At 42.0% G+C, this 57,671-nt stretch carries 56 protein-coding genes, 1 tRNA gene and 1 rRNA gene (2 of these 58 only partly in view); 19 read left to right on the forward strand and 39 right to left on the reverse strand.

Features of this window, described 5'->3' with window-relative positions:
• Positions 1-532: ribosomal RNA gene (locus tag ACN6MY_RS21935) — 16S ribosomal RNA — on the reverse strand; it reaches 1,019 nt to the left of the window's first position.
• Between the two features lie 501 nt (positions 533-1,033).
• Between ACN6MY_RS21935 and ACN6MY_RS21940 the strand changes: the two genes are divergently transcribed.
• Positions 1,034-1,225, forward strand: coding sequence for a hypothetical protein (locus ACN6MY_RS21940; RefSeq protein WP_419882042.1), 192 nt, complete (start codon positions 1,034-1,036; stop codon positions 1,223-1,225).
• Positions 1,226-1,277: 52 nt separating this feature from the next.
• Here the strand turns inward: ACN6MY_RS21940 and ACN6MY_RS21945 are convergent, their stop codons facing one another.
• The 4 genes from ACN6MY_RS21945 to ACN6MY_RS21960 form a co-directional block, all read right to left on the reverse strand.
• Positions 1,278-2,198: a DMT family transporter gene (locus ACN6MY_RS21945; RefSeq protein ID WP_419882043.1), complete on the reverse strand. Its 921-nt coding sequence runs from the start codon at positions 2,196-2,198 to the stop codon at positions 1,278-1,280.
• Positions 2,199-2,392: 194 nt separating this feature from the next.
• Positions 2,393-2,563 carry a hypothetical protein gene (locus ACN6MY_RS21950; RefSeq protein ID WP_170846107.1) on the reverse strand — a complete coding sequence of 57 codons (171 nt, stop codon included), beginning with the start codon at positions 2,561-2,563 and terminating at the stop codon, positions 2,393-2,395.
• A 409-nt stretch (positions 2,564-2,972) separates the two neighbouring features.
• Positions 2,973-3,185 (reverse strand): hypothetical protein, encoded by a 213-nt coding sequence (locus ACN6MY_RS21955; protein ID WP_419882044.1) that lies wholly within the window; start codon positions 3,183-3,185, stop codon positions 2,973-2,975.
• Between the two features lie 224 nt (positions 3,186-3,409).
• Positions 3,410-3,482, reverse strand: a tRNA-Ala gene (locus ACN6MY_RS21960).
• A 172-nt stretch (positions 3,483-3,654) separates the two neighbouring features.
• On the opposite strand from ACN6MY_RS21960, the gene ACN6MY_RS21965 reads away from it, so the two are divergent.
• Positions 3,655-3,876 carry a small, acid-soluble spore protein, alpha/beta type gene (locus ACN6MY_RS21965; protein WP_419882045.1) on the forward strand — a complete coding sequence of 74 codons (222 nt, stop codon included), beginning with the start codon at positions 3,655-3,657 and terminating at the stop codon, positions 3,874-3,876.
• 94 nt (positions 3,877-3,970) lie between these two features.
• Here ACN6MY_RS21965 and pstA read toward each other — a convergent pair whose 3' ends face one another.
• From pstA to ACN6MY_RS21990, 5 genes are all read right to left on the reverse strand, one after another.
• Complete coding sequence (gene pstA / locus ACN6MY_RS21970; protein ID WP_419882046.1) at positions 3,971-4,900, reverse strand: phosphate ABC transporter permease PstA; 930 nt, start codon at positions 4,898-4,900, stop codon at positions 3,971-3,973.
• A complete protein-coding gene (pstC, locus tag ACN6MY_RS21975; protein WP_419882047.1) occupies positions 4,897-5,796 on the reverse strand; it encodes a phosphate ABC transporter permease subunit PstC in 900 nt (299 codons plus the stop codon). The genes pstA and pstC overlap by 4 nt, the downstream gene beginning before the upstream one ends.
• A gap of 70 nt (positions 5,797-5,866) precedes the next feature.
• Positions 5,867-6,763 carry a phosphate ABC transporter substrate-binding protein PstS family protein gene (locus ACN6MY_RS21980; protein ID WP_071350849.1) on the reverse strand — a complete coding sequence of 299 codons (897 nt, stop codon included), beginning with the start codon at positions 6,761-6,763 and terminating at the stop codon, positions 5,867-5,869.
• A 353-nt stretch (positions 6,764-7,116) separates the two neighbouring features.
• Positions 7,117-10,056: an OmpL47-type beta-barrel domain-containing protein gene (locus ACN6MY_RS21985; protein WP_419882048.1), complete on the reverse strand. Its 2,940-nt coding sequence runs from the start codon at positions 10,054-10,056 to the stop codon at positions 7,117-7,119.
• A gap of 267 nt (positions 10,057-10,323) precedes the next feature.
• Complete coding sequence (locus tag ACN6MY_RS21990) at positions 10,324-10,752, reverse strand: cell wall hydrolase (protein ID WP_419882049.1); 429 nt, start codon at positions 10,750-10,752, stop codon at positions 10,324-10,326.
• Positions 10,753-11,035: 283 nt separating this feature from the next.
• On the opposite strand from ACN6MY_RS21990, the gene ACN6MY_RS21995 reads away from it, so the two are divergent.
• Together ACN6MY_RS21995 and ACN6MY_RS22000 are read left to right on the forward strand one after the other, a co-directional pair.
• On the forward strand, positions 11,036-11,203 hold the full coding sequence (locus ACN6MY_RS21995) for a hypothetical protein (protein ID WP_419882050.1): 168 nt from the start codon (positions 11,036-11,038) through the stop codon (positions 11,201-11,203).
• 398 nt (positions 11,204-11,601) lie between these two features.
• Positions 11,602-12,996, forward strand: coding sequence for an amino acid permease (locus tag ACN6MY_RS22000; protein ID WP_419882051.1), 1,395 nt, complete (start codon positions 11,602-11,604; stop codon positions 12,994-12,996).
• Between the two features lie 226 nt (positions 12,997-13,222).
• Here ACN6MY_RS22000 and chbG read toward each other — a convergent pair whose 3' ends face one another.
• The 4 genes from chbG to ACN6MY_RS22020 all read right to left on the reverse strand — a co-directional run bounded on the left by chbG (position 13,223) and on the right by ACN6MY_RS22020 (position 18,082).
• The gene (gene chbG, locus ACN6MY_RS22005; RefSeq protein WP_419882052.1) at positions 13,223-13,933 is read right to left on the reverse strand and encodes a chitin disaccharide deacetylase; all 711 of its coding nucleotides are present in this window, start codon (positions 13,931-13,933) and stop codon (positions 13,223-13,225) included.
• A 226-nt stretch (positions 13,934-14,159) separates the two neighbouring features.
• Positions 14,160-14,933 (reverse strand): molybdate ABC transporter substrate-binding protein, encoded by a 774-nt coding sequence (gene modA / locus ACN6MY_RS22010; RefSeq protein ID WP_419884250.1) that lies wholly within the window; start codon positions 14,931-14,933, stop codon positions 14,160-14,162.
• A 250-nt stretch (positions 14,934-15,183) separates the two neighbouring features.
• A complete protein-coding gene (locus ACN6MY_RS22015; RefSeq protein ID WP_419884251.1) occupies positions 15,184-16,803 on the reverse strand; it encodes a diguanylate cyclase domain-containing protein in 1,620 nt (539 codons plus the stop codon).
• 103 nt (positions 16,804-16,906) lie between these two features.
• On the reverse strand, positions 16,907-18,082 hold the full coding sequence (locus ACN6MY_RS22020) for an ATP-binding protein (RefSeq protein ID WP_419882053.1): 1,176 nt from the start codon (positions 18,080-18,082) through the stop codon (positions 16,907-16,909).
• 348 nt (positions 18,083-18,430) lie between these two features.
• On the opposite strand from ACN6MY_RS22020, the gene ACN6MY_RS22025 reads away from it, so the two are divergent.
• Positions 18,431-18,949, forward strand: a complete 519-nt coding sequence (locus ACN6MY_RS22025) for a MerR family transcriptional regulator (RefSeq protein WP_419882054.1) — start codon at positions 18,431-18,433, stop codon at positions 18,947-18,949.
• Between the two features lie 54 nt (positions 18,950-19,003).
• On the opposite strand, the gene ACN6MY_RS22030 is transcribed toward ACN6MY_RS22025, so the two are convergent.
• Together ACN6MY_RS22030 and ACN6MY_RS22035 are read right to left on the reverse strand one after the other, a co-directional pair.
• Positions 19,004-19,822, reverse strand: a complete 819-nt coding sequence (locus tag ACN6MY_RS22030) for a class I SAM-dependent methyltransferase (protein ID WP_419882055.1) — start codon at positions 19,820-19,822, stop codon at positions 19,004-19,006.
• A gap of 95 nt (positions 19,823-19,917) precedes the next feature.
• Entirely contained in the window at positions 19,918-20,196 is a 279-nt protein-coding gene (locus tag ACN6MY_RS22035) for an HNH endonuclease (RefSeq protein ID WP_419882056.1), read from the reverse strand.
• Positions 20,197-20,684: 488 nt separating this feature from the next.
• Between ACN6MY_RS22035 and ACN6MY_RS22040 the strand changes: the two genes are divergently transcribed.
• From ACN6MY_RS22040 to ACN6MY_RS22050, 3 genes are read left to right on the forward strand one after another with little or no spacing between them, the layout of a single operon-like run.
• Positions 20,685-21,554 (forward strand): permease, encoded by an 870-nt coding sequence (locus tag ACN6MY_RS22040; RefSeq protein ID WP_419882057.1) that lies wholly within the window; start codon positions 20,685-20,687, stop codon positions 21,552-21,554.
• A 14-nt stretch (positions 21,555-21,568) separates the two neighbouring features.
• Positions 21,569-22,408: a TIGR03943 family putative permease subunit gene (locus ACN6MY_RS22045; RefSeq protein ID WP_419882058.1), complete on the forward strand. Its 840-nt coding sequence runs from the start codon at positions 21,569-21,571 to the stop codon at positions 22,406-22,408.
• On the forward strand, positions 22,389-23,093 hold the full coding sequence (locus ACN6MY_RS22050) for a DNA alkylation repair protein (RefSeq protein ID WP_419882059.1): 705 nt from the start codon (positions 22,389-22,391) through the stop codon (positions 23,091-23,093). The genes ACN6MY_RS22045 and ACN6MY_RS22050 overlap by 20 nt, the downstream gene beginning before the upstream one ends.
• A gap of 66 nt (positions 23,094-23,159) precedes the next feature.
• Here ACN6MY_RS22050 and ACN6MY_RS22055 read toward each other — a convergent pair whose 3' ends face one another.
• From ACN6MY_RS22055 to ACN6MY_RS22065, 3 genes are all read right to left on the reverse strand, one after another.
• Positions 23,160-25,553, reverse strand: coding sequence for a penicillin acylase family protein (locus ACN6MY_RS22055; RefSeq protein ID WP_419882060.1), 2,394 nt, complete (start codon positions 25,551-25,553; stop codon positions 23,160-23,162).
• Between the two features lie 243 nt (positions 25,554-25,796).
• Complete coding sequence (locus ACN6MY_RS22060; protein ID WP_419882061.1) at positions 25,797-26,633, reverse strand: STAS domain-containing protein; 837 nt, start codon at positions 26,631-26,633, stop codon at positions 25,797-25,799.
• 183 nt (positions 26,634-26,816) lie between these two features.
• Positions 26,817-27,683: an STAS domain-containing protein gene (locus ACN6MY_RS22065; RefSeq protein WP_419882062.1), complete on the reverse strand. Its 867-nt coding sequence runs from the start codon at positions 27,681-27,683 to the stop codon at positions 26,817-26,819.
• 203 nt (positions 27,684-27,886) lie between these two features.
• Here ACN6MY_RS22065 and ACN6MY_RS22070 point away from each other — a divergent pair, with 203 nt between their 5' ends.
• Entirely contained in the window at positions 27,887-28,102 is a 216-nt protein-coding gene (locus ACN6MY_RS22070) for a DUF3006 domain-containing protein (RefSeq protein WP_419882063.1), read from the forward strand.
• A 68-nt stretch (positions 28,103-28,170) separates the two neighbouring features.
• Positions 28,171-28,314 (forward strand): hypothetical protein, encoded by a 144-nt coding sequence (locus ACN6MY_RS22075; protein ID WP_177201347.1) that lies wholly within the window; start codon positions 28,171-28,173, stop codon positions 28,312-28,314.
• Between the two features lie 40 nt (positions 28,315-28,354).
• Here ACN6MY_RS22075 and ACN6MY_RS22080 read toward each other — a convergent pair whose 3' ends face one another.
• From ACN6MY_RS22080 to ACN6MY_RS22095, 4 genes are all read right to left on the reverse strand, one after another.
• A complete protein-coding gene (locus tag ACN6MY_RS22080; protein WP_419882064.1) occupies positions 28,355-28,639 on the reverse strand; it encodes a hypothetical protein in 285 nt (94 codons plus the stop codon).
• Between the two features lie 114 nt (positions 28,640-28,753).
• Entirely contained in the window at positions 28,754-29,083 is a 330-nt protein-coding gene (locus tag ACN6MY_RS22085) for a hypothetical protein (RefSeq protein ID WP_419882065.1), read from the reverse strand.
• 141 nt (positions 29,084-29,224) lie between these two features.
• Positions 29,225-30,436, reverse strand: a complete 1,212-nt coding sequence (locus ACN6MY_RS22090) for an MFS transporter (protein WP_419882066.1) — start codon at positions 30,434-30,436, stop codon at positions 29,225-29,227.
• Between the two features lie 215 nt (positions 30,437-30,651).
• Positions 30,652-32,040, reverse strand: a complete 1,389-nt coding sequence (locus ACN6MY_RS22095; protein WP_419882067.1) for an amino acid permease — start codon at positions 32,038-32,040, stop codon at positions 30,652-30,654.
• Between the two features lie 885 nt (positions 32,041-32,925).
• Here ACN6MY_RS22095 and ACN6MY_RS22100 point away from each other — a divergent pair.
• On the forward strand, positions 32,926-33,672 hold the full coding sequence (locus ACN6MY_RS22100) for a glycerophosphodiester phosphodiesterase (RefSeq protein WP_419882068.1): 747 nt from the start codon (positions 32,926-32,928) through the stop codon (positions 33,670-33,672).
• A gap of 194 nt (positions 33,673-33,866) precedes the next feature.
• Complete coding sequence (locus ACN6MY_RS22105; RefSeq protein ID WP_419882069.1) at positions 33,867-35,153, forward strand: LysM peptidoglycan-binding domain-containing protein; 1,287 nt, start codon at positions 33,867-33,869, stop codon at positions 35,151-35,153.
• A gap of 65 nt (positions 35,154-35,218) precedes the next feature.
• Here ACN6MY_RS22105 and ACN6MY_RS22110 read toward each other — a convergent pair whose 3' ends face one another.
• Together ACN6MY_RS22110 and ACN6MY_RS22115 are read right to left on the reverse strand one after the other, a co-directional pair.
• On the reverse strand, positions 35,219-36,484 hold the full coding sequence (locus tag ACN6MY_RS22110) for an ATP-binding protein (protein WP_419882070.1): 1,266 nt from the start codon (positions 36,482-36,484) through the stop codon (positions 35,219-35,221).
• A 266-nt stretch (positions 36,485-36,750) separates the two neighbouring features.
• On the reverse strand, positions 36,751-38,661 hold the full coding sequence (locus tag ACN6MY_RS22115) for an MASE3 domain-containing protein (RefSeq protein WP_419882071.1): 1,911 nt from the start codon (positions 38,659-38,661) through the stop codon (positions 36,751-36,753).
• Between the two features lie 214 nt (positions 38,662-38,875).
• Between ACN6MY_RS22115 and ACN6MY_RS22120 the strand changes: the two genes are divergently transcribed.
• Entirely contained in the window at positions 38,876-39,859 is a 984-nt protein-coding gene (locus ACN6MY_RS22120) for a potassium channel family protein (RefSeq protein ID WP_419882072.1), read from the forward strand.
• Here ACN6MY_RS22120 and ACN6MY_RS22125 read toward each other — a convergent pair whose 3' ends face one another.
• Together ACN6MY_RS22125 and ACN6MY_RS22130 are read right to left on the reverse strand one after the other, a co-directional pair.
• Positions 39,860-40,264: a YugN-like family protein gene (locus ACN6MY_RS22125; protein ID WP_419882073.1), complete on the reverse strand. Its 405-nt coding sequence runs from the start codon at positions 40,262-40,264 to the stop codon at positions 39,860-39,862. It lies immediately after the preceding gene.
• 123 nt (positions 40,265-40,387) lie between these two features.
• Positions 40,388-41,551 (reverse strand): iron-containing alcohol dehydrogenase, encoded by a 1,164-nt coding sequence (locus tag ACN6MY_RS22130; protein WP_419884252.1) that lies wholly within the window; start codon positions 41,549-41,551, stop codon positions 40,388-40,390.
• Positions 41,552-41,688: 137 nt separating this feature from the next.
• On the opposite strand from ACN6MY_RS22130, the gene ACN6MY_RS22135 reads away from it, so the two are divergent.
• Positions 41,689-41,922 (forward strand): DUF378 domain-containing protein, encoded by a 234-nt coding sequence (locus tag ACN6MY_RS22135; RefSeq protein WP_090988906.1) that lies wholly within the window; start codon positions 41,689-41,691, stop codon positions 41,920-41,922.
• 130 nt (positions 41,923-42,052) lie between these two features.
• On the opposite strand, the gene ACN6MY_RS22140 is transcribed toward ACN6MY_RS22135, so the two are convergent.
• Both ACN6MY_RS22140 and yugI read right to left on the reverse strand, forming a co-directional pair.
• The gene (locus ACN6MY_RS22140) at positions 42,053-42,232 is read right to left on the reverse strand and encodes a hypothetical protein (protein ID WP_419882074.1); all 180 of its coding nucleotides are present in this window, start codon (positions 42,230-42,232) and stop codon (positions 42,053-42,055) included.
• A 313-nt stretch (positions 42,233-42,545) separates the two neighbouring features.
• Entirely contained in the window at positions 42,546-42,950 is a 405-nt protein-coding gene (gene yugI / locus ACN6MY_RS22145; protein WP_071350220.1) for a S1 domain-containing post-transcriptional regulator GSP13, read from the reverse strand.
• A 578-nt stretch (positions 42,951-43,528) separates the two neighbouring features.
• On the opposite strand from yugI, the gene ACN6MY_RS22150 reads away from it, so the two are divergent.
• Positions 43,529-44,362: an alpha/beta fold hydrolase gene (locus ACN6MY_RS22150; protein ID WP_419882075.1), complete on the forward strand. Its 834-nt coding sequence runs from the start codon at positions 43,529-43,531 to the stop codon at positions 44,360-44,362.
• 37 nt (positions 44,363-44,399) lie between these two features.
• On the opposite strand, the gene ACN6MY_RS22155 is transcribed toward ACN6MY_RS22150, so the two are convergent.
• Entirely contained in the window at positions 44,400-44,660 is a 261-nt protein-coding gene (locus ACN6MY_RS22155) for a DUF1871 family protein (protein WP_419882076.1), read from the reverse strand.
• Between the two features lie 141 nt (positions 44,661-44,801).
• Here ACN6MY_RS22155 and ACN6MY_RS22160 point away from each other — a divergent pair, with 141 nt between their 5' ends.
• Positions 44,802-45,971 carry a MalY/PatB family protein gene (locus ACN6MY_RS22160; RefSeq protein ID WP_419882077.1) on the forward strand — a complete coding sequence of 390 codons (1,170 nt, stop codon included), beginning with the start codon at positions 44,802-44,804 and terminating at the stop codon, positions 45,969-45,971.
• Positions 45,972-46,011: 40 nt separating this feature from the next.
• On the opposite strand, the gene ACN6MY_RS22165 is transcribed toward ACN6MY_RS22160, so the two are convergent.
• The 4 genes from ACN6MY_RS22165 to ACN6MY_RS22180 all read right to left on the reverse strand — a co-directional run bounded on the left by ACN6MY_RS22165 (position 46,012) and on the right by ACN6MY_RS22180 (position 50,878).
• Positions 46,012-46,761, reverse strand: a complete 750-nt coding sequence (locus ACN6MY_RS22165; RefSeq protein WP_419882078.1) for a TraR/DksA C4-type zinc finger protein — start codon at positions 46,759-46,761, stop codon at positions 46,012-46,014.
• Between the two features lie 299 nt (positions 46,762-47,060).
• Positions 47,061-48,353: a CitMHS family transporter gene (locus ACN6MY_RS22170; protein WP_419882079.1), complete on the reverse strand. Its 1,293-nt coding sequence runs from the start codon at positions 48,351-48,353 to the stop codon at positions 47,061-47,063.
• Positions 48,354-48,621: 268 nt separating this feature from the next.
• Positions 48,622-49,305, reverse strand: a complete 684-nt coding sequence (locus tag ACN6MY_RS22175) for a response regulator (protein WP_419882080.1) — start codon at positions 49,303-49,305, stop codon at positions 48,622-48,624.
• A gap of 16 nt (positions 49,306-49,321) precedes the next feature.
• Entirely contained in the window at positions 49,322-50,878 is a 1,557-nt protein-coding gene (locus tag ACN6MY_RS22180; protein WP_419884253.1) for an ATP-binding protein, read from the reverse strand.
• A 175-nt stretch (positions 50,879-51,053) separates the two neighbouring features.
• On the opposite strand from ACN6MY_RS22180, the gene ACN6MY_RS22185 reads away from it, so the two are divergent.
• Positions 51,054-51,845, forward strand: a complete 792-nt coding sequence (locus ACN6MY_RS22185) for a DUF817 domain-containing protein (protein ID WP_419882081.1) — start codon at positions 51,054-51,056, stop codon at positions 51,843-51,845.
• Positions 51,846-51,856: 11 nt separating this feature from the next.
• Here ACN6MY_RS22185 and ACN6MY_RS22190 read toward each other — a convergent pair whose 3' ends face one another.
• Entirely contained in the window at positions 51,857-52,072 is a 216-nt protein-coding gene (locus tag ACN6MY_RS22190; RefSeq protein ID WP_419882082.1) for a hypothetical protein, read from the reverse strand.
• A 166-nt stretch (positions 52,073-52,238) separates the two neighbouring features.
• A complete protein-coding gene (locus tag ACN6MY_RS22195) occupies positions 52,239-52,832 on the reverse strand; it encodes a peptidylprolyl isomerase (protein ID WP_419882083.1) in 594 nt (197 codons plus the stop codon).
• A gap of 510 nt (positions 52,833-53,342) precedes the next feature.
• Here ACN6MY_RS22195 and ACN6MY_RS22200 point away from each other — a divergent pair.
• Positions 53,343-53,729, forward strand: coding sequence for a kinase-associated lipoprotein B (locus ACN6MY_RS22200; RefSeq protein ID WP_419882084.1), 387 nt, complete (start codon positions 53,343-53,345; stop codon positions 53,727-53,729).
• Positions 53,730-53,770: 41 nt separating this feature from the next.
• Here ACN6MY_RS22200 and kapD read toward each other — a convergent pair whose 3' ends face one another.
• Positions 53,771-54,394, reverse strand: a complete 624-nt coding sequence (gene kapD / locus ACN6MY_RS22205; RefSeq protein ID WP_419882085.1) for a 3'-5' exonuclease KapD — start codon at positions 54,392-54,394, stop codon at positions 53,771-53,773.
• Between the two features lie 365 nt (positions 54,395-54,759).
• Here kapD and ACN6MY_RS22210 point away from each other — a divergent pair, with 365 nt between their 5' ends.
• The gene (locus ACN6MY_RS22210; RefSeq protein WP_419882086.1) at positions 54,760-56,637 is read left to right on the forward strand and encodes a transglycosylase domain-containing protein; all 1,878 of its coding nucleotides are present in this window, start codon (positions 54,760-54,762) and stop codon (positions 56,635-56,637) included.
• Between the two features lie 32 nt (positions 56,638-56,669).
• On the opposite strand, the gene ACN6MY_RS22215 is transcribed toward ACN6MY_RS22210, so the two are convergent.
• Positions 56,670-57,227: a DUF5366 family protein gene (locus ACN6MY_RS22215; protein ID WP_419882087.1), complete on the reverse strand. Its 558-nt coding sequence runs from the start codon at positions 57,225-57,227 to the stop codon at positions 56,670-56,672.
• A 128-nt stretch (positions 57,228-57,355) separates the two neighbouring features.
• A protein-coding gene (locus ACN6MY_RS22220) for a hotdog fold thioesterase (protein ID WP_419884254.1) crosses the window boundary here: on the reverse strand, positions 57,356-57,671 show its 3' portion. 74 nt of this gene lie beyond the right edge of the window; 316 of the gene's 390 nt are visible here — the last part of the coding sequence; its start codon lies off the right edge, out of view — the gene reads right to left on this strand; it ends in the stop codon at positions 57,356-57,358.

Raw genomic sequence — 57,671 nt, forward strand, 5'->3', positions numbered from 1 at the left:
GGCTGCTGGCACGTAGTTAGCCGTGGCTTTCTGGTTAGGTACCGTCAAGGTGCCAGCAGTTACTCTGGCACTTGTTCTTCCCTAACAACAGAGTTTTACGACCCGAAGGCCTTCTTCGCTCACGCGGCGTTGCTCCGTCAGACTTTCGTCCATTGCGGAAGATTCCCTACTGCTGCCTCCCGTAGGAGTCTGGGCCGTGTCTCAGTCCCAGTGTGGCCGATCACCCTCTCAGGTCGGCTACGCATCGTGGCCTTGGTGAGCCATTACCTCACCAACTAGCTAATGCGCCGCGGGCCCATCTGTAAGTGACAGCCGAAACCGTCTTTCCATCTTTCCTCATGCGAGGAAAGAACGTATCCGGTATTAGCTCCGGTTTCCCGAAGTTATCCCAGTCTTACAGGCAGGTTGCCCACGTGTTACTCACCCGTCCGCCGCTAACTTCAGGGAGCAAGCTCCCATCCATTCGCTCGACTTGCATGTATTAGGCACGCCGCCAGCGTTCGTCCTGAGCCAGGATCAAACTCTCCGAAGAAATGTTTGACTTGCTCATTTGCTTTTAGAGTGTGTGCTCACTATTTTAAAACGTTGGCGCTTAGTTTTGTTCAGTTTTCAAAGAGCAATTACGATGTATTATTTTGTCGTTTCTCGTAAGAGGCGACTTCTATAATTTATCACATCTTAAGTTATTTTGTCAACAACCTTTTTTAAAAATTCTTTCGGTTTGTTTCAGCAAATAACTTGTTGTCTCAGCGACATGTATTAATATATCACGGTTAAAAAATGATTGCAATATATTTTTAATACTTTTTTCGAAAAATATTCAAGCCCTCAATTAGCCTTGCAATAACTGCTATTACTGCAACACTCACAGAAAGGCTGATCAACTTTCTTATTTTATCCTTTTAACCGCTATTTGACTATAACTTTCCTTAAAGGCATCTCTTTCAGCGGATATGTCTTAGGCTGTATGTTAGCTAGCATATTCCGCATGGCTTACGCATACATTTTATAAATCACAATTTGAGGTGTAGCAATGATTCCTTCTATCGGACTAGTAATCTCTTACTTAATGGCTTTGTACTTATTTAACGTCGCTTATTTCGAAGCAATTAAAATCAGCAATCAAGAAGGAAAAGTAAATGGCGCACTGTTAATCATGAGCGCCACTATGGCCATTGTATTCACAGAGTTCAGTATGGTATTCCACAATCAATCTTTTGTATAATATAATAAAGAAACGCAGCAAGCCCCTAAAGCTTGCTGCGTTTCTTTTTATATTACCCGGACTTTGCTTCCAGACCTTCTGCATCTTTTTCTTTGATCTTGCTTTTATTTGTTTCAGCCAGAAACAATATCAAAGCAGCCAGAATAATAGCTCCCCCTGTAATTTGAGGCCATTTTACACTTTCACCCAGAAGAAAATACGCTAAAATAGACGCGCCGACCGGCTCAAGAAGAATTGCCATAGATATAACAGTCGTACTGATCCATTTTAAGGACCAATTGAAAAGCGAGTGTCCAAGAAGGTTCGGAAAAACAGCCAGTAATATAAAATACACCCAATCGAGCCTTGGATAAGGACCCAGCTCCTCTCCTGATAACAGCACATACACAAACAATGTGACTGTGCTGGCTGTATAAACAAGAAAAGTGTAGGTTCCAGAGGATATTCTTTTTCTTACATGCTGCCCAAATAGTAAATAGGCGGTTACCAGCCCGCAGGCCAGCAAAGCAAGGATATCACCCCACAGCGCCATGCCGTTTAACCGAAAGTCACCCCAGCTTATAAGCGCACATCCGCAAATAGCTACCGCTCCGCTCGCTATCGTTTTAAACGAGAAGCGTTCTTTAAAAAAGAAGTATGCACCAGCAAAAGCAAAAATAGGCTGGACAGTGACAAGAACAGTCGAACTTGCTACAGATGTAAAGTTGAGCGATTCAAACCACAGAATGAAATGAAATGCTAAAAATACTCCAGCTGCTGCAGAATAAATGGCATCCCGTTTTTTGACCAGGAGAATTTCAAATCGGTACTTCGTTATAAAAACCGGCAGCATCAGCAGCACTGTGAATAACAGCCGGTAAAACGCAATGACCCCTGATCCGGCCGTCGATGCCTTTACCAGTATTGCAGAAGCAGAAACAGATAGCACTCCAATCATTAAAGCAATATAGGGATTTATTTTAGGCTTCTGCATAATAATTCCTTTCTGAACACTCAGCAATTGAATTCATTTATAGATGACCTGATACAATTCTGCAGGCTGATAAAATATTATGTACAGCCGGGCCTGCCGGAAAGCAAATATGCAATTTTCCAAAAAAAGCCGTGTGAAAAAGCTCATTTTCTAAAAGAAGTGAGCTTTTTGGGAATATGAATTCATTCTGGCGCTTATAGGGTTAGAAATTCATCTTCAAAATAAAAAGTAGTAGGGTTTTCCTTGATGGTATACGAATATTTCTTCATGTTTGCAACATATTGCCATTTATTGATGGTAACTGTTTCTCCAGACGTTTTTAATTTCACTTTTTCTCCGGTTTGGTACTTGTTTTTAACTGCCACAATTACACCTCTTCTTTATAAGTAGAAACATTCCATAGTCTGCGTGCATTTTGCCAATTCATCCAGTCGGTAAAGCAGCTTAAACATATAGCTCAAAATCCTGGCAGGAAATTCCTGCTGCTTTTCCAGGATAGAGCGTTACTTTTACTATTAAAAAGTGATAGCCGGCATTAAAGGTATTAACAGACGTCTCCTTTAAACCCTCATTTAGACAAAAGGTGACACCATTCCTCCAATCCACTTTCATTAAATTTGCCCTAAAAGTATACTCAATCTCTATTTTACCATTATTGCACCAAATAATCTTTTATATAAATAAACAAATGTCAGGATAAATCGAAATTGCATCCAAAAAAAGGCTTCCTCACTGTACTGGCAGTAAATGCAGGATAAAGAAAAAAACATCCGATTAATCGGATGCATATTTCATTATGCCATGTAAATAGACACTATCTTCCTTCTCGATATACTCCCTTAATTTAATTTTTCCTTCTGATTCCAGCTCTTTGGCCATGGCTTTAATTTTACTTCCGTCTTCTAAAGTGCTTTTAGGAATTTCTACTGAAAAAAAATTCCCTCCGCTGGCATTTTGCATATTTTTGAATAACGAAATTTTATCCATTGGACATCCCCTTTACTATCTTTTCGGCAAACAAGGAAAATATCCTTCTTTTGCAGCAGATACTGGCTAAATTTACACTCTTCTGCCAAAGCTGCATTATTATCTAAAGAGGATTCCAAAAAACAGGCTTCGCTGACTTTCAGCAAGCAGCAGGATATCCGCGCGCAAGATTAACAGATCAAAAAATAAAGAACCCTTGCAAATTCCAAGGGTTCTAAGAAAAATGGAGCATAGCGGGATCGAACCGCTGACCTCTACGCTGCCAGCGTAGCGCTCTCCCAGCTGAGCTAATGCCCCGTATGTATCAGGTACAATTTATATTTTATCTTTTTTTTGTAAAAAGTCAATACTTTTTTAAGAGTAAATCTGCAGACAGATTTCCTGCTGGATATTTAACCAGCATTTACAAAGTATTCTTTCCCGGATTGAAGGAAGATTAAAAGTATACCAACAAAGGAGGTGAAAACACATGGCAAACCGCAGTGGTGGAAGAAATCAATTATTAGTTCAAGGTGCAGAACAAGCTCTTGAGCAAATGAAGTACGAAATCGCTTCTGAATTCGGTGTACAGCTTGGAGCAGATACTGTTTCTCGCGCGAACGGATCAGTAGGAGGCGAAATCACTAAGCGTCTTGTGGCTACAGCTCAGTCTCAATTAGCTGGACAATCAGGAACTTTCGGTACTCGTTAATCTAACTGAATAAAATGGCATTGGCTACCTGTTTTTAGCAGGTAGCCTTTCTCAAAATAAAGGCTCATCCTGAGTTTGGATGAGCATGTTGTTCTTATGCAGCATTTTTTAAGACTTTATTTAGTTTCTTCTTCTTTTTTGATCCTTTGAAATGCTTATCAAGTAAATTTGCTGCCAGGCGGGCCGAAATGTTGAAAACCAGCACCATAATAATAAGTACGGCAGCAGACCTTGTTGCAATTAAACGGGCATCCGGAACGATCCCTTCAGAATTCAGCTTCCAGATATGAACAGCGAGTGTTTCAGCCGGTCTGAAGATGTTAAAAGGATTAACAGGACTGGACAAATCAGCAGCAGAGTTTAGCATCGGCGTCGTAAGCCCGGCTGTATAAATAAGAGCAGCCGCTTCCCCGAATACTCTTCCTGCTGTCAATATGATGCCTGTAATGATTTCACGTGAAGCAAACGGCAGCGATACCTTCATTAATGTCTGCCATCTCGTCGCTCCCATCCCGAGACTCGCTTCCTTTATGCTTGAGGGAACAGAGCTTATGGCCATTTCACAAATCCTGGATAAGCTGGGCAGATTGAGTATGGTAATAACCAGCGCTCCGCCTATCAGTGTGTAGCCCCATTTTGCCAGTGTTACAAAGATCAGCAATCCGAAAAGCCCGACTACAATAGAAGGAAGTGAAGCCATAGTTTCTATACAAAGTCTTACAAAGTTCAAAAACCGCCCTTTTTTCGCATATTCAGCAAGGTAGATCCCAGCTCCCAGCCCTAAAGGAACTGAAATAATCAATGAAAGCACAAGCAGGTAAAAGGAGTTAAACAGCTGCGGGCCAATGCCGCCTCCTGCCATCGTATTGCTCGGTGTGCCAAAAAGGAAATCCGGATCCCAGAAACCCCAGCCCAGTGCCATGATTTTTCCGACTAAAAAAACAAGCAGAGTGATGACCGCAACAGCAATGATATAAAATATTCCAGTCCAGATATTATTTATAACCCGCGCTTTATTTTTCATGTTTGTTCCGCACCTCTTTTTCCAATCATTCTGATGATGAAAATAAACAAGAAAGAAATAAGCAGCAAAATCATGGCCAATGTCCATAATGCATTATTCCAGGCTGTGCCATTAAGCGTGTTGCTCATATCCATAGTGAGGATTCCAGTTAAAGTCGCAGTTGGACTATAGAGGCTGTCGGCCATTTTGACTGTATTTCCGATAACCATTTGAACAGCCAGGGCTTCACCGAATGCTCTTGCCAGACCTAACACAATCGCTGTTAATATTCCCTTTTTGGCTGCTGGCACGATAATTCTGCTAATAGCCTGCCAGCGCGTTGAGCCAAGCCCATAGGAAGCTTCCAGATATTCAAATGGAACACCCTTTACAGCATCATCCGCAATGCTTGCAATAGTGGGCAGAATCATGATGCTCAGTACAATAATTCCTGCAATCAGACTGAATCCTACACCGCCAAATTGGTCACGCAGCAGCGGAACCAGTATGGTAACACCCAAAAATCCGTATACTACCGACGGCACCCCAACAAGAAGCTCAAGTACCGGTTTCAAAACTTTCGAACCGAATTTCGGTGCAATGTAATTATTAAAAACGGCTAATCCAATAGCCACAGGCGTACTGAGCACAACCGCACCTATTGAAACAAAAGCAGACCCCATTATGAATATTAGCGCACCATAAGATTTGTCTTTAGGATCATTAGGACTCCAATTTTTAGACGTGAGCATTTCTGTAATTGAAAGATGGCTTTGCAGGAATGACTGAATGCCCTTGCCGCATATGAACACAATAATGGATAATGTGGTCAGCACAATCAGCAGTCCGCAAATCGTTACAAGTGTTCGTCCAAGGTATTCACTCGTAACATAATTTATTGATTTTTTTTCCTTCATCCCCGAACCCCCTTACCATTGACTGCAATGAAAGAAGGCTGACTGTCACAGCCAGCCATTCTAGCAATTTTTATTTTAAGTCTGACATTGGAATATAACCCATTTCTGTTACCTTATCTGCAAATTTATCTCCTGTTACATAATCAATGAAGCCTTTAATGCCGTCTTTAGGCTGGCCATCTGTAATCATGTACTCATAAGACCAGAATGGATATTTTTTATTAACGATATTATCTGAAGTTGGTTCAACATCGTTAATTTTTAAAGTCTTAAGGCTGTCCTTTTTATCTCCTACTAAATAGGATAGGGCAAGGTAACTGATAGAACCTTTTGTAGAGTTTACAGATTGCTCAACCGCACCATTTGAATCCTGCGCAGTACCGATGCTGTCATCAATCTTAACTCCGCCCATCATTGTTTTTTCAAAAGTTGCACGTGTACCGGATGATGCCGGGCGATTTATCACATTGATTTTTTCATCGTTTCCGCCAACTTCTTTCCAGTTCTTGATTTTGCCTGAAAAGATCCCCTGGATTTGATCTTCTTTTAAGGTTTCTACTGAAACATCTTTATTTACAACTAACGCAAATCCTATTCCAGCTACTTTTGTATCTACAAGCTTGTCGGCTTTTGATTTATCTTCTAATTTATCGGCTGAAGGAACATCAGAATTCCCGATATTCACAGCGCCGGCTGCTACTTGATTAACACCTGTTCCGCTTCCGCCGCCTTGAACAGTTACAGAGAGATTAGGGTAAGTTCCTTGAATTTCATTGGCTGCTTCTTCAGCTAGAGGCTGAAGTGCTGTTGATCCGGCTGCAGTAACAGTTCCTGAGTAAGCTGTTTTATTATCATCAGTTTTTTTTGCATTATCGCTGCCTTTTGAATCGTCAGCTTTTCCGCATCCTGCAAGTGCTCCTGCCATTACTAGAGCAGCCATAGATAATTTCAAACCTGTAATCTTCATTAAATTTCCCTCCGTTAATAGCTTTTTATCTTTCTAGTACTTTGTACTCTCTTTGGGGTACAATCTCATATTAATGGTCAATTGTTATGCCAATATGAACTCTCTTTGAATTCTATGTAAATATTTTTACTATTGTTTTAAGGGGGACTCATGGCTAAAAGACGCCTTACTAATTAAGAAACCCAAAGTTATCGGGAGGGACGGCCTTTATTTCACCAGAAAAAGAACCTGTGAATATTAGCCATTACTTTACATGGAGTTTACAATCCGAACACTTCTGGCAGGAGTGCCATTTTTTATGCATAAAAAAAGAAGACTGCAGGCAATATATGCAGCCTTCTCTACTATGCTATTTACTGTCCTTGAATATAATCAATGTCTTGAATGATGATGTCAGCAAATTCTTTATCGATGAATATCTTTTTCAGCGTTCTTACTTCAGTTTCAAGGACCTTAAGCTTTTGGTCTATCACTTTCTGATTCTTAGCTTGCTGGATAGATGCAATCTGCGCTTGCAGGCTTTTTGCAATTCCTTTATTCTCGAATTTGCCCTGCTTGACTCCTATGTCAATAAGCTCATCAAGGTGATCTATATCGATCTTTGATTCGAGCGTATAGGTTTCTGCTATTGTATTTCCCGCTTCGTCCTCAGCAGTGACTTGAAGTTTATGCTTTCCTGCTGTTAAATTCAATGGCGAAACAGCCTGCAAATCTGAAATCACTGTATTATCCAGTATATATTTAACCGATTTCACTCCGCTTAGCTGATCTGCTGCTGTAATTTTTGCAGGTATTGCTGAGTCTGTCTGGTAAAATGATGCCTGTCCATCCAGCGTTATTTCCGGGGCATGCTTGTCGATCCAGACCTGAACAGATTTCACGCTTTCCACATTGCCTGCTAAGTCATAAGAACGGAATTCTACTATATTCTTCCCTTCATCTGAAATGGCGGCATATCCACTTGAAACAGTCCACTCTCCTCCATTAACTCTGTATTCGGTCTTGGCAACACCTGTACCGCTGCCATCGTTAGCGGAAAAGGCAATTTGAACAGTTTCCTTATTATAAACACCCGCTCCAAGCTTGCCGCTGCTTGTAACTGCAGTAACTGGCGGGGCAGCATCTGCAGACTGTATCTGTTCTATAGACACTGGTTTTAATTGATAAGCACCATTAAAAATAGAAGAAATACCTGTAATGTTGACCTGGGAACCTGCAGGATACAATTGTGTTAAACGGTCATAAGAAATGCCTGTCCTGCCGTCAATGCGCACAATGGATTCCTTTCCTTCGGGACTCGCGGCCGTAAATTGAAAAGTGCCTGAACCATTCGCAGGATCATATTTTACTATTTTAAGATTTTCCAGCGTGATAAGCTGCCCTTGATTTTCGTCATTCACAGCATCTTGTACACGAGGCTCAACGCTTGCTGTTCCCGTCTTTTTCAGAGCGACAGGGTCTGTCAGCTCCACTTCTGAATTATAGGTTTTCTTAACCGCAGTTATCTGGACTTTGTCTCCTTTATGATATCCTGCTTCATTTTGGTACACATAAGTCCCGCCTGAGGCATCTTGAAGATAAAAGCCCATTCCTCCGAACACTCCTGGCTCAGAAGTAATCGTTCCTTCAACGGTAACAAGTGTGCCATCCGCGCTTTTTCTTGCATCATTAACAGTTATTGCATCCGGAATGGCAGGCTTGTCCTCAGGAAGCGGTTCTGCCGGCACATCCGCAATTGTTACCGCTTCTGTAACTGCGTTATTGCTGCCTTGCTTCAGCCTTAAGCTCGCAGCACCTTTTGTTCCATTAATATGAACGGTCAGGTCTTTATAAGCTTTTCCCTGGTCATTGGCCGTAACGGAAAAATCAGAGCTGTAGCCCTCTGTTTTAGGCCAGGAGCCATCTTCATTTTTCACCTTAGCAATCTGTGTTCCACCTGATAAATATATGCCCAGCTTTAAGCCTGAAACTGTTTGTCCCGGGTTCAAGCCGCTCAATGAAACCCTGATTTGAAAATCCTGGGATGAAGGCAATGTGCTTTGGTGAATTAGGCTGTATGCAGGATTTGCTGCAGGTGCCTGGGATGAACCATATGATCCTGGCTTGAAGGTGGAAGGATCATACCATTTGTACCCTGCTTGAGGCTGTGACCATGGCTCAGCCTGAGGTTCTGTTGTCGTAGCAGGATTTTCGTTTTCCGCTTTAGTGGCATCAAGAATCAATGGAGTCTTCTGATCCAGTTCGATTCCAGCCTGGCTGAAGTTTGTATAGCTTTCCTTTTCAGCAAGCCATTCAACTGTCTGCACAAGGAATGTGCTGTCGTTTGCTTCTTTAAATCCATCATAGGTAGTTTTCTTTTGTCCCGTTTCCTCTCTAAGGTATTTCGGTGAGGCATCCTCTACAGGAGAAGAATCTCCAATAAATGCAGCTTTTCCTCCGCCAAGCTTGGAAATTGCCGCAAACGGTCCCTCTGCTTTTCCACCGCCGCTGTAAACTCCCTTATCAACAGCTGAGCCCCAGGAAGGTGGATTTTGCGGAAGATAAACCAGGCCCTTGGCTTTTGATGGATCTAAAACAGCCAAAGTAGAACCGGCATGGACTGCTACTGAATTCACACCTTCTGTAATGCCAAAAGACTGTGCAGGAGCTGAAATATCCGACGCATTTACATCACCTACTGCGTTATAGCGGAAACGGATTCCAAAGTTGCTTCCCATCCAATCCGAGCTTTGCACCCCTTGCATCGCCGGGGAATTAGCTTCTTCCTGAGTCATCCCTTTTGAAGGATTATCAAAAGCCCCGCGCCGGTAGCCATTCATTACTTCAGATGCATCCCAGCGATTTTTATTGCGGTCAGCATTATAATGGTCAGCAATGAAAAAGATGCTTCCTCCATTTTGCACATATTGGATCATGGCATCCTGCTCTGATTTTTTATAAGGAATATTTGCTTCACCAATTACGAATACATCATAGTCCTTAAGTTTATCAAAGGTAACGGCCTGTTCACCGTAGTTAAAAGGAATATTGCGGGATAATTCCGATACTGCGAACCCTTTTTCCTTTAGGCCATTAGCAAAATCCGAGAATCCCCCATCAATCACCCAATCCGCTGCTCCGGATGTCTGGCCATGAGTATTGTCAAATAGCACCTTTTTTCCAGTGCCATCAGGCAGCACATTGTCAGCAGCTGCAGCATGGGCATTTGAAGGCGCAAAGCCAAGAGCATTCGCAACCACCATGAGTGTTAAAACCGCAATAGTAAGCCACTTACCGTTAAACCATCTCTCCATTCGTGAATTCCTCCTGAAATTTTTTTGTATTCAACTTGATTATACTTAGTAATAATGTCAATTTCTTCATTATTATTGCCGAAATAGAATATTAATTTTTGAAATTTCAGAATAAAATAGTCTATTTGATTCTTGTCTTTACCAAAATAGGCAAAAAGACCTTCCTGCTTCTATATGAAATAGATTGTCCAAAAGATTCATACTGATCACATCTGGCATGGCAAATAAAAAAGCGCTGCTTAAAGAGCGCTTTTCCTGGCATTCCAATTAAAAAGTGTTATAAACATTTTGGCAGGTTTCAGCTGTCGGTTCATAAAAACAATGAAGTTTATAGCGTCCAACAAAGGGCTGATTGTACCACTGAGAAGGACAATTAGCCGGCGGCCTAAAATACCATAAGCTGTACTTGCCCGGCCACTGCTGTTCTCCATTAATGCTCCTTCGCGCGAGACGCCTTTCCTTGTCCCTGGCACGCTGATAGAAATATCCATGGATCGTGGCTTCAAAGGCATGCGGCTGATAAACCATTTGGGGGATTGTGCGCAATCCTTTAAAATCCGAGCAATTGGCCCTGATTCTGTTGATGCCCACATTACCGACCAGAAGCATTCCTTTAACTCCCTCTCCTTCCCCTTCAGCCCTGAGCAAACGTGCTAAAAGGTCAATGTCTGCAGTTGTCGATTTTACGACTGCCATGATGCAACGCCTCCTATCTAAACATTTATATGGGTTTTTACTGAATGAATGACAGAGGATAAGCAGTTTTTTTATCCCGTTTTAAAGAGCAGCAAAAAGCATGCTGCCCCAAACTGGACATTTGCTGCCAATAAGCTACTTCTTAAAGAAAATGTCCGAAAGTAAACTTATTGTGCCTGTGCAGAGCGAAAGAAAAGGAATAAAATTACATATCCATACTTTTTATTCGCTTCTATAGGCATTATGATTAATTGAAAGCATTCCAATGAAAAGGAGGCGCGGGATGTCGGATTCACAGAGAAAGAAGAAGAAGAAAAAAGAAGAAGAAGAATCCTTTCTTTCTGAATTATTTGGAGAGCTTGTCGGATCACTGATTGAATATGTCATTTTTTGGCCATTTAAGCTTGCTGGAAGGGCTATCGAAAAACTTCTGGGAGGATTTTGGAACTAAAAAGCCTAACTGGCATATATCCTTCTTTGTGGCATTCCCTGCATAAGGTGTGCCATTTTTATCATTCAATATATCTATTTTACGGAGGATTTCTTTACAAATTAACCAGAAAGATATACTATTATCAAATAATATTAATAGAATATTATAATAATTTTTTCCCATGTTCCAGAGCGATTTTATTAGACTTGCCTCTGTTAAAGTTAAAGCTTAAACTTGATGTTGAACCAGCGGAATCCTGGAGGAAAAGAAGATTTAGGGAAATTACTCTGAAAAGGCTTACAAAATCAGGAATTACTTGAGCTATGAATTGGCATTAAAACTGGACATGTATTTCTCATCGTATTAATGTAACACTAATATACTATATTACATAATTAAAAGAAAAGGTGAAGGCTATGAAAAAGAACAGCGATGACTCTCTTTTGCAGAGAGGCTTGGAACAAAGGCATATCACCCTGATGTCTTTAGGAGCGGCAATAGGCGTCGGATTGTTTCTCGGTTCATCATCTGCTATTAAATTGGCAGGCCCGGGAATTCTCTTGGCTTATACTGTCGGAGGAATCATCATTTATTTTATAATGAGGGCCCTTGGCGAGATGGCGGTCAAAAATCCTGTTGCAGGATCCTTCAGCCGTTATGCCAGAGAAACCATCAGCCCGCTTGCAGGTTTTATAACCGGATGGAATTACTGGTTTTTATGGATTGCTACCTGTATGGCTGAAATTACGGCAGTAGGCATTTACATGCAATTCTGGTATCCGGGAACGCCTGAGTGGGCTTGGGCGCTTGGAGCACTTATTTTAATGACACTTATCAATTTCCTTGCAGTCAAGGCATACGGGGAATTGGAATTCTGGTTTTCACTTATTAAAATTGTCACAATCATCTTAATGATAGTCATCGGCCTTGGCATGATCATTTTCGGAATCGGAAATGGCGGACATGCATTGGGATTCAGCAACCTTTATAAAAATGGCGGTTTCTTTCCTCATGGACTGAAAGGTGTGCTTTTATCCTTCCAGATGGTCATGTTTGCTTATCTCGGTGTAGAAATGCTTGGAGTCACGGCAGGCGAAGTAAAAAACCCCAAAAAAGCGATAAGAAAGGCCATCGATACAGTATTCTGGAGAATTCTCATTTTTTATGTGTTCTCACTGACTGTCATTATGTCCATTTATCCCTGGGACGAAATCACTGCCCGCAATAGCCCGTTTGTCTTGACCTTTGAGAAGATTGGCATTCCGGGAGCAGCAGGCATTATTCAGTTTGTTGTACTTACGGCAGCACTTTCCTCCTGCAACAGCGGGATTTTCAGTACAGGAAGAATGCTGTTTAATCTTGCACAGCAGGGAGAATCGCCAAAAGGCTTCAAACGGACTAATAAAGGCGGCGTTCCGGGCCTTGCTGTCATTGTTTCGTCAGCCGTGCTATTGATCGGGGTATACTTGAATTACAGCCTTTCCAAGCATGTGTTCAGCTATGTCACCTCCATAGCAACATTTGGGGCCATCTGGACCTGGGGAACTATTTTGGTCACCCAGATGGTATCAAGGCATAGGATGAGCGCTGAAGAAAAGAAAATGCTTCAGTACAAGATGCCGTTTTACCCTTACTCTTCATATATCTCGCTTGCGTTTTTGCTGTTAGTGACCATTTTATTGGGATTCTCAAAAGATACGAGGATTGCTTTAATCATCGGGCCGCTCTGGATCGGGCTTTTGGTAGTCATCTATTATGCGGCCGGACTTAAGAATCGGAGCTATCAGGCTGCCGCATCAGCAGAAAAGTAATAAGAAGCCCCCGCTTTAATGAGCGGGGGCTTTCTTATTACTTCTAAATCCAGCTCCAGCGCCTAGCCCCTCGAGGTCATAAGTCATGTAAGCAGTGAAGGCAAATAGCGCCTTCTCTTCTTACCTGCCTTATGCTGGTCAGAGGCCCCCAGGATGGGGGTCACAAAGACGTTGCCGCAGGACGCGGCGCTTTTAGTCTTTGTTCCGCTATTCAGGCGCTTCCGCTTTATAGTTTGGCTAGTGCCACATTTTTTGGCAGGACGGTGTTTGTTAATATTGATGTTTCGCGCAGACGGGCCAGATTGTAGGAAGATCCCTCCATGATAGAGGTGTCCAAATATGCCGGGTGGCACATCACTTCAACAAGGGCATTGTCGGATACTTTTTCATGAAGCTTATTAAAGTAGTCCTCTATTGCTCCTTCTCCATAAAAGTCATCTAAAAACACGTCAGAAAAATAGAATACACCCTCCTGCCCGTTTCCCGTTTTCCGAAGCGGCAAACGGTATTTCTTTGAAAGCGAGTCAGCAACAGGCATGATTTCCTTTGTACCGTGCATATGGTGATGGCTGTCAAGATGGGTGGGCTCTAAACCGGATGAAAGGAAAGCCTCAATTTGAGCGGACCATTCACGTTCTATTTCATCCAGTGAAAAGCCGCCATCTTTCAATAGCTGTGACTGTTTCTTAAAATTACCGTTTTGATCCGTCAAACTCCTCACATCCTTCAGCAGCGGACTTCCGCAGGTTAAGACAAGATGGATGCCTGTCTTTAACGAAGGATACTCTTTCGCAAGCTGAATGGCATGTTCGGTTCCTTCCATATTCATCATCATTGTCGCAGAATTCACGATACCAAGAAGGTGACTGTCGAGTATCCCATAATTCACCCCTCTTGAGTATCCAAAATCATCTGCATTCACTATTAAATGAATCATTTACCCACTCCCCGCCGTATATGCTTTTCTGCAAAAAAAACAGTAACTTTGACAGATATTCTGCACCCGGCAGGCATTTTCCTCCAAAACTCGCATTTTCCTTAAAATGATATACGCAAGAATAGCCGTTTTAAACAGATAAAAGACATTCCCTTTTTGGGAATGCCTTCGTAAAAAGGATAGGCTTTTAAGTCATTCACAGGTTTTGCATCAATACAGCAGCCGTTTACTTATTCGCTCTCGTAAATCCGAACTTTTCAAATGTTTTCATCGATTGTTCATTTTGGAGATACTTAAAGAAAAGTTCAGCTTCTTTTGCATGAGCGCTTTTCTTAATCACACCTGCAGGATAAATAATAGGCCCATGAGTATTATGATTTGCTTCGGCTTTAATTTCTGCCTTGCTGGAGATCAGCGCATCTGTTTTATAAACAATACCTGCATCCACATTGCCTGTTTCAACATATGTAAGCACCTGACGTACATCCTTGGCATATACCACTTTGTTTTCTACAGAATTCCAAACCTTTAAATTTTGTAAAGTTTCCTTGCCATATTGCCCTGCCGGTACAGATTCAGGGGTGCCAAGTGAAATTTTCCCCGCTTTCGCAAGATCTTTGAAATCATTAATTCCTTGTTTTGCACCCTTAGGAACAATCAGTACAATTTCATTGCCGACCAGATTTCCCCCTTGATCTTTGTCTATTAACCCTTCATCCACCAGCTTCTTAAACTTATCCTCGGCGGCAGAGAAGAAAAGATCAACAGGGGCGCCTTGGGAAATTTGCTGCTGAAGTGCTCCTGAAGCACCAAAATTATAGTTGATTTTCACATTGTGGTGCTCTTTTTCGAATGAAGTTTTAATCTTATTTAAGCTATCCTGCAGGCTGGCAGCTGCCGACACCGTTAATACTACTTTTCCAGAGTTGCTCTTTTGTTTATCTCGACCTTTGTCCGTTTCATTTTTTCCGCACCCAGCCCCTATGAGGCATATAAGCATGACTAAAGATAAAAACAGATATAATTTTTTCAAACCCCATCGTCCCTTCCATACTAATCATAACTAAATATAACTTATTATCATTATTTGTAACATAAAACAGTTATGAATAATAAGAAAAGCAAATTTCCCCTTGATGAACCTTCGTTTTTTTTCTGCCATATGGGCCATAGATATAGCAGAATAAAAAAAGACTTTAATTCAGCTGGCCCCCTTACTGGGCCGCCTGAATTAAAGTTAATCAACTACATTATTCCGCCAATTCCCTTCCAGAAAAGTAAAACCGGTTTCTTCCATTGGCTTTAGCAGCATACAGTGCCTGATCAGCCAACTTCAAGACCTCTTCAGGATCCTTTCCATCTAATGGCCAAATAGCCCCGCCAATACTGCATCCTATATGTATCACCTGACCTTCAATCAAAAACGGCCTATTTAAAACCGAGATGACCTCTTCGGCCATCTGTCCTGCTTTTTCACGAGGTTGTTTCTGTTCATGCTCTATGACAGCAACAAATTCATCTCCGCCAAGCCTGCAAAGAAAGTCACCGTACCGTAAGGTTTTTCTTATCCTCACCGCGGCCTGCTTTATTAACAAATCTCCAGTATGATGTCCATAGCTGTCATTAACCGCCTTGAAACCATCAAGATCAAAGAAAAGAAATGTCAGCACATGCCCTTTCAGATCCTGCTCTTTCTTTAGTTTATCCATATAAAGAAGCAGAGATATCCTGTTTGGCAGTCCTGTAAGTCCATCATGATAGGCGAGCATCTCCATTTCTCCAAGCTGGGTTTCTTTCTGGCTAAGAGATAACACCATTTCCCGCAATGAAGCGGAAAGGATTTCTATATCTTTTATTCCTTTCATGACAGGAATATCTGTGCTATTCCCGGCACTTACCATGTTGGCTGCAGTGGTAAGGGACTGCAGAGGCTTTGATATTCTCCCTGCCACTGCCCAGCTCAATAGGGCAAAGATAACACTGGAAGCTGCACCCAAGAATATAATAAATCTTTGAAGTTCTTTAGCCTGGGCATATGCAGCAGCCTCAGGCTGGCGCACAATTACAGACCAGCCGAGCCCGGAATAATTTTTGTAACCTTTGCTTTTGGCAAAGCCCGTAACATATTTTTTTCCGTCCGGCCAGGTTACCGCTGCCCAATTATGTCCATTGCCCCGCGCCAGGTTCAGCGGTTTGCCTACCATATTTTTAGGTCCGAGCAGGATGATGTGATCCTTAGAGCTGATAACGAAAATTTCTATACCTTTTCTCTTTCCCTGCATCGGCCTTATAATGTCATCTCTTACTTCTCTGGACCATGTCCAGCTCAGGTGGGCAGCGAGTACACCCTTAAACCTGTTTTGGCTGTCCCTTATCGGTGTGCTGATATCAACAAATTGCAGCGGCTCTCCATTCGGGTTTGGCAATAGCTTAGATAAAAGTACAGCGTCATGGACATCACCTATATACGGCTTTTTGACGGCATTTTTAAATACAGGCCGTTCCGAAATATCTTTATTCGCCAAAATACGGCCGGTAGCTGCTGTCACTACTCCCTTATCATCTGTAATGCCAACCCAGGAAAATGAAGGGATGCGTTTTTTAAGCTGATCAAGTAAATGCTCATCACTATAATCTCCAGCATGCTGTTTTTGTGTTAACAGTTCACTAAGAACATCCACTTCACTGTATCTCGACCACATGAAGTAATCTAATTTATCTGCCATCTGAAAGGCGGCCCCATAAAGCAAGTTTCCAGCCTCCCCCTTAAGCACAGAAGTCGTCCTGCTTGAAATGGCACTGCTTAAAATTGCACAAAAAATAAGAATAAGAAAAGCAAAGCTAATAGCAAAAATAGTTCTTAGTTTCATAGACACAAGTGAGTTCTCCAATTTCTTTATTATTATTAGAAAACATGCTTCAAGGAGCCTGTACTGTAACTTCAGGCTCTCTGCGGCATATTGTATTCATTCTTTAAAATCGTTCATTTTTAAACGACGGCAAAGAGGTTGGGAAAGTTATCATAAATTCCGTTCCCTCGCCTATCCCGCTTTGAACCCTGATGCTTCCGTTCAAGGCGCGGATGATTCCATAAGAAACCATCATGCCAAGGCCGGTTCCTTTCGAGCCCTTTGTAGAATAATATGGCTCTCCTAATCTTTTAAGCTGTTCTTTGTTCATTCCGCACCCGGTATCCTTGATCCTGATATCAATCTGCTTTTCTGAGTAGTCTGTTTCGATGGTCAATATTCCGCCATCAGGCATTGACTCAATTGCATTTTTTATCAAATTTAAAAAGCATTGATGAAATTTTTGACGATTTCCCTGAATGGTCCCCACTACTGCAAATTCTGCAATTATTTCAACTGAAAATTGATTCGCAAGCGGCTGTAAAACGTTTATGACATGCCTTAGCTCTTTTTTCACATTCACCTCTTCCACATATTCAAGTGCAGGTTTGGAAAAGGTCAGGTAATCCTGGATGACTCTTTCAGCCGATTTCAATTCATCTTTTACCAGGGAGAGATACTGATTTCTTTTCGCTGCGCTAATTGATGATTCCTGAAGAAGCTGTACAAACCCAATTGCTGCGGTTAGCGGGTTCCTGATTTCATGTGATATGGCAGCACCCATTTGTTCAACCGCCTGCAGCTTTTCAGCTTTAATAAGCTGCTGATACATATGCAGATTTTTAATGACAAATTCAATGGAATAAGAAATCATAAATACGCCAAGCGGAGGAACAGCCATGTATGCGAAATACACATCCACCCAATTAGAGCGGGGCTGCAGGTATCCCAGCGGAACTACAGTCAAAACACTGATAAGAAAGGTAAGTGACACAGAAAAACCGATGCGCCTCCTTGGTCCCTGTTTCCAAAACCAGGGGTAAAGCTTCCATAAAGTTATTGCCAGCGGCACGTAGAAGCCAAGAGTAAAATAAAAGCCCTGATTGACTCCGTAAAAATAGCGGATTAAGATGACAGCCAACGAAGCAAGCGGCCCAATCCCTAAATAAAGGCCGCCTATCACTATAGGGACCTCTCTTAAATCAAACCGGATGTTTGGTGCTGCTTCATACGAAAAATACAGGCACATCCACAGGGATGCAATGAACCAAAAAATAGCAGATGATTTCGAAAAGGGCATTTCCCTTCTCCTATCTGACCAAATCAAGTAAATGAACAAAAAAATAAATAATATCACAAGCGTAAAGAAAAAATGCTTTGTCATTTCCATTCTGATCACCGCCTAAAGAGGTTCCTATGGAAAAATTCTACAGGTTTTTTCAATCTAGAACAATCCTATAATAGGTTATGTCGAATAATATTTTTTTCAGCCATGAATGACGATGCAAGTTCATCTGCCGTAGTTTTAACGGCAATCATGAAGAAAAACATAAAAAATACTCTTTCTTTGCTGAATGGAAACTTGTTTTGTCGCCTTGGAAGGAACCTGAAAGTTCTTAGAGAACTGAATGTTCTAAGGAGGGATCTTATGAATACAGTTGCAGCAGCAGAATTATTAGGAGTTTCACCAAGGACCATCCAGCGCTGGGTGAAGCAGTTTAATCTCAAAATGGAGAAAAACGAACTGGGGCATTATTCGTTTACCGAGGAGAACATCAATCAATTAAGAGAAATACACGCGCAATCAGCAAATCCTATATCCCCTGCTGATCATAAAGATAACGAAAAGCCGAGAAGAAAAGGAAAAATTGATGCATCTGAAGATAGCCGCATTGCTGAAAATCTCATGGCCCGGTTCAATGAAATGGAATCTAGGCTCGAATCAAAGGCAGATTCGGTAGTCACTTATCAAATACTCCAGCATCGGCGGGAAATAGAAGATCTGCAAAGCCAAATCAAGGCACTAACTAAACGCCTGGAAAAAGCTGAAAATACTGCAAAAGGCACTTCTTCATCACCCGCTGGGGATATGGCCATTTTTGACGGCGGCAGCCCGCAAAAGAAACAAAAAAAGAAAAAGCTGCTTAGCACCCTATTCAGTTTTTGAAAGCACAGCACTTTTATGGTGCTGTGCTTTCCCCTTTCATGAACACCTTCAGCTTCAGCCTTTTTTTCCTATATAAAGCAAATGTGATGAGATGCCTAATATATACGGATCTGATGCTTTTTCTACAATCAATCTTCTAACCTTGCTTAATTCTTCCTGTCCAGCCTGCTCCCAATAATTCCAGCTTTCCTGGCTGAGTGCTGCACCAACGTTGGATCCAATCAGTTCCAGAGTGCGAAAACCCTGGGACTCCATGAACGGCTTAATTTCTTCCAGTTCAAAATAATAAACTCCTGTAAATCGTCCTGGGTCAGCATGATTGAACAATCCGGTTGAATTAAACTCGTTAATAGAATCCATTTTGTCATTAGGCTTCCATGAGAGCGGATTTTGCAGGGAGGTAATCAAATGCCTTACCCTTGACATACATGCCACAAAAACAATTCCGTTTTTTTTCGTAACTCTGTGAAGCTCACGGACAGCCTGGATTCTGTCCCTTTCCTCCTGCAAATGATAAAGCGGGCCAAGCATAAGTGATGCATGATAAGTATTTTCAGGCAAGCCTGTTAACTGCCTGGCATCTCTTGCATAAAATCCTTCAAACTGGTGTGATACATTCTGTTCCTTCGCTTTTGCCTGTGCAGTCTCTACCATCTTGGGAGTCAGGTCGGTTAAAGTAACCCTGTAGCCCTCATCCGCCAGCTTAAGTGCATATTTTCCGGGCCCAGCCCCATTATCCAGCACCCGGCCCTTTTTTGGAAGGTGCTTTTTCATATAGTGCCAATTAACCTGGAACTCCAGCGGCTCCCTGTCAAGGCGCCCCCACTCGTCATAATTACTATAATAGGAAATTATTTTATCTGTTATATTCATTTTCATCCTCCCCAAACTATGAGCATTGTTTGCATATGATGATATTCTGCTAAATGAATGAATATCCTTTATTTTCCTCTTTGCTATTTCCTATTTTATTTTTGCTTCGATTTTCTTGTTTTGACCAATTTTTGAGGAGGCTGCTTTCTGATCCATTTTATATACTTTTTAATTTCTTCATCATCCTGAAGTAAACCAATGGTATACATCCGTACAGCCAATTCTTTATTTGAATACAGAGCATGTATCTGTTTGTGGCAGGGCTTGCACAATAAAGCCGTAGGCAGATGGCTTCCCCCTTCTTCCCTTGGTGTTAAATGATGAATGGTCAGTTCTGTATGATTCCTTCCGCATAATTCACACTTGCCGTTCAAATTCCATCATCCCTCTCTCTGATTTATTAAGTGAACCTCCATCAATGGAGGGAAACCTCTCAACCTCTCATCTCCTGCTTTAAATCCTTCGAATAACCCTGTCTTGACGCTATCTTAACTGCCGTGAAGCGGGAAAAGATATATGCAGATATACCATGAGTATTGCCCTGATCCTTCACTTAATGCCTGAAAAGAGGCAAGGCTCTATCCTAAAGCCCTATACTGATAAGATGCCAGTCTATATCTCACGGTAATGAAAAATTGACTTAGGTCATATCCTTCTCTACTATCTTAATGAATGGCTCTGTTAAACCTGCCTGATGATTTCCGCTTAAGGCGATCCTCAGCAGGCAAGTTCTTCTCTTGCATCTGCCGTGTCCTTAACCCGCTTTCACGCAGTCCTGCAACTATCGTGCTAATCATCATTAAGCTGCATTCAACTGAGCTTAACAGAGCATATGAATAAAAGTTTTGGAGGAACGGCCCGTATGAGTCAATCACTACTGCAAATGAACACGATCTTTATCAGTATTTTAATAGAAGCACTGCCATTCATCTTATTGGGAGTTTTAGTTTCCGGTGTGATACAGATTTTCGTCACTGAAGAGATGATTGCAAAGATCATACCAAAAAACCGTATCTTATCTGTTATTGTATCCACCCTGCTTGGAGCTCTGTTTCCAGCATGCGAATGCGGCATTGTCCCGATTGCAAGGCGCTTAATATCCAAAGGAGTGCCGCTTCATGCAGCGATCGGCTTTATGCTGACCGGGCCTGTCATTAATCCAATCGTCCTTTTTTCCACCTTCATCGCCTTTGGGAACAGCTGGAAAATGGTGCTGTACCGTGGAGGCATTTCCTTTTTGGTTGCATTGATTGTCGGACTTATTATTTCTTATCAATTCAAAGAATCCCAATTGAAGCATGAACATGTATCCCATGTTCATATGGATACCTTTAAGTCAAAGCTTATGGCGATGCTCAAGCACTCTATTGAAGAGTTCTTCTCGGTAGGAAAATACCTCATCATAGGGGCGCTGATTGCCGCAGCCGTCCAGACGTTTCTTAAAACATCTGTACTGCTTGATATTGGGCAGGGCCAGGTATCTGGCAACATGGTCATGATGGCAATGGCCTATGTGCTGTCTCTTTGCTCTGAAGCGGATGCCTTTGTTGCCAGCTCGTTCAGGAGCACCTTTTCCACAGGCTCTCTGGTAGCCTTCCTTGTGTTTGGTCCCATGCTCGACATTAAAAATACCATCATGCTGCTGGGCACCTTCAAAGTGAAATTTGTCCTTTATCTGACGCTGTACATCATCCTTTCGGTTCTTGGCCTTACTTTATTGTTTAAATTTTAAAGAGGTGTTTTTTTATGATTCGGTTACTTATCTTGATTGGCTTTACTTTTTTATTCATGCATTTGCATGCCTCTGGAAATATTTCGAAGTATATTAACATGAAATATGCCTATATCTCGGAAACCGCCATCTATATTTTGGCTGTTTTCACCTTGATTGGATTATATTTATATGTAAAAGAAGATGACAAAAAAAGCTGCAGTGATGATTGTCATTGCGGCAGCGATCATTCCCATGAAAACAAGGGCTGGAAGAAATATCTGACGTATATTTTATTTCTGATTCCGGTCTTCACAGGGCTTTTCCTTCCTGTGGCAACCATGGATTCAAATATCGTCGCAAAAAAGGGATTTCATTTCCCTGTCTATAATGACACAGACCAGTACAGCCAGCATCAATTTCTCCAGCCCAATACCAGTCTGTACTATGGAACTGACGATTATCAGACTCTTATGGACCGTTCATTGAAAAAACTTGATAAAAAGGGAAAGCTTGAATTGAACGACAGCAACTATCTGAATGATCTCGAAACCATCTATAATTATCCTGGGGATTTTACAGGCAAGACCATTAAACTGAATGGCTTTGCCTACCATGCTGAGGATGTGGCAAAAAACCAGATCTTCCTGTTCCGCTTCGGAATTATACATTGTGTGGCCGACTCAGGCGTGTTCGGCATGCTGATTGATCTCCCGGAAAACGTAAAAACCAAAAATGATGATTGGCTTTCTGTCACAGGCGAATTAGATACCGTATATTATCAGCCATTCAAAAAAACAATCCCTATTCTTAAGGTAAAGTCCGTCCAAACGATCAGCAAGCCGGAAGATCCTTATGTGTACAGAAAATATTAAAACTATAGAAGTGGAGACAGACGCAATGCTTACCCTGCTGCTTCAGGAAAAGTTCGAGCAAAACCGTGACACAGCACAGGCTGTGCCGATGAGCAAATATATGAAAAACCTGTTCCCTTTTTTAGGAATAAAAACTCCACTGAGAAACGAACTAACCAGACAATTTTACTCTGAAACAGAAATATTAAAGAAACCCTTTCTTCCGGAGCTTGTTCTTGAGCTTTGGGAAAAATCTGAGCGTGAATATCAATATGCGGCACTGGACTATATCAGCAAAAAACTGAACGTGCTGTCAAAAGAACATTTCCCCCTGCTAAAACAGCTTATTACAGAAAAATCCTGGTGGGATACGGTAGATGCGCTAGCAGCAAAGCCTGTTGGAAAATTGGCTTTCCATTATCCGGAACTGATTGCTGAGAACCTAGATGAGTGGAGCACTTCCAATCATCTTTGGCGCAAGCGGACTTCCATTCTTTTTCAGCTTAAATATAAACATCAAACAAACGAAGAACTGCTTTACCGGTATATTCTGCAAAATGCAAACAGCAGGGAATTCTTCATTCAAAAAGCTATAGGATGGGCGCTGCGCGAGTATTCCAAAACAGCACCTGACTCAGTAAGACAATTTATCGGCACCCATACATTGGCCAGGTTAAGCATACGCGAGGGCAGCAAATATCTATAGCCGAAATGGCCTGCACTTCATCATAGAAAAGGGAAGACATCAAATGGTGCCTTCCCTTTTCTTATGCTATGGTTTCAATGTCAAGATATCCCCCTTAGGGTTTTTAAGGATTGTCTTATGATACGTTCCATTTGCCCAGTCATCCATTTGGTCATGATACCATCTGGATTTTACATTTCCTGATTGTCCAGGCCCGACAAGATGATAGGCTTCGTCCATATGGCTAAGATCTATTACAAATCGCCAGGAGCCCCCATGATTCACTATTCCTTCCTCTGTAAATGCAGCAGCCTGGACAGTGACACTGCTTCCCCCAACAGGAAAGGGTGCCTCCCTGTTAAATAATAAATTCAGCGGCGCGACACTTGAGAGTGGATGGGTAAATTGAATTTGATGATAATCTCCCCATTTCCAATCCTCCATTTTTTCCCCTTGCAGTTTTCCAGCCTGTTTTATTGTCTTTTCAAGGGACAGTTCCAGAACTTTTCCCAATCCTCCCGCTTCCTTCACCCAGGGGCCCGGCTTTCCTTCAAGCCCTCTTCTCAGCAATTCATCTACTGCCTGTTTTTTGCCTTTAAAAAGCTTTAACGTATCTTCAGGTATTTGCTTTGACAGCAGCACATCTGATATATTCTGCATCCACAGGTTAAAGATCAGCGGGGCAGGGGAATCCTTCGAGTCAATAAAATTCCAATCTTTTAAGATCGCCAGCGCCTGCTTATCCCTGCTGCTTTTAATATGTTTAAGTTCTTTACCAAATTGCGGAACAAACTCCCTTGCCTGCAGATTCATTTGATCCATCTGCAGATTTTCCATATCCTTCACAGTCAGGTGATCGTTCGCTTTCAGCACTTCCTGTATGCGCATTTGTCTGTACGGCTGGGCCCAGTTATTCGAGATATGATACGGATAGTCATCGGAAATCACTTTATTGTTAGCGGTTGAAATGAAGCCTTCACTTGGATTGACCGTTTTTGGCAGCTCATTGAATGGAATATAGCCCTTCCATTCATACTCATCCGTCCAGCCAGGAACCGGAAGCATGCTGTCGCCTTTTTTCCGGATTGGAATTTTTCCATTTGCCTTATAAGCTATTGTCCCGTCTTTTGAAGCAAATACAAAGTTTTGGGCCGGTGTCTCAAATTTCAGCAGTGCTTTTTCAAAGCTGTTCCAGTCCTTCGCTTTATTCATTTTCAGCACTGCCTCCAATTCAGAGGAAGGATCTAAGGCGGTCCACCTAAGTGCCAGAACCGTATTCTTTCCGCTTTCGCCCGCAAATTCGGATATGACTGGCCCATGCCGTGTTACCGTTACCTTATAGTCGATTGTTTTTTTATCTTTTATTTTTATTGGCTCGCTGACGATAGATGCCTTTTCCCACTTGCCCTTATAGTAAAATTCATTCTTCCGCACCGGATTTCTTCTCTCTATATACAGATCCTGGACATCAGGGCCTGTGTTGGTGACTCCCCAGGCAATATTCTCGTTATGTCCAAGAATAATTCCTGGAACGCCCGCGAAAATGACCCCGCTTACATTTACACTCGGGGCTTCCAGATGCATTTGATACCATATTGAAGGAGTTGCAAGACCCAGATGAGGGTCATCCGAAAGAAGAGGTTTTTTGGATGCCGTTTTTTGGCCGCTGACTACCCAGTTATTGCTTCCGTTGTATTCGAATGGAGTAACTGCGTGTGCAAAGCTTTTTTCAATATTCAGTTCTGATTTCCCGATAATATATGGTGCGCTTCTTGGATAGCTTGGAAAAAGATCATATGCTTTATTCTTTGGGAAAGTCTGGAGCAAATATTGCCTAAAGGCCTGATCCTCCCAGTTTCCGCCTAAATCAAACGCCATATATTTTCCGATGGTGAGGCAATCTGCAGGCGTCCAGGGTTCTGGCTTATATCCAAGCAGTTTAAATTCAACCGGCCATTTCCCATTTTCCTTTAGTTCTTTAATATAAGCATTTACTCCTTCTGAAAAGGATTGAAGAGCTTCCTTTCCTTTTGGAGAATATTGCTTATAAGATGATTCGGCAGCCCTTCTTAATCCCAGTGTGCGGAAAAACTTGTCATTTTCTGCAGTTTTGTCGCCAATCACCTCGCTCAGCCTGCCCGAAGCCTGCCTCCTGCTCAAATCCATTTGAAACAATCTGTCCTGTGCCTGTATGTAGCCCTGTGCCATAAACAAATCATGTTCATTTTTTGCTTTAAGATGAGGGACACCGCTTGAATCTCTAATGACAGTTACTGACCCCAAAAGGCCCTGCAGCCCGATTTCCCCTTTTGTTACAGGCAGTGAACGGGCGAGATAAAAATTCGCGCCGGCAAACGCGGCGAGCAGCAGCACTGCCGCTATGCCCAGTACCCATAAAAGCCGTTTTCCTCTCTTTTTCTTCGTTTTTATCTGAGGTACAGCAGCATCAGCCATTTTCAGTCCCTTCTTTCCAATTTTCATTTTCCCGCTTTATCACCCGCAATCCATCCTCTCTCTGCTATGGAAAGTTCTGCAATCAAACCTAAATGAAGATTGCCCTAAGCGATCCATTCAACTGGCCGCCAGCCAAAATGGGGCTGCGGGAATACACTGTAGACGCATTTCTATTATATTCTCTGTTACCATGCTTATTTCCTAATTTTACTATCCTGTTTTTCTCTGAAATCAAAAAAAGCAGAGACATCAAGTCCCTGCTTTTTCTGCCTATTCACCATCCAGCTGATAGTTCTTTAAAGCGGCAGTCAAACTGGAATAGACAGCGATATTGTCCATGTTTATTTCCAGTTCTTCAATTTTTTCTTTTATTTGCTGGCCAATGCCTATAAAAGCTGTTTCCACTTTTATCTTTTTCAGCATAAGAGACAGCTGGCAAATTTGCTGCATAGAATCATCCGCACCGGTTAACCCTGAAAAATCAATGAAGAGCAGACTGACATTTTTGGATGCGCAGTGGGCGATAATATGTTCTTTTATCACCTTGGCCCTTTTCGTATTCATTTCTCCAAACAGCGGCATTAAATAAGCAGCTGAAGATATCGGTATGATTGGTACGGTAAGAGAATAAATAATTGTATTCTGCGCATCGATTTTATTGGAGCTCTCTTTCTGAAAAAAGCCTAAAAGCGCTTCTGTAATTTCGTCAAAGGCTATATAAACAAGATCGCTCCATAGCATAATTTCCTGATTGGAAATTCTGCCGGAATTCATCTCCACGAATTCACCAATGGCCTCCCAATATATCCCCCGGAGCTTTTTCACCTGATGGGCCAGCTCAGAAATCGAAGAATCCTGATTTCCATGCTTGGCCACCTGTTCAATCCAATCCTGCAAAGATGAAAAAAACAGCCCTCTATCTACTAAAAAGACCTTATGCAAATGGATGATGAACAGCTGGCTTTGCACCCGCAGTTCATCAAGCCTGACTGAATCAGACGAGGTAAACAATGAATCAAAATGATGATTAAATGTTTCAATCCACCGGTCTGCAATATCCGTTGAACGATCCAATAAAAAGTTATATAATTCCTTATTATTTTGCATCCTACCATCCCCAATATAAAAGCAAAAGCAAGGAGAGAAAAAGCTGCCCGGCTTTCCTTACTTTATGTCCAGCTTAATCAAGCAGTTTATACCATACTCCCTTTTTATTATCTTCAAAAAAGGAAAAGCAAAACATTATTTTACTATTTCCGGCGCATCAGGAACGCCTGAAGTACTTTGCGCCTATTTGGCCTGTGCGGCCAGGGCCATGCCTTTTTCATTAAATAAATCATACATTGCCTGCCTGAAGGTTCCAAACGTTTTTACATCATTAACAAGCCCCAGTTCTACGATCTTTCTAGCCGCACCTGGAGAAAACCCTGCAAATCGCGGTTCAGTTCCTATCAATTTCAATGATTTCACCAGCTGATCCAGAAGATGAAACATAAAGGCATCCACATCCTCCGTCAGTCCGGAAAAATCCAGAATAATATACTCAGCATTATTTTCAGAACAGCTTCCGAGCACATTCATCTGAATAGCTTCCATCCGCGAAGCATCGATCCTGCCAATGAAAGGGACCAGCAGGGTGCCTTCTAAAACAGTCTGGACAACAGGAGCAGAAAGTTCTTCTATTAACATTTTATTCTCTTTAATTTGCAGTGCCGCATCATCCGCTGCTGCTGCATTTTCCTTAAAGCTTGCAATATAGCATTCACTGATGCTGATTATGGATGCATCAAGCACTTGATCTACAATGGAAGCTGCCTGAAGCAGCGCATTTGCAGATAATCGCTGCTGATTTACTTCTTCCTCGAAAAAATTCCAGAATGCTTGACGGGCCGTCTTCGTGTTTTCTAGTGCAGATTCAAGAGTATGCCCAGAAAAAATGAGTATCTCCCCAATTTCCTTCGCCTTTTTTTTCATTTTATCGATGGCTGTACCCAGGTCCCCTGACAATGCTTCAGCATGGATTCCGATAAGCTCGCTCCTGATTTTTACCATATCATTCCGGGAAATTTCTGAGCCTTCATATCCCGCGCCCATCTTTTCAGCCATTTTAACTTTTGCGGCGCTTAATCTTGTTCCTATATTTTCTATATTTTTCATAGAATCCTCCAGATTGTTATATCTATATACCCAAAACCATCGCTTTATATGTAAAAACATTACACTTTGTTTCTGTAAAATGCCACTATATTAGTTTTACAGACAGTATTCAGCACATTCTCTCCCGATGACGGAAAAATTTTTGTTTATAAACCAGTGAATCGGGAATACCACCATTAATATAAAAAGGAAGGTGATTAAAAATGGATGAACTGAAAAAAGGCTTCATTAAACGCTTTGAAGGTGATTACGGAATTGTGGAAATAGACGGTGAAACCGAAGGCATACCAACAAATCTTTTTCCAGCGAATGCAAGACCTGGAGATTCTGTAGAACTATTCGGAACCATGATTACCATTATTGAAAACGAAACAGAAAAGCTGAAAATCGAAATGGAAGAAATCATTGCCGGCATTTAATTCATGTTTATCAGGAGCCTCTCCGGGTATGGAAATACTACATGATGCATACTTCCGGGAGGGATTAGATGAGCGAAAACAGAAGAGACTACGAAGCCGAGAATATGACTGATTTGGTCAGGCTGATTAATTCAAAGAACAACGCTGGAAGAATCAAAAAAATTCTTACCGAGCATAAACAAAAAAAAGAAGCCTCTAAAAAGAGAGGCTGAAAAATAAAGCAGCCTGGCCCCCTTTTATGGGGGCTAATTGCTATTTCTGGCCAGCCAATATGATCAGGTATATGACCACTATAACCAAAACACCTGAAATGCCGGCGCCAATCATAGAAAACCATCTTGCTTTTCTATCTTTTTCCCTGAAGATTCCCGTTACGCATAAAAAACAGGAAAGATAGGCAAGCAGCAAAAATATCAGCCCAATCGCCCCGTATACCAGCATCGGCAGGGAGAATTTCAGCCGGACCAGCGCATACAGCACAGTTCCGGTTAAAAGGGCAGCCACACTCAAATAAAAACCCGCAATACCTTTTTGCAATGCTCTAACACCCCATGAAACCAGTCTGATAGTATCATAACATCTTTTGCGTGCATACGATGCTGTATTTTTTCGGACGAACCTCCTGCTATTATGTATATAGTACAAATACCTCTACTTTTTTCTCTGTATATCGGTCACATGATTCCCCTTATACTCAATATAAACTGTATCCCCTACACGATAGTCAAGATACCGGCTGCAATCGATTTCCAGCGTTTTACCGTTGCTGAACTCCATCGCGCATGAATTGCCTTCTGCTGTTTTGGAAACGCTGATTACTTTTTTGGTTTTAAACCCCACAGCTTTTCCGTTTGCATATTCGGGATAATACTTTTCATTAATCCGCACCTTTTCCATACCGGAAGAATCCTGAAAAAAAACAAAAAGCAAAATGGCCAGCATACCAGCTAATCCTGCGAGTACAGATGATTTATATTTCAATTTATCTATTAACCTCTCTTCTTTTCAAAATGAGCTCTCTATGTATTTATCCCATTTAAGAAAATATATTCATAAACTGCAAAAAATATGACGGGCGAGTTTTAGATTAATAAGAGAAGATGCCTCGAAGCCTGCAATGACTCAGCTGTCTTCCCGCAAAAAAGCACTTTCTGTTTTGCCGATGAATAGTGCCAGAACAAAGGCTGAAGCAAGCAAAATGCCAGCCGCGCCGATTACACCTCCCCATCCATAGCTGTGAAGGAACACCCCTCCTGCGGCACCTATTAAGCTCGACCCCGCATAGTAAAATAGCAGATAAAAAGAAGAAGCCTGTGCTTTTTCATTTTTATTTGCCAATATTCCAACCCAGCTGCTCGCGATAGAATGGGAACCAAAAAAACCGAATGTAAAAGCAGTGAGCCCAGCAATTTTCATCACAATGCTTCCGCTTAACGTCAATGCGCCTCCCGTTATCATCAACATTATTCCTGCAGATATGACTCTAGTTCGGTCCATCCGGTCAGCAAGCTTGCCCATCCAGGCAGAACTGAAGGTGCCTGCAAGATAAATGATAAAAATAAATCCAACGAGGGTCTGCGACAAGTTATAGGGAGGCTCCATAAGCGGAATTCCTGCATAATTATATACGGCCACAAATGAACCCATTAATAAAAAACCAATGGTATAGAGGATCAGCAGCCCTCTATTTCTCAAGTTGTGAATCAGAGAACTTTTTATGCTTCTGAGCGATATCGGGTTTGCCATGATATGTTTTGAGGACGGCAGCATCATCCAAAAGGCCATGCTGATCAGCAGGCTTAATGCCCCCAGACAGCCTATTGCAATATTCCAGTTCAGGAAATCCGATAATGAACCCACAATCAGCCTGCCCGCAAGTCCGCCGATGCTTGATCCGCTGACATAAATCCCTATTACATAGCCAAGGCTCTTCGGATGGAATTCCTCAGTAATATAAGCCATGGCAATGGAGGGGAATCCGGCTAATGCCGCTCCTTGTACAGCACGGATGGCAAGGAGCAGGGGAAGGCTGTGAACAAAGCTGACGCTGATTGAACATAGAGCTGATAAAGTCAATGCAGTCCCCATGATCCGTTTTCGGTCACCAATCCCAGAAAAAATCGATATAATGAACAAACATATGGCAAGCATGCCAGTGGAAAAAGAAAGTGCAAGACTGGCTTTTGCTGGCAGTATATGAAATTGCTCTGCAATGACCGGAATCACCGGCTGTGTACTGTATAAATCTGCAAACGTTACAAAGCTTCCAAAAAACAAAGCCAGGATGGTTTTTCTGTACAGTTTTCCTGGCGGTGATATATACTCCATATCCATTCAGACCTTTCAAGTAGAAAATTGTTCTTTATCTTAATCCTTTTCTGTGTGTGTGTCCAATGTACAGACTTCAGCATTTTTAAATGAGGGCTTTTTGAAAGAACCCTTCCTGCTCTTTCGCACTGCCATTATTGTCTGACAGACTTCGAAATTAAACGGCCCGCATCTGGAAAACTAAAAAGCTTCATCATAAAAATTATGATGAAGCTTTTTTATTAACGCTGATTAAGATGGCTGTGTTTTTTACCATAAAAGAGATAAACAGCAAGTCCTACGATCAGCCATATGATAAAGGAAATCCAGGTAATCGCAGGCAGGCTTAATGTTAAATACACACAAAACAAGGCGCTAATTGCAGGTAATACCGGCACGAAAGGAACCCGGAAAGATGCTTTGATTTCGGGATGCTTTACCCTAAGAACGATAATCGCTATTGATACCAGCGTGAAGGCAGCAAGAGTGCCCATGTTCACCAAATGTGCAAGGGTCGTCAGGTCGACAAATCCTGCAATGGCAGCAGCAACAATGCCAGTCAGCCATGTATTTGAGAAAGGAGTTTTGTACTTTTTATGGACCACAGACAAACGCTTGGGAAGAAGTCCGTCACGGCTCATTGAATAAGACAATCTTACCTGGGCATAAATCAGGGCAAGCAATACAGTCGTAATTCCTGCAACAGCTCCTACTGAAATAATTCCTGCCATCTGATCCTGGCCGACAGCTTTTAATGCAAAAGAGACAGGATCTCCGACATTTAATTTTGTATAGGGCACCATTCCTGTCAGGATAAGGGAAACAACCATATATAAAATTGTACAGATACCAAGGGAAGCAATGATTCCAATTGGCATATTTCTTTTTGGATTTTTCACTTCTTCAGATGCCGTAGCAATGACATCAAACCCAATATAAGAAAAGAAAACTGTTGCGGCACTTGTAACAATCCCTTTAAAGCCAAATGGAGCAAACGGAGTCCAGTTCTCAGGTTTGACATAACCAGCCCCCGCTGCAATGAACGCCAGGATGACGGAAAGTTTTATAACTACCATTACATTATTAAATCTTGTACTCTCTTTGACACCTCTGCTTACTAGTGCTGTAATCAGCAAGATAATAATAACGGCCGGAAGATTAATAATTGCGCCCTTCCCTGTCCCGGGTGCCTGGGTTAATATATCTGGTATGTATATGCCAAAACCGGCAATCAGCGACTGAAAATAAGAGGACCAGCCAGTAGCCACGGCTGAAACAGCCAAAACGTATTCGAGCATGAGGTCCCACCCGATCAGGAAGGCAAAAATTTCACCAAGGGTAGCGTATGTATAGGTATACACACTCCCTGACACCGGAACAGCCGACGAAAACTCGGCATAGCACAAAGCAGCCAGGGCGCAGGCAACACCAGCGATAATAAATGAGATAAGCAGCGCAGGACCTGCACTTTTTGCAGCGACCACTCCTGTAATCACGAAGATGCCCGTCCCGATTACGCAGCCTACTCCCAAAAAGATTAAGTCCAGCAGACCTAACGAACGATTCAATTTTTTCACTTGGCTTTTTGCCACCAAGTCAGGAATTGACACTTTACGAAAGATTGAGTTCATATAATTCTCCTTGAATGCTAATTTAGTTAAGAGATTGAATTGTCTAAATATTTTAATTTTTTAACGATTCAATATTTAAAGGATATTGTCGTTCTTTGTCGAAGTCAAGACTTTTATCGTAAAATAATATAATAAGGTCTTTTTTATCAAAAATAAACCAATGACTTACAAAAAAGCGCAAGCGCCTTGATCAGCCCGTGTAGCAAATAGAGTTTTGACCTTAGAGGCGCTTTTTGCCTCTCAGGGCAAAACATCTACCAAGGAACGAAGGCTAATTACTCTGCGTCCTGCAGAAACGCCTTCATGACCTGCATCGTGCAGGCCTCAGCGGGCTAGGCGCTGGAGCTGGATTACAAAAAAGCGCAAGCGCCTGTTTGAGGAACAAAGACTCAGAACGCCGCGTCCTGCTGCACCGTCTTTGTGACCCCCATCCTTCCCTGCTTCCACTAAATTTTAAAAACAGGCTTTCAAATCCGTTTATTTTTGAAGCAGGGATGACACTCTGGAATATACACGGAAAGCCCCTTCATTGCGCTCCTAATATCTTACCTTTTAAATCATCTTTTCAAACAATCGCAGGCGCAAGCAATTCTGAAGCGGACATTAGATCCTTGTAAGGACTCCCTTGCGAAAGATTTAAAAAATCCCCGTCTCTGGAAAAGAGACGGGGATGCCCGCGATTTACTCGTTTATTTCAGAAGTGTCTTCTGCCTTTCTAGAGCGGAATCCCTGCTGTCCCTGCCCGTGTGCCATCCTTTGCTGTCTGCTCTTTTATTTTCGGAAAATCATCTTTTCGGTTACTCTTGTTTTTCAGTTTCTTTTTAAGTGTAATTTCAAAGACAAGGGAATAGAATAATAACTAATGTAAAACAAGGAGGGTGACACATGAAGAATGTATGTATATTTGCCCACAGAGGTTCCAAAGGAACACATCCTGAAAATACCCTCTCTGCATTCGAAGAAGCTTTGAGAAGCGGTGCAGACGGGATTGAGCTTGATGTCCACCTAACCAAAGACGGGGAATTGGCAGTAATCCACGACGAAACTATCGACCGGACCACTACCCTGTCAGGCTATGTAAAGGACTATACAGCCGAAGAGCTGAAAATGGCTGATGCGGGAGTGAAATTTTCTCCTTCTTTTAAAAATGAAAAAATACCTTTGCTGAAGGAAGTATTTCAATGGGCCTCAGGCACCTCACTTATCATTAATGTTGAACTGAAAAATGATAAATTCCCTTATGCAGGATTAGAGGAAAAGGTTATAGAGCTTATCCGCGGATATTCCTATGAAAAGAGGGTCATCCTTTCTTCTTTTAACCATGAATCTATCAGTATAGCCCAAAAAATAGCTCCTGAAATCGAAAGTGCCCTTTTATTTGAAGGACTTCCGGTTAATTTTGAAGAAGTGCTTAAAACTAAGCAAGGAGCAGGCTTTCATCCAGCACTGGCCGCCCTCACAAAGGAAATCACAGCAAAGGCCCAGACTTTAGGCTGCAAGGTCCGCCCTTATACAGCGAATTTAGAAAGTGATATTATCTATCTTCTGGAGCTTGGTGTTGAGGGATTGTTTACCGATTTTCCTGCAAGGGCCATCAGGCTTGCATCTAAATTCCAGGAGGGCAAGAACTAAGTCTTTTACTGTGCACAGCTGCCATTTCATAGATTTCACAGTTATATTTCCAATATATAATTAGATTCATTCAAGCGGTTTTTTCCTTTGATATCATTATATGAATTTCCCCGCATAAAATGATTATAGCGTACACGCCCTAACAAAATGACCTTAAAGCATATGGCGAACGTGATTAATTAGGAGGGAAGCTGATGCAAATACATGTGGTTGCTTCTAATGAAACTCTGTCAAGCATTGCCCAGGCGTATGGAACCACTGCTGAAAGAATCGCAGAAGCAAATAAAGTGCCAAATCCTGACCGTCTGGTTATCGGGCAAACACTTGTTATTCCGATTACCGGCCGCTTTTATTTCGTCAAAACCGGTGACACGCTTTGGAGCATATCGAGGAAATTTGGAATTTCATATGAAGAGCTTGCCAGAATTAATGGAATTCCGGTCAATCAGCCGCTTTCCTCCGGCTATCGCCTATATATACCGCCAATGCCAAAAACGGAACGGGAATTCAATGGTTATGTAGAGCCTCTTGGAACAAGCGTTACAAAAGCACTGGAAAACAGCGCAATAGAGGCAGCACCTTACTTAACCTACCTGGCTCCCTTCAGTTTTCAGGCAAAGCGGGACGGCAGTTTGAAAGCCCCTCCTCTCAATAATTTTGAAAGCATTGCGAGAAATAATCGAAATGTACTGATGATGGTAATCAATAACCAGGAAAATGGCCAATTCAGCGATGAATTGGGTAAAATTCTGTTAACAAACCCCGCTATACAGACTGCATTTCTAAACAATATCGTGAGAACTGCCAAGCAATATGGTTTTAGGGATATTCATTTTGATTTTGAATATTTAAGGCCGGCTGACAAGGAAGCCTACAACCAATTCTTGCGGACTGCGAAGGCGAGATTCAGCCAGGAAGGCTGGCTGCTGTCCACCGCGTTAGCTCCCAAGACGAGTGCAGCCCAAAAAGGAAAATGGTATGAAGCACACGATTATAAAGCACACGGCCAAATTGTCGATTTTGTCATCATCATGACGTATGAATGGGGATACAGCGGCGGGCCTGCCCAGGCCGTTTCACCAATAGGACCGGTCAGGAAGGTTCTCGAATATGCCATTACCGAAATTCCCCCATCAAAAATAATAATGGGCCAAAATTTATATGGCTACGACTGGACACTTCCCTTCGTCCAGGGATCACAAGCAAAAGCACTGAGCCCCCAGGCAGCCATTTTGCTTGCCGGAAGATACAATGTGCCCATTGAATATAGCAAAACTGCCCAGGCCCCGCATTTCAGCTATACGGACAGCCAGGGAAAGCAGCATGAAGTATGGTTTGAAGATGCCCGGTCCATCCAGGCTAAGTTCGATTTAATGAAAACATTGAATCTCCGCGGAATGAGCTATTGGAAGCTCGGATTGCCTTTTCCGCAAAATTGGCTTTTAATCAGTGATAATTTCAATGTAAGAAAGCGGAGCTAGTTATTGATAATACCAAGCAAAAAAAGCTGTCTCGGACAGGAATCACACCGGACAGCTTTTCAATTTCAGGCTAGCGGCAGCTTCATTGTAACCACAGTGCCTTTATCCACTACAGAATCAAAGGACAAATAACCGCCAATTTTATGAACTTGTTCAAAGGCCACATGCAGGCCATTTCCAGCAAACTTGCTTCCGCTCAATCCATTGCTTCTGGCTATGTCACGCAGAACTTCCCTGGTCATTCCGATTCCTGAGTCTATTACCCGTAATTTCACATGATTTCTCGATTTTTCAGCTTCAATTAATACCCTTCCTCCCTTAGAAGTGGCATCAATGGCATTTTTCAGGATATTTAAAATCGCTTGTTTGAATGGTATTTTATCTCCAGTCAGTTCTATATCCTGGTTCAATGAATAAGTAACTTGAACACCTTTTGTATGGGAGTAGGGTGATGTAATTTCTACAATTTCTTCTATAGCCGGAAGCAGGAAAAAACCGGATTTTATTCCATCTTCATTTTTCGAATAGGAATGATATCCGGAAAGAACGCGCTGTGCTTCCTCAAGCTGGCTCAGGGCAAGTTTTTGATGGCCCGCACTTGATGCATCTGCCGTATTTAATTGAATTTTTTCCAGACTTTCTTTCGCTTTTTCCAATGGCTTTTTCAGTTCATATGAAAAGAGAACAAACAGCTCGTTGACCATATGTGCCTTTTCAGTTTGGTGAAAGGTTTCTCTTAGGCTGCTAAACCGGATAGTATTTTCCGTAAAATAAATGAAAAGCAGCATAGATAATATGTAGCTTGCGCCCATAAGAAGAAAAACATTGGCTCCTTCTGCGTAAAAGAAACCGAGATTGTCCGTGAACCAGAAGTGGAACATAATCGCCATAAGAACTAGTGAAAAGGTTAAAATAGCCATTGCAAGGCCTGCCTGCATCTTCTTTTTCAAGGCTAATCCGTGAAACCATTTTCGCATAACAATAAAAAGTATAAATAACATGACCGCTACGACCGTTACATTCAAGATGCTGGCCAAGCCTCCAAGACTAATGCGGTAGCTGAGAAGAATTACGCCTGCAATGCCGCCTGCTGTCCAGCCGCCATATATGATGGCAATAACAAACGCCACCCAGCGCAAATCCCAAAGAAAGCCGCTTCCATAAGCAATCGGAAACGTCATGCATAAAACGGCTGCCATCCCTGCAATGATTCCCAGGAGAATTTGCCCGTTTCTGGCTCTTTGCGTACTAATAAATTGAAAAAAATAAATCGGCGTCAAGATCAGAAAAAAGTTTAAGAGGACCTCTTTCATAACAAGATGAAAATTCATCAAATAATCCTCCTTAATGAGTATAAAAAGCGCAAGCGCCTTGTATTGCGGAACAAAGACTAAGTACGCCGCATCCTGCGGCAACGTCTTCGTGACCCCATCCCTGGTGGCCCTCGAGAAGCGTAAGATGCAAAAATCATAAGGCGCCTTTTGCCTTCGTTTCTTACATGGCTTGCGACCTCGACAGGCTAGGCGCTGGAGCTGTATTACATAAAAAGCGCAAGCGCCGGTTCAGCCCCAAAATATCCCGGACTCCCACCATAGCATCATGCCCTTACAACAATCAATGTCTGATCATCGTGAACACCTTGTCCATGATAATCCCTGATCGCTTCGAACATACTATCAGCTATGTGCTGTACAGGCATTTTTAAATCAGCCTTCCGGACCGCTTCTCTTAATACATCGTTGTTATCAATTTTATTGTTCTTTTTCTCAATAATGCCGTCCGTATACAGCAGCAGGTAATCGCCTTCTTCGAGCTGGATATCCTTCGATTGATAAACAAACTCATTATGAATCCCGATAATTGGATCTCCTGTTGTAAGTTCAATAAATTCGTCTTTTCCTGATTTATACAATAACGCCGGTTCATGACCCGCGCTTGAGTAGGAGAAAGTCCTTGTACCTTGATTATAAAATCCTACGAGCATAGTAATGAAAGAATAATGATCCATATATTTTGCAAAAAAGCGGTTAACATCCTCTAAAATAAGCGGTGGCTTCCGATTGGCTTCCATAGCAAATTTCATCATGGTCATTTGGATGGCCGCGGGAATTCCTTTTCCGCAAACATCTGCAATTGCAATAGTCATGCCTTCTGGCTGCTGGACAAAGGCATAAAAGTCACCGTTTAATTTTTTATAAGGTTTGCTGACCACACCAATATTCTTCAAATCTGATGAATCATTCCCTGCAGATAACAGCGACTGCTGAACAGAAACAGCAAGATCAATTTCAAGATCCAGCAGGTTCTGCTTATTCTGGAGGACTTCCAGCTGCTTTCTTTGAGAAATGTCAAAAAAAGTGACGACCGTTCCAACTCTGTTTTTCCCTTCAAGAATAGGTCTTGTGAAAAATTCCACAGGGACGGGCGTACCGTCTTTTCTCCAAAAACAGTCTTCATGAACATGATGCGAAAGGCCAGTGCGCGAAGTATTAGAAATCACGCAATCTTCTTCAAAATGTCTGGTCCCATCTGCTTTTGTATGATGAATCAGGGGATGCAATTTCCTTTTGATCAGCTCATCCTCCCTATAGCCCAGCATTTTTGTACCTGAAGCGTTGATGAAAATTAGCCTGCCATCCAAATCTGTTCCATAAATCCCCTCTACTACTGTATCAAGCAGCCGGCTGTATTTTTCAGACAGTACTTTGACTGTCTCGTATGGGCGTTCTCCCAATAATATGATAACAGCCCTGAACAGATAAAAGTAACCAATTATCTTAAAGATGTGGCCTAAAAAGTTTTTCTGGTCATAGTAATTTTCATACGAAGCAAAAAGGATGGAAGAAAGCATCAGCAAACATGCTCCAGCAACAAGGAATAAATACTCTCTTTTTCCACTGCTTTTATAAAGGAACAGCCCGCGGATCAAGACCGTTACATGCAGAAGTGCAAATAGATATTCCAGACTATTTTTTAATAAAGTAGGTGAACCGTTTTGGAAAAGAACAGGAAAGCTTTCAGATTTAAGAAAAATCAGCAGGGAAATAAAAATGGCATAAAGACTGAAGGCTATGAAGGTATTTTTGGTGATTCCGTCACTTGTTCTTTTTTTTGGCAAAAATATCACAAGCAGAAGTGCAATGGATTCTGTAAAACGGGCAGAAACCCAAAAAAGATTTGAAAAAGTAAAGCTATTATCATCAATATCATTCGCAAGCCCTTTATATGTCAATGTGTGGAACAGATCAAAAACACCTGTTGCAATAAAAGATCCTGCCAGGATAATAGCGGGAAGCGTAGATGAATATTTGTAAAAAAAGATTCCTAGCAAAACAATCGTAAACACAATCAGTGTACTGGCCAATTCCAGAATGATATGAATAAACGTATAGTGATTTTGTAAATAGAGCGTCCAATCAGGAATCAGACTGTGATTTGCAAGCACAGGCAAGAATACACAAAATGATACTATTGCCAGTATGATCGTTCTTTTTTCAAAATTCTTCATAGCATCACCCTTTCATTCCTCTTATCCAAAGCATAAACTAATACCTATGGATTCACAATAAAAGGTTCAGGGGGTAATTAATATTATTATTGATATATCTGTTCATGTACTTTCCTTAACTCAAGAAATTTTTTGAGGCCTGAGCAGGAATAATCCTTATTAGCTAGGGGAATGTTGTCCATACTGTTAGGAAAAGAAGAAGAAGGGGAATTTAATGCTTAGAATCAGAACACGGCATGAAAACGGGAATATGCTTCGCCTCTTAAGGCTGCTTGTTATTATCTTCATTTTCCTTGCAGCATTCGGAAGCGCCATACACCTCGCAGAGCCTGAAACCTTTCGCTCCTACTTTGACGGCATTTGGTGGGCGATCGTTACCGCCTCTACAATCGGATATGGTGATTTTGTTCCAGAAACCATGAAAGGAAAGGCAATTGGCATTTTGCTTATATTATCAGGCGCAGGAGTACTTACCTCTTATTTTGCGTCCGTTTCAGCTATTGCCGCTTCATCTGAACAAGATTACGCGGAAGGGAAGAAAATATGCAGCAAAAGCGGCCATTTAATTATAATCGGCTGGAATGAAAGATCAAAGCTGCTTATTCAGTCCATCCTGGAGAAAGACAGAAGGCAAATCGTATTGATTGATGCTTCTCTTTCCAGGCATCCATTGATACAGTATAGATCCAATGTTCACTTCATTCGGGGTAATGCCGCTTATGACGGAGTGCTGGAAAAAGCTAATGTTGCGGGTGCTTCAAGAGTTCTGATCACTGCTGATTTAAAACAGGATGAATTTCAGACTGACATGTTTTCCATATTAACCTTAATCAGTATTAAAGGACTTAACCCGGATATTTATTGTTCCGTAGAAATACTGACAAAGGAACAAAGGTCCAATGCCTTGCGTGCGGGTGCCGATTCGCTGATCGAAACGAATGAGTATGCAAGCGGTTATATGTTTAGGGACTTGGCTGAAACTGGCCAAAAAGGCGATAAATCGGAAAGCTCCGTTTTTTCAGAGGTTCCTTTAAAACCAGAATGGAATGGCCTCACCTTCCAGGAATTAAGCCATATTCTGGTCGATTCGAATATATTGCCAGCAGGCATCGTTCGAAATGGAAATACGATGATTAATCCCCCGCTTTCAATTTCTATGGAGAGTCATGACCTCCTGCTGATTGTGAATGCCAAATAATTAATCAAGCAGGATTTTTTCCAGCTCATGTAAAATGGATTTTCCAAGCGAAATATAAATATGAGGGAAATCTCCGTCAGGGTCAACAGGTTCTGCAAATTGATTGAAAGAGGCAGATACATTTCCTGTGTTTCCCTCCTGATCCAGGCCGCTTTCATACACATGTGACAGGAGGTATGGTTTTTGCAGTTCGACCGTTACACCCGGAGAATCCAATTGCCCATCTATTGCTTTGAATGGAATGCGGAGGAACTGATATCCTTCTGCGTCATCTATCTTATAATCAAAACAGCCATGCCCATAATCCCAATTCCCCCCAATCACATAACCTGCCGGCTTCATCAATGTCTCTAAATCCAGTAAAGAAAAAACCCTGCCCTCAATACCCGAAGAAAGCTCAATCATCAAAAAACCCCCTAAACCGCTTTTTGTATAGCATATCCCCCTGCCGGGAAATAATCCGGGAAATGGGGTCTGACCCCTAAAAAAACATAAAAAAAGACAACTCCCTTAGGAGCTGTCTTTTTTTTATAGAGATGCGCGTAAAATGGACATAACATCTTCACGGTTCAGAACCTTGAATTTGCCGAATTCTCCATTTGCCATCGCTTTATCAGCCATTGCATCAATTTGTGAATCGTCAATGTCATAATCAGCCAATCTTGTCGGCGCACCAAGGCTGCTCCAGAATTCACGCAGTTTAGCGATTCCTTCCAAAGCTGTTTCCTCGTCCGTCTTGCCTTCAGGGTCTACATTAAAGACACGTACAGCAATTTGCTTTAGGCGTGTAGGGTCTTCCTTCATTGTATGCTTCATCCAGTTAGGGAATAGAATTGCCAATCCTCCTGCATGAGGGATATCATACACAGCTGACACGGCATGTTCAATATTGTGAGTAGCCCAGTCACCGCTGTAGCCTACTTGCAGGTAGCCATTTAATGCAATTGTTCCTGAATATAAGATTGTTTCTCTGTACTCATAATTTTCCAGGTCGTTAAGCAGCTTCGGAGCTGTTTCAATAACAGTCTGAAGAAGCGACTCACAGAAACGATCCTGCAGAGGAGCACTTGTTGCCTCATGGAAATATTGTTCAAATACATGTGACATCATGTCGACAATTCCATATACAGTCTGATTTTTCGGCACAGTATATGTATTCTCAGGGTCCAGGATTGAAAATTGCGGGAATGTCAGAGGACTTCCCCAGCCGTATTTTTCTTTTGTTTCCCAGTTTGTAATAACAGATCCTGCATTCATTTCTGATCCAGTGGCCGCAAGTGTTAATACTGTTCCAAATGGAAGTGCAGCTTCCACAGGAGCTTTCTTGATGACAAGATCCCAAGCGTCGCCATCATATTTTGCTCCGGCAACGATAGCTTTGGTGCAGTCAATAACACTTCCGCCTCCTACTGCCAAAACAAATTCGATTCCCTGCTCTTTACAGATTTCTACACCTTTTCTTACTGTTGAAATCCGGGGATTAGGTTCAACTCCTGGAAGCTCATGCAATTCGATGTCCAGTCCATTTAGTTCAGCAATGACCTTATCATACAAACCGCTTTTTTTAATGCTTCCTCCTCCATAAACAAGAAGAACCTTCTTCCCATAAGCAGGAATCTCATTTTTCAATTGCTCAATTTGTCCCTTGCCAAAAATTAATTTTGTAGGATTTTTATAAGTGAAATTTTGCATCATGCATCCTCCTTTTTTTTCATTATGCCTAAAAAGAACTCAAAATACAAAACATCCGTTTGTAAAGTTTTTATGTATAGATTCACTGGGGAAAAAGAAAGATAAGTTTGAACACTATTCTTCAAGGAGGTAATACAATGAGTGGTATTCAAAGAACAGCCCTTGTACTGACTATCATCGGTGCTATTAACTGGGGACTTATCGGTTTCTTCCAATTCGACCTCGTTGCAGCCATTTTCGGCGGACAGGCTTCTGCTCTTTCAAGAATCATTTACGGTTTGGTGGGAATTGCCGGCCTTGTCAACCTTGGACTTCTTTTCAAACCAAGTGCAGAAGTTGCAAGAGAACCAGAAGCAAGAACCGAAAGATAAGGTGAAACTTCCTTCAGCGGCGTTCTTTCCCGCTGAAGGTTAGCTGAACCAATCGGACTTTTACTGGCAGTCACCACGCTTAACTTCGTGGCCTTACTGCCAGTTAATGTCGGATAAGGTGAAACTTCCTTCAGCGGCGCATTTTCCGCTGATGGTTAGCTGAACCAATCGGACTTTTACTGGCAGTCACCTCCACGCCTAACATCGTGGCCTTACTGCCAGTTAATGTCGGATAAGGTGAAACTTCCTTCAGCGGCGTTCTTTCCCGCTGAAGGTTAGCTGAACCAATCGGACTTTTACTGGCAGTCACCACGCTTAACTTCGTGGCCTTACTGCCAGTTGAATGCTGCGGTTTTTATAAAAACAGACCAGTATAAATGCCCATTCTGCAAAATTGAGGATCGTTTTCTTGTTCATGTCCATTTCTGCATACAATGATGTTAGCGGCTATGGAATGATTCATGTAGAGCGGTCCCCTTTTTTCGTTTTTGGGTTTTTCTTTATTAAAAGGGGACTGAATTCATTCCCTTCACGCATAAAAATGCACGGCCTTCTGCAGCAATGTACCTTAATAAAACAAAAAAAAACCAACAGATAAATACCTGTCGGCCTTGCAGCGGTTCTTATTTTTTAATTAAATCTTCGCGCTGAGATTGGTCAATCCACTCTTGAAGCTTATCTTTTAATGTGTTAAAGCCTTCACCAGAGTCGTTTGTTGTAGCTTTAACAGCAGCCTGGCGTTTTTTAGGCGCTTTTTTAGCTGGAGCAGCTGGACGCTCAGGAGCTTCTTCAGTTGCACGGATAGATAATCCGATTTTTCCTGCAGCTTCGTCGATTGAAAGTACTTTAACTTGTACTTCATCGCCAACTTTTAAATGTTCGTTAATATCTTTTACATATCCGTGAGTAATTTCAGAAATATGAACAAGACCTTGTGTAGAATCGTCTAACGCAACAAAAGCACCGTATGGCTGGATGCCTGTCACTTTACCTGCAACAACATTACCAACTTCGTATTTTTCAGACATGGAAACACTCCTAAATAAATATATTTTTTCCTCTTTTTCACGCAATATAAAATTATATCATACATTTTCAAATTTATCAAAATGGATATTGATGACATTTTCAGATTAGCCAATTATTTTTCTTGGCTAATAATCTCCTTCACCATAACAAAAAAAAGAGGAAAAGGCTATAAAAAGTAATTTCCACCATTCAGCCATTTTTAAACACTGCATTCATGCTTGGCTTTTATTTCGGTCTAAGCAGGTATATTCCTTAATAAGGGCGGCCATAATGATTGTAAGACTTTTAAGGCTTATTTGAGCCGGAAACATTTAATACGGCCTCGCTTGCTGTATGAATGCTTTTCAAGTATTCCCCCTTTTTGAAGGCTGCCTGTAATGGGCGGCCTTTTTTTCTGTTTGCATAAGCTGCTCACAGGGAGAGGCATGACCGGCCTATTATAATTCCTTCTGCGCCTCTAGCTTCTCCCCATCTGTTCTGCTTCATTCATGCCAGAAACCAAAAAAAAATAAACTTACGGCCATACGTTATATCATAATGGGTAAAATAAGGAAAACAGTGATAAGGAGATATTAAAATGGCGCTTAACATTGACAAGTCAATACACAATATTAATGGCACAGAACTGTATGTCGAGCGTTTTGAGCAGAGCAGCAGTGCACCTGTACTGGTCCTGCTGCACGGGTTTCTTTCTTCCTCCTTCAGTTTCAGGCGCCTCATCCCATACCTGGCAGGAGACTTTACAGTGATATCCATTGACCTCCCTCCATTTGGACAGAGCGGGAAATCCACTTCATTTACATATTCCTGCAATAATCTGGCTATGACGGTCATTCAATACCTGGAGGAGGCAGGTGTGAAATCCTGCTTCCTGGCCGGACACTCCATGGGCGGGCAGATTTCCATGTATGTAATGAAAAACCGGCCTGATCTCATTTCAGATACCGTTCTCTTATGTTCTTCCAGTTACTTGCCGGGAGCTCAGCGGCATCTTAAATATATGAGTCATTTGCCTTTTTTTCCGTACTTGGTACGGCGCCGGCTTGAAAAAACGGGGGTCGAAAAGAATCTGCAGAATGTCGTGTATAACCAGAATTTAATCGATGATGATATGCGTACAGGCTATCTCACACCATTTTTGGATAATCAGATATTCAAAGCACTGGCAAAAATGCTGAGAGACCGTGAAGGAGATCTTGCAGAACAGGATTTGCATAATATCCAGACAAGATGCCTCCTGATTTGGGGTGAACACGATAAAGTAGTTCCTTTAACGATTGGACAAAGGCTTCATCGCGATCTGCCTAATTCATCCTTGATCGTAATAAAAGATACCGGGCATTTGCTTCCGGAGGAACAGCCGGAAATGGTTCACCGTTATATGAAGGATTTTTTATTGGACGCTAAATAAAAACACGGCAAGGAACCTGTTCCCTAGCCGTGTTGCCTTATATAGTGCAGCTTGCATTATTTTTAATAAAAAAAAGATGGCTGGCCATCGACTGGCATTTCTCAATATCCAAAACTTCTTCAAAAGAAAATTCGTAAATGTCCTGAATTTTTTCTGCAAGCTGCAGACTGGTTTTACATTCCCTCATGCTCATGAGGACATCGGCGATTTCCGTTTCATAAAAGTCCTCTCCAAGCTGAAAGGGATCCCAGTTTTGCAGAGCGGCAACCAATTCTATATTCATTTGCTGATTTTCCATTCGATATCACCCGCTTAAAAATTTCCTGAGTTCTTGTTATGATATATAGTAACACATAATTTCATTTCAAGTCAGAGGCCGAAGAATGATCAAGCAAAAAAGCAATTATATTTAAATCAATTTCATAGGCGGTGAAGGGTATTGGAATATAATACTTTTGAAAGCATGATTGAAAGAAGAAATACAGGATCAGTAAAATGGGATAGAACAGAAATCTTGTTTGGTGCCAAGGACTTGCTTCCAATGTGGGTAGCAGATATGGATTTTCCTTCTCCCCCTGAAGTCCAGGAGGCGCTCATCTCAAGAATCAAGCACCCAGTGTTCGGTTATACAGCGCCATCAGAATCCATGTATGCCTCTATTATAAATTGGATGGAAAAGCGGCACAGCTGGACCATCCAAAAAGAATGGATTACCTTTAGCCCGGGCATCGTCGCCGCGATTGGCACCGCAATCAATGCCCTGACAGATCCAGGAGATAAAGTTATGATTCAATCTCCCGTCTACACACCTTTCTTTGACATGATAAAAAATAATAATCGTATCGTCGTAAATAACCAGCTTTCTTTAATTGAAAATCATTATGAGATTAACTTTGAAGATTTTGAGCAAAAGCTTCAAAGTGGTGTCAAAATGGTTCTGCTTTGCAGTCCGCATAACCCTGGAGGAAGAATTTGGCGCCGGGCGGAGCTTCAGAAAATTGGCGTACTATGCCTAAAATATAAGGCTTTAGTTGTTTCTGATGAAATACATGGCGATTTAAGCCATTCTGATCTCACCCATCTGCCGCTTGCCTCCATTGATACCCGCTTCACGGAAAATGTCATCACACTTATGGCACCAAGCAAAACATTCAATATTGCCGGCCTGCAATCTTCGTTAATCATATGCAGCAATACCGGTATTCAAAATCGCCTTAATGAATATCAGCACAAAAATGGCTTTCACGGTTTGAATTTATTTGCACTTACTGCCACAGAAGCCGCCTACCTTCACGGAGAAGCTTGGCTGAAATCCCTGCTGTCTTACCTGCAGGAAAATATCCGGATTGCAGAGGAATTCATTAAAAATGAGCTGCCGCAATTAAGATGCATCCATCCAGAAGCCTCTTACCTATTATGGATAGATTGCAGGGAGCTGGGTTTGAGCGACAAAAGCATCCAAGAAAGACTCGTTTCAAAAGGCCGGCTTGCACTGGAGCCCGGCGATAAATACGGACCGGGAGGAGAAGGATTTGTCCGGATGAACATCGGCTGTCCGCGAAGCATGCTGCTTGACGGCCTAAGCCGGTTAAAAACCGCATTGGTATAACCAAAAAAGTGTGAAGATCTCTTCTTCACACTTTTCCTTTTTAATCCTCTGTATAAGGATCATGTTCATATGCCGGCAGATCGCCAAAGCTTGTCATGGTACCTTGTTCATCAAGAAGATCTTCGTATTGCTCATGCTGGGAATTGGGATATACCGTAACATTTTTCCCCTCTATATCAGTTCCGGCAAAGTTTTCATAATCCTCAACATAGCCGGTATTTTCTTCTGATTCCACATACATGTCATCATAATGGCCAGGAGGTCTGGCAAAATCCGAAGGGGACTCTGAAGTGCCGTAGCTTGCAACATCCTGCCACGAATCTTCCGCATCATATGCTGCATTTTCATCTTCTTCATCTTTTTCAAATTTTCCGAAAGGCGGCATTAAAACACCCTCCTCTACCGGGCGGTTATGGGAGGTATCCTGTGAAGGACTGTGCGCTATACAAAATTGAGTCGTAGGCAAAGCCTCCAGCCTATCAACCGGAATCTCGCCAGAACAGACCTTACATGTACCATAAGCCCCTTCATCAATCGCTTGCAGTGCACCTTCAATGTCTTTGATTTCGTTTTGGTAATGCTCGTACAAAGCTATGTCCTTTTCCCGTTCATATAGTTCAGATCCTTCATCACCGGGATGATTATCATAACTCGATAGCTCTCCCGTCGAAGCATGCGGATGATCTTCATTCAAATTCAGATCCCCATTTTCCCTTAATCTGTCCTCCAGATCCTTTTTCAGGTTTTGCAGATTCGTTTTAAATATTTCAGTTTGTTTTTTGGAAAGCACTTTTGCAACATCCTTTCATTACCCCTGATCTTTTAATCAGCAAGTGACATTCGAGAAGTGAACTTGGCAGCATTACTATTAGATAGTATTTTCCGCCTCTCATTCTTTCATGAAGGAATATTTTTCAAGCATGCTTATATCCAAATGTCAGGAACCTCCTGGACTTCGCTTTACCTTAAAACAGGGGAATTAAAGGCTTCTGATAAGGCGCGCTTAGTGCAAAATCACCATGTAGCATAAACAAAAAAGGCTGCTTCATAGGCCATCCATAACTGGCCTTGTGAAACAGCTTCTTTTGATTATAAAGGGATGATAGAAAGTACAATGGCAGCAAGAATCATGATACCAGCTGAACCGCATGCCCATTTGAGGAATGAACGCTGCAGATCTCCGAATTCCTCGCCTACCATACCTACCAATAAATAGGTGGACGGCACAAGCGGGCTTAACAGATGCACCGGAAGCCCGAGAAGCGATGCCCGCCCTATAAATGCGGGATCAATCCCATAGCCTGCTGCTGCCTTCGAAATTAATGGAAGGATACCATAATAAAATGCGTCATTGGACATGAAAAAGGTAAAAGGTGCCGAAATGATGGCTGTAATTAATGCAAAGTGCGATCCAAAAGCATCTGGGATATGTGTAATCATTGTATTGGCCATTGCATCTACCATCTTGGTTCCTGAAAGAATCCCGGTAAAAATCCCTGCAGCAAAAACCATGGAAACGACAGACAATGCATTATCCGCGTAATGTGAAACCCTTTCTTTTTGATCACTTAGTTTTGGATAATTAATTATAATAGCAATAGCAAATCCGGCCATGAATAATACTGGCGCCGGAAGCAGCTCTTTAATCAATCCAGCCAGAAGCGCAATTGTCAGCAAATAATTTACAGCAATCAGTCTCGGCCTTTTCAAGGAAGGCCCTTCAGCAGCGGCAGCCTGCATAGCAGTTGTGCGGAAGTCGATTTGAAGAACACCTATCCTTTTCCGTTCTTTCCTGCCAAGACAATAGGACATGAATAAGACAAACAGAATCCCCGCTATCATCGATGGAATGACTGGAGTGAAGATATCATGCATTTCTAAATGCAGGGCGGTCATGGCCCTGGCAGTCGGCCCTCCCCAAGGCAGGAGATTCATCACGCCAGATGCAGAAACCGCAATCCCTGCAAGGACAAGTGGCTTCATCCCTATCCGTTTATACAATGGCAGCATGGCTGAAATGGTGATCATATAAGTTGTGGTTCCATCTCCATCAAGAGAAATCATAAGTGCAAGCACTGCAGTTCCGATTGCAATCTTCACTGGATCTCCTTTTACTATCTTAAGGATAGCTGATATGACGGGATCAAATACACCTGCGTCAATTAAAATCCCAAAAAAGAGAATAGCGAAAAGAATCATGATTCCCGTAGGCGCCACACTTTTGATTCCTTCGAGCGCCATTGGCCCTATTTCTTTTCCAAATCCCCCTATCAGGGCAAATATGATCGGCACTGCAATCAGCGCAACCATCGCAGATAACCGTTTCGTCATGATTAAAACCATAAATAGAAGAATCATCAAAAATCCCAGTAAAGCAAGCATCCATATCCCTCCCCTGACTTATACATTCAGTGTAATAAAAACACTCAAATTTGTAAGCGTTTGCAATTTAAAATAATTAAAAGAAATTAAAACCATTTTGGTCATAAAGTTCACATTTAAAGCGTAAGCGCCTTGGTAAGCTCGCGAAGCAAATGGGATTTTGGCCAATGAAGGCGTTTTTTGCTTTCTGAGGACAAAATATCTAACTTATGTGATTCAACAGCCATCCTATATAATAAAAAAGGCCGGTTCTATTGAACCTCGCCTTTTAAACAGGATAATATTTTCTTTCCGGCCTTCCTACAATCCCGTACACCACTTCGGCCTTCCCTTCTTGAACTGAAATTAAGTATTCGAGATAGCGGCGGGCTGTTGTTCTTGAAGCCCCTATTTTCTTGCCCGCTTCTTCAGCAGATAAGCCATTTCTTTGTGTCTGCAGAACATACTTTACCTTCCCAAGAGTGATCTCATCAATTCCTTTCGGCAGGCCTTCGGAAGTGCCTGGTACTTCCCGTTTCCCTTTGGCAAATAATAGATCAATATACCGCTGATCTACTTCCTGTCCGGATTCCAACAGAGCATACTTATGAAGAAATTCTTGTATGATGTTATTAAAACGTTCTCTGCTTACAGGCTTAATCAGATAATTTTCAATTCCGTAGCTTAAGGCTTTTTCCAGAAATACTTTATCTGCGGCCGCTGTCACCATGATAATTCCAATCCTTGGAAATCTCTTGCGTATGTCAGCAAGCAGTTCCGTCCCCAGCACATCCGGCATGTACACATCAAGCAGCAGCAAACCGGGATTTTCTGAGTTCAATAACTGAAGGGTCTCTTTTCCGTTCAGAGATTTTCCAACTACCTCGATTTCTTCAAAATCCTCAAGAAACTTCTCATGAATATTTGCAATCCGAAAATCATCCTCTGCGATAACAGCTTTGATTTTCTGCATATTTCTGCCTCCTTGCTCATTTCTTTGGAAGATAAACGATAAAATCAGTACCGCTTTCTTCCGTGCTTTGCACCTCAATCATCCCGCCTAGTTCCCTGACGGCTTCTTCAGCATTTGAAAGTCCATAGCCCCTTGGTTCGCTTCCCTTCTTCGAGGTATATCCCCTCTCGAAAAGATGACTCTTTTCTTCAGGCCCCATTCCCTTGCCGTTATCAGATATCTCAAAAATAATATCCTTGCCAATATCAGTGGCAAAAAATGAGACCTCCCCATCTTCTTTTCCAAACACTGCCTCAAAGGCGTTATCCAGCAAATTCCCGAGGATGATAATTAAATTGGAAAGCTTGAAATGATCTGGCAGCGGTTCTAAATGGCTGTCCGGAACTACATGGAAATTCAGCTTTTTTTCCGAAGATTTTCCTAATTTACCCAGCAAAATCGCCTGGACTTTTATATCCTTAATCTGATTGAATACTACCGAATTCTGGTATTGCAGTATAGTCGTTTCATTTTGGATCATTGTGAGGGCTTCTTCATGTTCCCCAAGCTGCAAAAGGCCGGACAGCACATATAATTTATTGGTGAATTCATGCGTTTGGGCTCTAAGATCCTCTGAATATCTTTTTACTTCAGATAGCGTGTTGACCATCTGTTCAACTTCTGATTTATCCCGGAAGGAAGCGACAACTCCCCTCATGCCCCCATTCTCAAAAATAGGGGTGCTATTCACAATAATTGTCTTATCTCTCCATGTAATTTCCCGATCTATCGCTGGAATTCCGGAGCTTAGAACCTCATAAAGATGATCAGATGGGAATAATCGGTCAGCTTTCATATGGCGGACAGATCCCTTAATATGAAGCAGCCTTTTGGCAGGCTGGTTCATCATCGTAATGAATCCCTCTTTATTGATGGCAAGTATCCCTTCCTTCACGGCATGAAGAACTGCGTTTTTCTCTTTGTAAAGAGAAGCAATTTCATAAGGCTCCAAGCCCAATGTATCTCTGCGGATATTCCCTGATAGCAATATGCTTCCAATGATGGAGACTAAGAGGGCAAAAAGAGAGACAAACAAGACCTTTGTAATGTTTTCTGTGATTTGTTTATTAATATCCTCCAGCAGAAAGCCAACGGAAACGATGCCGATTACTTGTCCCTTTTGATTAAAGATGGGAGACTTTCCTCTAAGAGATGGCCCGAGTGAGCCTTTTGCCTTCGATACATAAAAATCCCCTTTAGTGATGGCCCTCTCATTATCTCCGCCCCTCATTTTTTTCCCGATTTCTGCTGCAAGGGGATGGGAATACCGGATTCCATCCTTGTTTCCGATTACAATAAATTCCGCTCCAGTTTTTTTTCTGATTTTTTCAGCAAGAGGCTGAATGGTTTTGGAAGGATCACTGCTGTGGAAAGCACGGATGATATCAGGCATAATTGAAACCGTTTTCGAAATTTCCAGTGCCAATCTTCCTTTGCTCTCTTCTATTTGACTGCTCTCCATGTAACTGAAAAATCCTGTAAAAATAATGATTAGCAAAAGCCCCAGAGAAAGGACAAGCCCCAGTATTTTCATCTGCAATGATACTCTTAGCGCCTTCAGCCCATATCCCTCCACATCTTAACTGCCATTTCCACTAATGCAAGAAGCAGGATTGTCTGCTTGAAATATTTACGGTATTTTTTTCTATTCAAAAGTCCTTTGCAAGTATATTCTTTAATTATTCCATTTTGCTGGAAGGAGCCGTTCTATGACTGTAATTAAAAAATTATGGAGTTTTGCCTATCATCAGGCTTTGTCCTGCTTGTTTCCTGCAATCATATTCCTGACTTTGGCAATATCCAAAGTTCTCCCCTTCCCATACCTTCACCGATATGACTTTATTTTGCTTGTCTGTCTGTCTGCCCAAGTCCTGCTTGTCCTCACAGGCATTGAAACCTTGGATAAACTTAAGGTCATCATCCTGTTTCATATCATTGGGCTTGCTCTGGAATTGTTCAAGGTGCACATGGGTTCATGGGCATATCCTGAAAGTGCCTGGACAAAATTCCATGGTGTCCCGCTTTATAGCGGATTTATGTATGCCAGTGTCGCAAGCTACATGTGCCAGGCATGGCGCAGGCTGGATTTGAAGCTGCTCCAGTGGCCCCGCACTGATTGGGTGCTTATACTGGCCGGGGCGATTTATCTGAATTTCTTCACCCATCACTTTCTGCCTGACTTCCGCTGGGTGCTTACAGCTCTTGTAGTCCTGCTTTTTTTAAACACATATGTGTCGTTCAGGACCGATGGCGATTTATACAAAATGCCCCTTGCCCTTTCTTTCGTCTTAATCGGATTTTTCATCTGGATTGCTGAAAACATCGCTACCTTTTTTGGCGCCTGGGAATATCCAGACCAGCAGGATGCATGGCATCTTGTTTCGTTCAGCAAAATCAGCTCCTGGCTCCTGCTGGTAATTGTAAGCTTTCTGATAGTTACCATTCTTAAACACGTAAAGCAAAAAGAAGAAGTTTTAACAGAGATAAAAACTAGCATGTAAAGTAATTGGAGCTATTTCAGCTCATCACCGATTTGATTTTTCTTAAGAAGCTCTTCTTCCAAGTGCTTCGTTTTTAAAGCTTCTTTCTTTGAGACTGAGATAATAAGTTTCATAGTGAGCACAGCACCAATTACAAAGATTACAGATGTAATGGCTGCAGGGATATACTCAGATTTATCTTTTGGAAAATAAAGAAATAAAGCAAGCACTGATTCTGTAATGTTCATGTCATTGCATCCCTTTCCGAATAGTCCGAAATTTCCTTATACCATTATATCAGCATATTTCCGCACCAGCCACACAAGTTCTTAGGCGATATTCGCGGTCGGTTTGCTTTAGAGCCATGCGCTGCTTATAAAAAAGAACGCAAGCAATATGCTTACGTTCTTTTTACTATCCCAGTACTTTGATGGACTTAATGATAATGTCTTCAACAGGTCTGTCACCGTTTAAAGTGGGGAAGTTCGCTATGCTGTCTACGATTTCCAGGCCTTCAATCACCTGGCCGAATACAGTATGCTTGTGATCAAGCCACGGTGTTCCTCCTTGTTTCATATAAGCTTCAATAATTTCCTCCGGATAACCGGCCTGTTTCATTTGCTCACCCATGCGGCTGTCCACATTTTGGGCCTGAACGATAAAAAACTGGCTTCCATTCGTACCCGGTCCGGCATTAGCCATAGAAAGCGCCCCGCGGAGATTGAAAAGCTCCATGGAAAATTCATCTTCAAAGGTATCTCCCCAAATGCTCTCGCCGCCCATGCCAGTTCCATCAGGGTCTCCGCCCTGTATCATAAAGTCCTTAATGACACGGTGAAAAATAACACCATCATAGTATCCATTTTGAGCATGAGTAATAAAGTTTTCCACAGTTTTTGGCGCCTGCTCCGGGAAAAGCTTAATTTTAATGCTTCCCTGAGAAGTTTCCATCACAACTGCTTTTTCGTTTTCAGATAACTCATTCGATAATTGCGGATAATGAACCATTGTACATTCCTTCTTTCCTATATATCTTCCATACGATGAAAGTTAACCTTCTACTAGTCATTTCCTTACAATGTACACTTTACACGAATCAATAAAAAGCGCAAGCGCCTTGTTTAGCCTCGACCAGCATAAGGCACCTGAGAATAGAAGGTGCTCTTTGCCTTCAATTCTTGGGTGCCTTATGACCTCGAGAGGCTAGGCGCTGGAGCTGGATTAATAAAAAGCGCAAGCGCCTTGTTTAGCTAGCGGAACAAAGACTAAGAACGCCGCGTCCTGCGGCAACGTCTTCATGACCCCCATCCCTGGGGGCCCTAAGTGCGAAAGACGAGAAGGTGTTCTTTGCCTTCTCTTCTTACGTGACTTATGACCTCGAGAGGCTAAGCGCTGGAGCTGGATTAAAAAAAAGTGCAAGCGCCTATGTAAAGCGCAGCAAAAGACCACGCTGTAAAAGCAGCCCTATTTTATGTATGATAGTGTATATCAAGCGCATTTTTCCAAGGAGGAAAGAAAATGACAGATCAGGATTTTCAAATTGGTGACCGTGTAACCGCCATTTATAAAACAGGAAAATATATCGGTGAAATAACCGGCATCCGTCCGCAGGCATATCTTGTAAAAGTCATGGCTGTTTCCAAACATCCCATGCAAGGTGACCTTCACAATCCGAAGCAAACAGAAGTAGCAATGTTCCATCAAAGACGTTCCCTCGCCTATAGGGAACAGACCAATGTTCCAATGAACATGGTCAGGCATTACGAAGGAGAAATACCGGATTATACTGAATCACTAAAAGAAGCCGTGACAGCAATGAAGAATAAATTATTGGAAGATAAAACGGAGTGGAATCAAAAAAGCCTAGAAATGCTCGAGGATATAGAAGGGGATTACTTCAAATAAAAGAAACAATAAAAGCCAAATCAGTGATAGTGATTTGGCTTTTATAATGCAAGATTATTTAAGACTTGGGATAAATCAATACGCTCCCCAATCGTTGTCGGCTGATGATTTTTCATATAGCTTTTATCTTTTTCAACCAATTTAAAAATGTTATATGTGGTTATGGCATCATCCAATGCACGGTGATGCTTTCCAGTGCCTTCTTTTCCATATGCCTGTACAGCTTTCCACAAACCTGTCTGATTTTGATCTCCAAAAAAACGTTTGTATTCCATAGACAAATCGATCAATTTCCCCTTAAACGGAAATTCTATTCCATTCCTCTGGCAGCTTTGCCTTAGCACCTTCATATCCATATTGCCCCATGTCACGACAGTTGTCGGACACTTTTGCTCATAGCTGCTTAACAATGAAACAAGCTCACTGAAAGACATGCCCTGCTCCACCTGCTCCTGTGAAATGTGAAGAAAGTTTTTACAGCGTTCTGTAAGCTGCGGGAATTTTACCGGGGCAACAAACGAAGAAAATTGATCATTCATTTCTTCACCAATAACGGTCACTAACCCGACCTCTATGATCTCCGCAAAAAAGCCTTGTGGATTCGCCCTTCCCTCCGGCATTGTAAACTCAAAATCGATAAATAAATACTGAACCTGGTCTTTCATCTTCAAGCCTCCTTTTTTATGCTTTGTTTAATTATACTGACAAACAAGCTTGTTTCCAAAATGCTTATTCAAATTATAGCAGAAAATTTTGAAATTTTTTTACTTTTTTTAAGGCTCTATTAAACGCTCCTGCTGATTTCCATTTCAATCAGCAAAGTGCAGAAATCAAAGCCTTTATTAATAAAAGGGCTTACACAGCAATCTGCGTTTTTTATTTGTTTTTTCTGGCGCAATATCCCTTATTTTGTGAAAAAGCACTCATTGAAGCCGATAAAACAAATGGGTTTGATATAACTGCACAGCTTTGAAAGTCTGTGGGCATGCCCTACGCCATACCCAAAATATATTAGATTGGAAGTATAAGTATGCGCACGATCCTAGGCTATATTTTTATTTTAATGCTAGTACCTTTTTTATACATCCTTCTGGTCTTTTCTGTCAATGAGTGGACACATGCACAGAGCGTGGAGCAGTTACTTGATAAAAAGGTGAATTATAAAAGCATCACTATCCCTCAAACAAGCTACATGACTGATGATGCAGGGAAAATCATTTCGGAAATCAGCAATGCAGAAAGAAGAATCTATCTTTCCCAAAAAGACATTCCTGAATTCCTAAAGCAGCTTTTCATTACCATTGAGGACCGCAGCTTTTACCAGCATTCTGGTGTGGATGCACTTGCCATAGGCAGGGCGATACTCGTTAACTCCAAGCATGACTCGTTCAGCCAGGGCGGCTCAACCATTACACAGCAGCTCGCAAGAAATCTTTATCTTACCCAGGAAAAAACGTATAACAGGAAACTGACAGAGCTTTTATATTCCTGGCAGCTTGAAAAAAAATTGACAAAGAGTGAAATTCTCGAGCTATATATCAATGCCATTTATTATCAAAATGGCTCCTATGGAATAGAAGCTGCATCACAATTTTATTATAGCAAGCCTCTGAAGCAGCTTTCGAAGGCAGAGATTGCCTACCTGGCAGCTATTCCTAATAATCCGACCCTTTACAATCCGCTGACACACTACCAGCTTACAAAAAAGCGGCAGGAAAGAATTCTCCAGCAAATGCTGCAGGCAAACAAGCTGTCAAAGGCTGAATACCAAACAGCCATCCATGAAAAAATTAAACTGGATATCAGCAAACCTAAATCATTATATCCTGACTATACCGTCTACGCCCTCCAGGAGTTCAGCCAATTGGTCGCACAGTCAGAAGGGCTGTCAGAAAAACTTAAAAGCCATAATTCTAAAACAAGAAAAGAAGCAAATGAAAAACTGTCCAAAAAAGTCAAGCTGCTTCTGCAATCCGGCATAACCATCCATACAGCTCTTGATCCTTCCATCCAAAAACGAGCCCGGCAATCTGTTCAAATGCGCTTGGCCGGTTCTGAAGCAGAAGGAGCTGCAGCGGTTATACAGCATAATACGCATCGGCTTGTCTCTTTGATTGGGGGAAAGAATTATAAAATTAATTCTTTCAACAGAGCCTACCAAAGTTTTCGCCAGCCGGGTTCAGCCATTAAGCCGCTGCTGGTATACGCTCCATATTTCGAGGATTCTCATGCTACCACCGCTGACAGGGTAAGCGGTGCGAACTATTGCAAAAATGGATATTGCCCTAAAAATTATACTCGGAAAAGCTATGGAATGGTAACCATCAAAAAAGCATTTGCCGAATCCTATAATACCCCTGCCATCCGGTTATTTGAGAAAAATGGGATAGAGAGGAGCTTCCGCCATCTTGAGCCTTTTCATTTTAAAGAAGTGACAGCTGCTGACCACCGATTGACAGCTGCTGTTGGAGGATTTGCCTATGGCATGAGCCCCCTTGAGCTGACAGATGCTTATACAAGCTTTACGGATGGGACGTATCAGCCGGCCAGAGCCATAACAAGCGTAACTGATAAATCCGGCAAGACACTTTACAGGTGGAACGACCATTCAGCAGTTGTCTGGAACGGGGACACCGTCAGAAAGATGCGGGAATTGCTTCATGAGGTAATCGTTGATGGGACAGCAAAAAAAGCCTATATTCCTTCCAGCTACATTGGAGGGAAAACAGGAACAACAAACGGAGTCAAGGATATGTGGTTCGTTGGGCTAACAGAAGATTACACAACAGGCGTCTGGGTGGGGAAAGACCGCCCTGCAGGTTTGGCTGCCATCCAGCCCTCCGCCCCTCATTTAATGATTTGGAAGGATATCAACAAGCTTATAAAAAGCAAAAAGGGCTTCGAATAATCGATGCCCTTTTTGCCTGCTTATCTACTTTTTTATATCGGCAGGCTGTTCATGATGCTGTTATAGAGCTTTAAAGATGAATAAGCGACGAGCAAAATGAATGCTGTCCAAATGAGTATGTGAAAGAAGATCAGTCCGATCATGCCCGGCATGCTTAAACTTGGGCTGACCGCAAAAACAAAATAAATAAAAGCTATAAAAGCGGTTCCCAGAAAAATGGCCGCTAATCCTGTAATAGATTGGACACTCACAAGTGAAACAGCACCCCCTGCCGCAAAAATAACGGCAGCCATGCGGATTCTCGTTAGTCCATTTCCATCGGAATCTTTCGAAAAAAACAGCAGCGAAACTTCAATAGCAGTATCTGATATCAGTTTCAGGGCAGAAAATAGCATAAAAAACAGCAAAAATATAACAAGCAAAAGAGCAAGCTTTATTTCTGCCTTTGATAGAAACTCAAGCATTCCTTTATAAATGCCAATCTTTTGAATCAATATCAATGCTTCCATTTCCCCGTACAGGCCAAATGAAAGACTGAAAAGAATGATGGATATAAGCGGAAAATGCCCGATTAAATAGGTGTTTTTCATTCTGTCTCTCCGTCTCTGTTTCTGCTTGGGCAATCCGCGATGAATATGCTGCATTTACAGCCGGGCTGAGACCGTCTTGCCTTTCCCCTTCTTGCTTGTATGGCAGACATTCAAAAGTCCGGACTGCTCTACTCTTGCTTTCTTGTAATAACAGCCAATGTACATCTGGAAACACAAATTAGATTTTCTTCTTCATCACGAATTTTAATATCCCATACCATGGTGGTCCTGCCCCTGTGAAGCAGGTTTCCTTCTGCGGTTACAATACCTGATTTTTTTCCTTTTATATGATTCGCATTAATTTCAAGCCCGACAACCGCTTCACTGGACTGATCGACTAATTCAAATCCCCCGACGCTTGCTACTGTTTCTGCCAGCGCAACGGAAGCTCCTCCATGAAGCAGGCCATATGGCTGCCAGGTTCTTTTATCTACAGGCATTGTC

Source organism: Peribacillus sp. B-H-3 (assembly GCF_048572925.1).
Taxonomy (GTDB): domain Bacteria; phylum Bacillota; class Bacilli; order Bacillales; family DSM-1321; genus Peribacillus.

Bases quoted from the DNA above. Each gene is read 5' to 3' on its own strand.
- ACN6MY_RS22040 (WP_419882057.1), top strand. From the start codon at position 20,685: ATGAGTCAATCACTACTGCAAATGAACACGATCTTTATCAGTATTTTA.
- ACN6MY_RS22175 (WP_419882080.1), bottom strand. From the start codon at position 49,305: ATGCAGAAAATCAAAGCTGTTATCGCAGAGGATGATTTTCGGATTGCA.
- ACN6MY_RS22000 (WP_419882051.1), top strand. From the start codon at position 11,602: ATGAAAAAGAACAGCGATGACTCTCTTTTGCAGAGAGGCTTGGAACAA.
- kapD (WP_419882085.1), bottom strand. From the start codon at position 54,394: ATGAAAGACCAGGTTCAGTATTTATTTATCGATTTTGAGTTTACAATG.
- ACN6MY_RS22210 (WP_419882086.1), top strand. From the start codon at position 54,760: ATGCGCACGATCCTAGGCTATATTTTTATTTTAATGCTAGTACCTTTT.
- ACN6MY_RS22055 (WP_419882060.1), bottom strand. From the start codon at position 25,553: ATGAAAATTGGAAAGAAGGGACTGAAAATGGCTGATGCTGCTGTACCT.
- ACN6MY_RS21955 (WP_419882044.1), bottom strand. From the start codon at position 3,185: ATGGATAAAATTTCGTTATTCAAAAATATGCAAAATGCCAGCGGAGGG.
- ACN6MY_RS22015 (WP_419884251.1), bottom strand. From the start codon at position 16,803: ATGAAACTAAGAACTATTTTTGCTATTAGCTTTGCTTTTCTTATTCTT.
- ACN6MY_RS21940 (WP_419882042.1), top strand. From the start codon at position 1,034: ATGATTCCTTCTATCGGACTAGTAATCTCTTACTTAATGGCTTTGTAC.
- ACN6MY_RS22155 (WP_419882076.1), bottom strand. From the start codon at position 44,660: ATGGAAAATCAGCAAATGAATATAGAATTGGTTGCCGCTCTGCAAAAC.
- ACN6MY_RS22070 (WP_419882063.1), top strand. From the start codon at position 27,887: ATGGATGAACTGAAAAAAGGCTTCATTAAACGCTTTGAAGGTGATTAC.
- ACN6MY_RS21945 (WP_419882043.1), bottom strand. From the start codon at position 2,198: ATGCAGAAGCCTAAAATAAATCCCTATATTGCTTTAATGATTGGAGTG.
- ACN6MY_RS21995 (WP_419882050.1), top strand. From the start codon at position 11,036: ATGTCGGATTCACAGAGAAAGAAGAAGAAGAAAAAAGAAGAAGAAGAA.
- ACN6MY_RS22090 (WP_419882066.1), bottom strand. From the start codon at position 30,436: ATGGATATGGAGTATATATCACCGCCAGGAAAACTGTACAGAAAAACC.
- ACN6MY_RS22170 (WP_419882079.1), bottom strand. From the start codon at position 48,353: ATGCTTGCTTTACTGGGATTTTTGATGATTCTTCTATTTATGGTTTTA.
- ACN6MY_RS21990 (WP_419882049.1), bottom strand. From the start codon at position 10,752: ATGGCAGTCGTAAAATCGACAACTGCAGACATTGACCTTTTAGCACGT.
- ACN6MY_RS22075 (WP_177201347.1), top strand. From the start codon at position 28,171: ATGAGCGAAAACAGAAGAGACTACGAAGCCGAGAATATGACTGATTTG.
- pstC (WP_419882047.1), bottom strand. From the start codon at position 5,796: ATGAAGGAAAAAAAATCAATAAATTATGTTACGAGTGAATACCTTGGA.
- ACN6MY_RS21965 (WP_419882045.1), top strand. From the start codon at position 3,655: ATGGCAAACCGCAGTGGTGGAAGAAATCAATTATTAGTTCAAGGTGCA.
- ACN6MY_RS22135 (WP_090988906.1), top strand. From the start codon at position 41,689: ATGAGTGGTATTCAAAGAACAGCCCTTGTACTGACTATCATCGGTGCT.
- ACN6MY_RS22045 (WP_419882058.1), top strand. From the start codon at position 21,569: ATGATTCGGTTACTTATCTTGATTGGCTTTACTTTTTTATTCATGCAT.
- ACN6MY_RS22110 (WP_419882070.1), bottom strand. From the start codon at position 36,484: ATGAATTTTCATCTTGTTATGAAAGAGGTCCTCTTAAACTTTTTTCTG.
- ACN6MY_RS22185 (WP_419882081.1), top strand. From the start codon at position 51,054: ATGACTGTAATTAAAAAATTATGGAGTTTTGCCTATCATCAGGCTTTG.
- modA (WP_419884250.1), bottom strand. From the start codon at position 14,933: ATGCTTATATGCCTCATAGGGGCTGGGTGCGGAAAAAATGAAACGGAC.
- ACN6MY_RS21985 (WP_419882048.1), bottom strand. From the start codon at position 10,056: ATGGAGAGATGGTTTAACGGTAAGTGGCTTACTATTGCGGTTTTAACA.
- ACN6MY_RS22180 (WP_419884253.1), bottom strand. From the start codon at position 50,878: ATGAAAATACTGGGGCTTGTCCTTTCTCTGGGGCTTTTGCTAATCATT.
- ACN6MY_RS22020 (WP_419882053.1), bottom strand. From the start codon at position 18,082: ATGCCCTTTTCGAAATCATCTGCTATTTTTTGGTTCATTGCATCCCTG.
- ACN6MY_RS21980 (WP_071350849.1), bottom strand. From the start codon at position 6,763: ATGAAGATTACAGGTTTGAAATTATCTATGGCTGCTCTAGTAATGGCA.
- ACN6MY_RS22060 (WP_419882061.1), bottom strand. From the start codon at position 26,633: ATGCAAAATAATAAGGAATTATATAACTTTTTATTGGATCGTTCAACG.
- ACN6MY_RS22115 (WP_419882071.1), bottom strand. From the start codon at position 38,661: ATGAAGAATTTTGAAAAAAGAACGATCATACTGGCAATAGTATCATTT.
- ACN6MY_RS22150 (WP_419882075.1), top strand. From the start codon at position 43,529: ATGGCGCTTAACATTGACAAGTCAATACACAATATTAATGGCACAGAA.
- yugI (WP_071350220.1), bottom strand. From the start codon at position 42,950: ATGTCTGAAAAATACGAAGTTGGTAATGTTGTTGCAGGTAAAGTGACA.
- ACN6MY_RS22125 (WP_419882073.1), bottom strand. From the start codon at position 40,264: ATGATTGAGCTTTCTTCGGGTATTGAGGGCAGGGTTTTTTCTTTACTG.
- ACN6MY_RS22100 (WP_419882068.1), top strand. From the start codon at position 32,926: ATGAAGAATGTATGTATATTTGCCCACAGAGGTTCCAAAGGAACACAT.
- ACN6MY_RS22030 (WP_419882055.1), bottom strand. From the start codon at position 19,822: ATGAATATAACAGATAAAATAATTTCCTATTATAGTAATTATGACGAG.
- ACN6MY_RS22130 (WP_419884252.1), bottom strand. From the start codon at position 41,551: ATGCAAAATTTCACTTATAAAAATCCTACAAAATTAATTTTTGGCAAG.
- ACN6MY_RS22065 (WP_419882062.1), bottom strand. From the start codon at position 27,683: ATGAAAAATATAGAAAATATAGGAACAAGATTAAGCGCCGCAAAAGTT.
- ACN6MY_RS22195 (WP_419882083.1), bottom strand. From the start codon at position 52,832: ATGGTTCATTATCCGCAATTATCGAATGAGTTATCTGAAAACGAAAAA.
- ACN6MY_RS22105 (WP_419882069.1), top strand. From the start codon at position 33,867: ATGCAAATACATGTGGTTGCTTCTAATGAAACTCTGTCAAGCATTGCC.
- ACN6MY_RS22050 (WP_419882059.1), top strand. From the start codon at position 22,389: ATGTGTACAGAAAATATTAAAACTATAGAAGTGGAGACAGACGCAATG.
- ACN6MY_RS22215 (WP_419882087.1), bottom strand. From the start codon at position 57,227: ATGAAAAACACCTATTTAATCGGGCATTTTCCGCTTATATCCATCATT.
- ACN6MY_RS22200 (WP_419882084.1), top strand. From the start codon at position 53,343: ATGACAGATCAGGATTTTCAAATTGGTGACCGTGTAACCGCCATTTAT.
- ACN6MY_RS22120 (WP_419882072.1), top strand. From the start codon at position 38,876: ATGCTTAGAATCAGAACACGGCATGAAAACGGGAATATGCTTCGCCTC.
- chbG (WP_419882052.1), bottom strand. From the start codon at position 13,933: ATGATTCATTTAATAGTGAATGCAGATGATTTTGGATACTCAAGAGGG.
- ACN6MY_RS22190 (WP_419882082.1), bottom strand. From the start codon at position 52,072: ATGAACATTACAGAATCAGTGCTTGCTTTATTTCTTTATTTTCCAAAA.
- ACN6MY_RS22095 (WP_419882067.1), bottom strand. From the start codon at position 32,040: ATGAACTCAATCTTTCGTAAAGTGTCAATTCCTGACTTGGTGGCAAAA.
- ACN6MY_RS22025 (WP_419882054.1), top strand. From the start codon at position 18,431: ATGAATACAGTTGCAGCAGCAGAATTATTAGGAGTTTCACCAAGGACC.
- pstA (WP_419882046.1), bottom strand. From the start codon at position 4,900: ATGAAAAATAAAGCGCGGGTTATAAATAATATCTGGACTGGAATATTT.